At 70.6% G+C, this 48,075-nt stretch carries 46 protein-coding genes; 19 read left to right on the top strand and 27 right to left on the bottom strand.

What is annotated here, in order from left to right:
• Positions 1–344 precede the first annotated feature (344 nt).
• Positions 345–1,439, bottom strand: a complete 1,095-nt coding sequence (gene hemH / locus BLQ43_RS12860) for a ferrochelatase (RefSeq protein WP_090021712.1) — start codon at positions 1,437–1,439, stop codon at positions 345–347.
• 148 nt (positions 1,440–1,587) lie between these two features.
• Here hemH and BLQ43_RS12855 point away from each other — a divergent pair, with 148 nt between their 5' ends.
• Positions 1,588–2,553 (top strand): glycosyltransferase family 2 protein, encoded by a 966-nt coding sequence (locus tag BLQ43_RS12855; RefSeq protein ID WP_090021707.1) that lies wholly within the window; start codon positions 1,588–1,590, stop codon positions 2,551–2,553.
• 34 nt (positions 2,554–2,587) lie between these two features.
• Here the strand turns inward: BLQ43_RS12855 and BLQ43_RS12850 are convergent, their stop codons facing one another.
• From BLQ43_RS12850 to BLQ43_RS12835, 4 genes are all read right to left on the bottom strand, one after another.
• Positions 2,588–3,400, bottom strand: coding sequence for an HAD family hydrolase (locus BLQ43_RS12850; protein ID WP_176758679.1), 813 nt, complete (start codon positions 3,398–3,400; stop codon positions 2,588–2,590).
• Between the two features lie 193 nt (positions 3,401–3,593).
• Entirely contained in the window at positions 3,594–4,934 is a 1,341-nt protein-coding gene (locus tag BLQ43_RS12845; RefSeq protein WP_090021699.1) for an ABC transporter substrate-binding protein, read from the bottom strand.
• Between the two features lie 161 nt (positions 4,935–5,095).
• Complete coding sequence (locus BLQ43_RS12840) at positions 5,096–6,298, bottom strand: phosphoglycerate kinase (protein WP_090021695.1); 1,203 nt, start codon at positions 6,296–6,298, stop codon at positions 5,096–5,098.
• An 88-nt stretch (positions 6,299–6,386) separates the two neighbouring features.
• Entirely contained in the window at positions 6,387–7,247 is an 861-nt protein-coding gene (locus BLQ43_RS12835; RefSeq protein WP_090021692.1) for a fumarylacetoacetate hydrolase family protein, read from the bottom strand.
• 221 nt (positions 7,248–7,468) lie between these two features.
• Here BLQ43_RS12835 and BLQ43_RS12830 point away from each other — a divergent pair, with 221 nt between their 5' ends.
• The 13 genes from BLQ43_RS12830 (at position 7,469) to BLQ43_RS12770 (ending at position 19,809) form a co-directional block, all read left to right on the top strand.
• The gene (locus BLQ43_RS12830) at positions 7,469–8,491 is read left to right on the top strand and encodes a rod shape-determining protein (RefSeq protein WP_245659589.1); all 1,023 of its coding nucleotides are present in this window, start codon (positions 7,469–7,471) and stop codon (positions 8,489–8,491) included.
• 97 nt (positions 8,492–8,588) lie between these two features.
• Positions 8,589–9,701 (top strand): inositol-3-phosphate synthase, encoded by a 1,113-nt coding sequence (locus BLQ43_RS12825; protein ID WP_090021683.1) that lies wholly within the window; start codon positions 8,589–8,591, stop codon positions 9,699–9,701.
• A gap of 17 nt (positions 9,702–9,718) precedes the next feature.
• Positions 9,719–10,315 carry a CDP-alcohol phosphatidyltransferase family protein gene (locus BLQ43_RS12820; RefSeq protein WP_176758677.1) on the top strand — a complete coding sequence of 199 codons (597 nt, stop codon included), beginning with the start codon at positions 9,719–9,721 and terminating at the stop codon, positions 10,313–10,315.
• Positions 10,312–11,208 carry a PfkB family carbohydrate kinase gene (locus BLQ43_RS12815; RefSeq protein ID WP_090021676.1) on the top strand — a complete coding sequence of 299 codons (897 nt, stop codon included), beginning with the start codon at positions 10,312–10,314 and terminating at the stop codon, positions 11,206–11,208. Before BLQ43_RS12820 ends, BLQ43_RS12815 begins: the two co-directional genes overlap by 4 nt.
• 204 nt (positions 11,209–11,412) lie before the next feature.
• Entirely contained in the window at positions 11,413–11,778 is a 366-nt protein-coding gene (locus tag BLQ43_RS12810) for a hypothetical protein (protein WP_090021673.1), read from the top strand.
• 25 nt (positions 11,779–11,803) lie between these two features.
• A complete protein-coding gene (locus BLQ43_RS12805) occupies positions 11,804–12,178 on the top strand; it encodes a cyclophilin-like fold protein (protein ID WP_090021670.1) in 375 nt (124 codons plus the stop codon).
• A 104-nt stretch (positions 12,179–12,282) separates the two neighbouring features.
• On the top strand, positions 12,283–13,692 hold the full coding sequence (locus tag BLQ43_RS12800; RefSeq protein WP_090021718.1) for a V-type ATP synthase subunit B: 1,410 nt from the start codon (positions 12,283–12,285) through the stop codon (positions 13,690–13,692).
• Positions 13,670–14,272 carry a V-type ATP synthase subunit D gene (locus BLQ43_RS12795; RefSeq protein ID WP_090021666.1) on the top strand — a complete coding sequence of 201 codons (603 nt, stop codon included), beginning with the start codon at positions 13,670–13,672 and terminating at the stop codon, positions 14,270–14,272. Before BLQ43_RS12800 ends, BLQ43_RS12795 begins: the two co-directional genes overlap by 23 nt.
• On the top strand, positions 14,269–16,077 hold the full coding sequence (locus BLQ43_RS12790; protein ID WP_090021665.1) for a V-type ATP synthase subunit I: 1,809 nt from the start codon (positions 14,269–14,271) through the stop codon (positions 16,075–16,077). The genes BLQ43_RS12795 and BLQ43_RS12790 overlap by 4 nt, the downstream gene beginning before the upstream one ends.
• Complete coding sequence (locus tag BLQ43_RS12785) at positions 16,074–16,523, top strand: ATP synthase subunit C (protein ID WP_090021661.1); 450 nt, start codon at positions 16,074–16,076, stop codon at positions 16,521–16,523. Before BLQ43_RS12790 ends, BLQ43_RS12785 begins: the two co-directional genes overlap by 4 nt.
• Positions 16,524–16,540: 17 nt before the next feature.
• A complete protein-coding gene (locus BLQ43_RS12780) occupies positions 16,541–17,248 on the top strand; it encodes a hypothetical protein (protein ID WP_090021657.1) in 708 nt (235 codons plus the stop codon).
• A complete protein-coding gene (locus BLQ43_RS12775) occupies positions 17,249–17,944 on the top strand; it encodes a hypothetical protein (protein WP_090021651.1) in 696 nt (231 codons plus the stop codon).
• A 5-nt stretch (positions 17,945–17,949) separates the two neighbouring features.
• Complete coding sequence (locus BLQ43_RS12770) at positions 17,950–19,809, top strand: V-type ATP synthase subunit A (protein ID WP_090021648.1); 1,860 nt, start codon at positions 17,950–17,952, stop codon at positions 19,807–19,809.
• Positions 19,810–19,828: 19 nt separating this feature from the next.
• Here BLQ43_RS12770 and BLQ43_RS12765 read toward each other — a convergent pair whose 3' ends face one another.
• The 4 genes from BLQ43_RS12765 to BLQ43_RS12750 all read right to left on the bottom strand — a co-directional run bounded on the left by BLQ43_RS12765 (position 19,829) and on the right by BLQ43_RS12750 (position 22,804).
• Positions 19,829–20,401, bottom strand: a complete 573-nt coding sequence (locus BLQ43_RS12765) for a DUF6512 family protein (protein ID WP_176758676.1) — start codon at positions 20,399–20,401, stop codon at positions 19,829–19,831.
• A 101-nt stretch (positions 20,402–20,502) separates the two neighbouring features.
• The gene (locus BLQ43_RS12760) at positions 20,503–21,684 is read right to left on the bottom strand and encodes a BaiN/RdsA family NAD(P)/FAD-dependent oxidoreductase (RefSeq protein WP_090021641.1); all 1,182 of its coding nucleotides are present in this window, start codon (positions 21,682–21,684) and stop codon (positions 20,503–20,505) included.
• 26 nt (positions 21,685–21,710) lie between these two features.
• Positions 21,711–22,190 (bottom strand): glutathione peroxidase, encoded by a 480-nt coding sequence (locus tag BLQ43_RS12755; protein WP_176758675.1) that lies wholly within the window; start codon positions 22,188–22,190, stop codon positions 21,711–21,713.
• A gap of 83 nt (positions 22,191–22,273) precedes the next feature.
• Complete coding sequence (locus BLQ43_RS12750; RefSeq protein WP_090021629.1) at positions 22,274–22,804, bottom strand: tyrosine phosphatase family protein; 531 nt, start codon at positions 22,802–22,804, stop codon at positions 22,274–22,276.
• Between the two features lie 258 nt (positions 22,805–23,062).
• Here BLQ43_RS12750 and BLQ43_RS12745 point away from each other — a divergent pair, with 258 nt between their 5' ends.
• On the top strand, positions 23,063–23,584 hold the full coding sequence (locus BLQ43_RS12745) for a hypothetical protein (RefSeq protein WP_090021623.1): 522 nt from the start codon (positions 23,063–23,065) through the stop codon (positions 23,582–23,584).
• Between the two features lie 25 nt (positions 23,585–23,609).
• On the opposite strand, the gene BLQ43_RS12740 is transcribed toward BLQ43_RS12745, so the two are convergent.
• The 17 genes from BLQ43_RS12740 to BLQ43_RS12660 form a co-directional block, all read right to left on the bottom strand.
• The gene (locus BLQ43_RS12740; protein ID WP_090021619.1) at positions 23,610–23,885 is read right to left on the bottom strand and encodes a hypothetical protein; all 276 of its coding nucleotides are present in this window, start codon (positions 23,883–23,885) and stop codon (positions 23,610–23,612) included.
• A 160-nt stretch (positions 23,886–24,045) separates the two neighbouring features.
• The gene (locus tag BLQ43_RS12735; RefSeq protein WP_090021616.1) at positions 24,046–25,248 is read right to left on the bottom strand and encodes a multidrug effflux MFS transporter; all 1,203 of its coding nucleotides are present in this window, start codon (positions 25,246–25,248) and stop codon (positions 24,046–24,048) included.
• Positions 25,249–25,267: 19 nt separating this feature from the next.
• Complete coding sequence (locus tag BLQ43_RS12730) at positions 25,268–25,966, bottom strand: M48 family metallopeptidase (protein WP_090021612.1); 699 nt, start codon at positions 25,964–25,966, stop codon at positions 25,268–25,270.
• The gene (locus BLQ43_RS12725; protein WP_245659587.1) at positions 25,963–26,499 is read right to left on the bottom strand and encodes a methylated-DNA--[protein]-cysteine S-methyltransferase; all 537 of its coding nucleotides are present in this window, start codon (positions 26,497–26,499) and stop codon (positions 25,963–25,965) included. Before BLQ43_RS12725 ends, BLQ43_RS12730 begins: the two co-directional genes overlap by 4 nt.
• A gap of 6 nt (positions 26,500–26,505) precedes the next feature.
• Positions 26,506–27,153: an SCO family protein gene (locus tag BLQ43_RS12720; RefSeq protein WP_143006284.1), complete on the bottom strand. Its 648-nt coding sequence runs from the start codon at positions 27,151–27,153 to the stop codon at positions 26,506–26,508.
• 89 nt (positions 27,154–27,242) lie between these two features.
• On the bottom strand, positions 27,243–28,265 hold the full coding sequence (locus BLQ43_RS12715; protein WP_090021601.1) for an ATP-grasp domain-containing protein: 1,023 nt from the start codon (positions 28,263–28,265) through the stop codon (positions 27,243–27,245).
• Between the two features lie 89 nt (positions 28,266–28,354).
• Complete coding sequence (locus BLQ43_RS12710) at positions 28,355–29,131, bottom strand: substrate-binding periplasmic protein (protein ID WP_176758674.1); 777 nt, start codon at positions 29,129–29,131, stop codon at positions 28,355–28,357.
• A gap of 351 nt (positions 29,132–29,482) precedes the next feature.
• Complete coding sequence (locus BLQ43_RS12705; protein WP_090021596.1) at positions 29,483–30,259, bottom strand: substrate-binding periplasmic protein; 777 nt, start codon at positions 30,257–30,259, stop codon at positions 29,483–29,485.
• A gap of 431 nt (positions 30,260–30,690) precedes the next feature.
• A complete protein-coding gene (locus BLQ43_RS12700) occupies positions 30,691–31,350 on the bottom strand; it encodes a substrate-binding periplasmic protein (RefSeq protein ID WP_176758673.1) in 660 nt (219 codons plus the stop codon).
• Positions 31,351–31,907: 557 nt separating this feature from the next.
• On the bottom strand, positions 31,908–32,621 hold the full coding sequence (locus BLQ43_RS12695) for a substrate-binding periplasmic protein (protein WP_176758672.1): 714 nt from the start codon (positions 32,619–32,621) through the stop codon (positions 31,908–31,910).
• Between the two features lie 105 nt (positions 32,622–32,726).
• The gene (locus BLQ43_RS12690) at positions 32,727–34,286 is read right to left on the bottom strand and encodes a methyl-accepting chemotaxis protein (protein WP_090021587.1); all 1,560 of its coding nucleotides are present in this window, start codon (positions 34,284–34,286) and stop codon (positions 32,727–32,729) included.
• A 285-nt stretch (positions 34,287–34,571) separates the two neighbouring features.
• Positions 34,572–36,200 (bottom strand): ABC transporter ATP-binding protein, encoded by a 1,629-nt coding sequence (locus BLQ43_RS12685; RefSeq protein ID WP_090021584.1) that lies wholly within the window; start codon positions 36,198–36,200, stop codon positions 34,572–34,574.
• A gap of 13 nt (positions 36,201–36,213) precedes the next feature.
• Entirely contained in the window at positions 36,214–37,365 is a 1,152-nt protein-coding gene (locus BLQ43_RS12680; protein WP_245659585.1) for an ABC transporter permease, read from the bottom strand.
• Positions 37,366–37,369: 4 nt separating this feature from the next.
• Positions 37,370–38,449 (bottom strand): microcin C ABC transporter permease YejB, encoded by a 1,080-nt coding sequence (locus BLQ43_RS12675; RefSeq protein WP_437123481.1) that lies wholly within the window; start codon positions 38,447–38,449, stop codon positions 37,370–37,372.
• A gap of 29 nt (positions 38,450–38,478) precedes the next feature.
• The gene (locus BLQ43_RS12670) at positions 38,479–40,464 is read right to left on the bottom strand and encodes an extracellular solute-binding protein (protein ID WP_090021578.1); all 1,986 of its coding nucleotides are present in this window, start codon (positions 40,462–40,464) and stop codon (positions 38,479–38,481) included.
• Between the two features lie 49 nt (positions 40,465–40,513).
• Positions 40,514–41,305: an inositol monophosphatase family protein gene (locus BLQ43_RS12665; RefSeq protein ID WP_090021576.1), complete on the bottom strand. Its 792-nt coding sequence runs from the start codon at positions 41,303–41,305 to the stop codon at positions 40,514–40,516.
• 149 nt (positions 41,306–41,454) lie between these two features.
• Entirely contained in the window at positions 41,455–42,135 is a 681-nt protein-coding gene (locus BLQ43_RS12660; RefSeq protein WP_176758671.1) for a c-type cytochrome, read from the bottom strand.
• A 170-nt stretch (positions 42,136–42,305) separates the two neighbouring features.
• On the opposite strand from BLQ43_RS12660, the gene BLQ43_RS12655 reads away from it, so the two are divergent.
• The 3 genes from BLQ43_RS12655 to BLQ43_RS12645 all read left to right on the top strand — a co-directional run bounded on the left by BLQ43_RS12655 (position 42,306) and on the right by BLQ43_RS12645 (position 46,887).
• Positions 42,306–43,046: a 3-deoxy-manno-octulosonate cytidylyltransferase gene (locus tag BLQ43_RS12655; RefSeq protein WP_090021573.1), complete on the top strand. Its 741-nt coding sequence runs from the start codon at positions 42,306–42,308 to the stop codon at positions 43,044–43,046.
• Between the two features lie 52 nt (positions 43,047–43,098).
• Positions 43,099–43,971: a prephenate dehydratase gene (locus BLQ43_RS12650; RefSeq protein ID WP_090021569.1), complete on the top strand. Its 873-nt coding sequence runs from the start codon at positions 43,099–43,101 to the stop codon at positions 43,969–43,971.
• A 138-nt stretch (positions 43,972–44,109) separates the two neighbouring features.
• Entirely contained in the window at positions 44,110–46,887 is a 2,778-nt protein-coding gene (locus tag BLQ43_RS12645; RefSeq protein WP_090021566.1) for an ATP-dependent DNA helicase, read from the top strand.
• Between the two features lie 16 nt (positions 46,888–46,903).
• Here the strand turns inward: BLQ43_RS12645 and BLQ43_RS12640 are convergent, their stop codons facing one another.
• Positions 46,904–47,314 (bottom strand): DUF6455 family protein, encoded by a 411-nt coding sequence (locus tag BLQ43_RS12640; protein ID WP_143006283.1) that lies wholly within the window; start codon positions 47,312–47,314, stop codon positions 46,904–46,906.
• Between the two features lie 250 nt (positions 47,315–47,564).
• Here BLQ43_RS12640 and BLQ43_RS12635 point away from each other — a divergent pair, with 250 nt between their 5' ends.
• On the top strand, positions 47,565–47,969 hold the full coding sequence (locus BLQ43_RS12635) for a tellurite resistance TerB family protein (protein ID WP_090021561.1): 405 nt from the start codon (positions 47,565–47,567) through the stop codon (positions 47,967–47,969).
• Positions 47,970–48,075: the final 106 nt, after the last annotated feature.

Raw genomic sequence — 48,075 nt, 5'->3', positions numbered from 1 at the left:
TCGACCCCAACCCCCTCTGTAATCTCCCCCTTCCCCTTGTAGGGGAAGGGGGAGATGGGTTTGGGGCGATAGCCCGAAACCCAGAGGGGGATGGGGCTATGCTCTCGCAGCGTATGATTTCCTTGGCTCGCCGGTATCATACGCATATTCTCAGAGAGGAGACCGCATGGCCTCAATCTGTCTTTGCGCGCCTTTGACGCGCGAGCCCGTCTTCGACGGGCTGTCCTCCTGAAGGTGGACAGGCGCTTTCAGCGCCTCGCACGCTTCAGCGTGCAAAGAACCCTGCCGCGACTCCGCTGATACCTCGCCGGCTCCACGTGTTTTCCGCTCTCTGAGCCCGCGTATCACCCCGCCATCGCGAGCGCGCGTTCGGCGGCGGCGCTTTCGGCCGGCGCCACCCAGCCCGAGAGCTCGCGCGAGGCGAGGTCGGCGATCAGGCGCACGCCGCGATCCGAGGCGTTGAGGCACGGGATGTAGGTGAAGTGCTCCCCGCCGGCGGCCTCGAAGGCTTCGCGGCCCTGGACGTTCAGCTCCTCCAGCGTCTCCAGGCAGTCCGCGGAGAAGCCCGGGGCGGCGATGGCCAGGCGCTTGACGCCCTGCTTCGCCAGTTCCTCGATCAGCTCGTCGGTGTAGGGCTTCAGCCATTCTTCCGGCCCGAAGCGCGACTGGAAGGACAGCTTGACCGAGTCCGGCGACCAGCCCAGGCGCTCGCGGATCAGGCGCGAGGTCTTGGCGCACTGGCAGTGGTAGGGGTCGCCGTTGAGCAGGTAGCGCTTGGGCAGCCCGTGGAAGGAGGTGATGAGCACCTCCGGCGTCCAGTCCAGCTGCGCCAGGTGCTCGCGGATGCTCTCGCTGACCGCGTCGATGTAGCGCGGCTCGTCGTGGTAGCAGGGCGCCGTGCGGATCGTGGGCTGCCAGCGCAGCTTCATCAGCGTGCGGAAGGCGTGGTCGTAGGCCGTGGCCGTCGTCGGCGCGGAGTACTGCGGGTACAGCGCCAGCAGCAGGATGCGCGTGCAGCCCTTATCCTGAAGATCGCGGATGGCGTCGTCCGTGCGCGGGTAGCCGTAGCGCATGGCCCAGTCCACCACGATGTCCTCGCCGTGGCGCTCGGTCAGGATGTCGTGGACCTGCTGCGCCTGATCGCGCGTGATCGTCTTGAGCGGCGACTCGTTCTGATCGTGGTTCCAGATCGTGTGGTACGCGCGCCCCGACTTCTTCGGCCGTGTCGTCAGGATCACGGTGTTGAGAAGGAGCTGCCAGAAGATCGGGTTGTAATCGATCACGCGCCGGTCGGAGAGGAACTCCTTCAGGTAGCGGCGCATGGAAAAGTAGTCCGTGCCCTCCGGCGTCCCCAGGTTCAGCAGCAGCACGCCCAGCTTGTGCCGGGGCGGCTCGGGGTGATCGGCCGGCTTGTCGACCTGATGGATGACCTCGGCCATGGCGGCGCCCTTCTCCAATCCGTTGCACAGGCCAAGCTAAGCCGGTTGCGCCGGCTGGCAAGGCACGGCGCGGACGCGCGCGATTCCACCGCGCCCGTGCGGCATCCTATGCTGGCGCGGGGCGAGGAAGCGAGGGCGAGGCGCCGGGATGCCGCCGACCGTCAGCGTCGTGATGCCGGCCTACAACCGCGCGCACACCGTGGGCGCGGCGGTGGACAGCGTGCTGGCGCAGAGCTTCGCGGATTTCGAGTTGATCGTGATCGACGACGGCTCCACCGACGCCACGGCGGCCGTGGTGCGTCAGCGCGGCGATGCGCGCGTCCACCTGGTCAGCCACGAGCACAACCGGGGGCTGGTGGCGAGCCGCAACCACGCGCTCGCGCTGTCGGAAGGGCGCTACGTCGCGGTGCTGGACAGCGACGACCTGGCCGCACCCGACCGCCTGGCGCGTCAGGTGCACGCGCTCGACACGCATCCGGACCTGGGCGAGGTCGGCGGCTGGATCCGCCGCATCGACGAGCGGGGCCGTCCCGGCCGCATCAAGCGTCACCCCACCTCCCCGCGCGCCGTGCGGGCACAGATGCCGTGGCGCGCGGGGATCGCGCACACCACCGCCATGCTGCGCGGGGATCTGGCCCGCCGGCTGGCCTACGACCTCGCCTACGCTCAGGCGGAGGACTCCGACCTGCACGCCCGCGTGCTGGCGAGCCACGAGATCGCGAACATCGGCGCCGTGCTGGGCTTCAAGCGCAGCCACGGCGGCCAGACCTCCGCCGACCGAACGGCCGCGCGCGCGGGCAAGCAGGCGGTGATGGCGCGTTTCCTGCGCCAGCTCGGGATCGAAGCCGATGCCGGCGAGCTGGACCGGCACTTCGAACTGACGCGGCCGGCCGAGCGCACACGGCCGCTGAACGGCGCGGAGTTGGCGTGGGCGGCGGCCTGGCTGGACCGCCTGCGCGCCGCAAATGCCCGCCACGCCGCCTTCCCCGAGCCCGAGTTTTCCGCCTTCGCCACGCTGATCCAGCGCCACACCGCCCTGCGTGCCCTGCCCCGGACGCCGGGCCACGCGCTGACGGCGCTGTGGGGGATGCGACGGGCGCCGAGCGCACTGTGACGCGATCGGTTCGCGCCCGCCGACCCCAACGGGTTCAGGGCGTCTCCGTCTCCAGCATGTCCGCCGCCTCGGCAAAGTCCCGCACGCGCCAGTCCGGCGTGTAGCCGTAGGGCTCCAGCGCCTGGTCCCAGCGATCGACCCAGATGACGCGGAAGCCCAGGCCCTTGGCGGCGAAGACGTCGAACTGGTTGGAGGAAACGTAGAGCACCTCGGCGACGTCCAGGCCCAACTCGTCGAGCGCCTTGAAATAGAACGGACGGTTGGGCTTGTACATCGCGAAGCTTTCGGACGTGAAGAACCAGTCCCAATCGAACCGGCCCAGCAGCGCCCGGCGCAGCACCGGCTCGCTCAACTGGGTGTGGGGCACGAGCTTGTAGCCGGCGCCCCGCATGCGCTTCAGGCTCGGCAGGATCTCGTCGTAGGTGTCGAGCTCACCCAGCAAAGGATAAATGCCGCCAGCGGTGTCGCGATCCATGTCCAGCCCGCTTTTCTGGGCATGCGCGAGGGTCGCCCGCGTGGCCAGCTCTTCCAGCGGCACGAAGGCCCGATCGATCATGGTGTTGTACATCATGTAGGCGAACAGCTGGGACCGCCACGACGGCCAGTAGTCGCCGCCGTCGACCGAGATGTTCCGCTCACCCAGGTACGCTTCGATCTTGGCCGGCATCACGGTCCAGTCGAGCATCGTGCCACCGACGTCGAAGAAGATCGCCTTCGTCTTCAACGGTCCGGCCTTCGCCGCGCGCGGCGCGACCGCCTGGCCCGCCGCGGTGGTCGCCAAGGCGCCGACGCCCGCCAGCTTGACGGCCTCGCGCCGGGACACCGCGTTCTGATCGCCCTCGCTCATCGCAACCTCCCCGTTCAGGTGTTGCACCTGAGGCAACACCAGAACCGGATACGCGTCAATCGAGGCGTGCATCGGCGCCGCCACTGGGCGAGCGCGAAACCGAAAAAAGAGGGCCCACCGGTGGCGGGCCCCCAAGGGAGCAGATGCGTTGGAGCAGACAAGTCAGAGCAGACGAAACGCGGTGCGCAGGCGATCACTCGCTGGGAATGTCGCCCGCGGCCTGCACACCGACCGTCTCGGTGCCGTCCTCGGTGAACTTCCAGACCTCGATCGGCGTCTTGACGTCGCCGTTGTCGTCGAAGTCCACGCTGCCGGCCGCCCCGGCCAAGTCGATGTCCTCGCCCTTGCGCAGCATCTCCATGCCCTGCGCCAGCGAGTCCACGTCGGCGCCGCGCACGGTCGCGCCCGGCGGGTTGGAGACGGGGCGCAGGTTGTCGCGCAGCACCGGGCCGGTCAGGTCCTTCTCGCCCTGCGCCAGCGCCCGCGCGGCGGCCAGCCCGATGGCCACGGCCGCATCGTAGGCCGAGGTCGTGAACGGCGGCACGCGGTCATGGCCGAACTCGCCCTTGAACTGCTCGGCGAACGCCTTGGTGACATCGTTCTCCGGGTTGGAGCCGGGCGCGGTGCCGAGTTGGCCCTTGAGCACGTCGGCGCCGACGGACTCCAGCACCTTGCTGGACTTGTTGCCGTCCACGAACTGCCAGCTCGTCATGCCGAAGGTATCGCGCGCCTCGCGCAGGAAGGTCGAGGTGTGGCCCGGATAGCTGCAGCACACCAGCACGTCCGGGTCGTCCTTGAGCGCGACCGCGAGCTGGGAGCTGTAGGTGGCCTGCACCTCCTCGGGGTGCGGGATCTGCGCGTGCACCGTGCCGCCGCGCATCTGGAAGGACCGCGCGAAGGCGTTGGACAGCCCCTGGCCGTAGGGGTTGTTCACGTAGATGGTCGCGGCGGTCTTGTGCTTGTAGTCGTCCAGGATCTCGCCCGCGGCGAGCTGCGCGGCCACCACGCCCTGCAGCGCGTCGGAGGAGGTGGTGCGGAACAGCAGGTCGGCTTCCTGGTCCTCCGGCAGCACGCTGATGAGCGGCGAGGTCGAACCGTTCGAGATCTGCAGCACGTTGTTCGGGATCGCCACGGAGGTCGCCGTCGCCACGGTCACGCCGCTGGACCAGGCGCCGACGTAGGCGGGCACGCCGTCGGCCTCGACCAGCTTGCGCGCGGATTCAATGGCCGGCGTGGGCAGGGTGTTGGTATCCTCGGCGATGTGCTTGGAGAAGATGGGCCCGCCGAAGACCTCCTTGGCGGCCTGGTTGATGTGCATCATGCCCAGCTTCGCGCCGTCCCGGTAGAACGGCCCGAACTCGGCGGCGGAGCCGGTCATGGGCGCGATCTGGCCGAGCGGGATGGCGTTCGGCTTGGCGATGACGCGCATGGGCAGCGTGCTGGACAGCGCGGCCGCGCCGGTGGCGATGCCGGCCGTCTGCACGAAGCGGCGGCGGTTCATCCCGCCGGCCTTGATGGTCTTCGTCTCCGTCATGGTGCGCCTCCCTCGCGCTTTTGTGTTGGGAAGATGACCGTCGAAACGGTAGCAGACCCAGGCGCGGAGGTTAACGCATACAAAAAGCTATGTCGCCCGTTTCCGCCGCGTCGCTCGACAGGCAGCCGGAGACAGGCGCGTTTTCGGGGTGGTGGCGCCGTTCAGCCCTCGGCGTAGAGCGGCGGAATCCCCGGCAGCTCACGCCCCTCCAGCCACTCCAGAAAGGCGCCGCCGGCGCTGGAGACGTAGGAAAAGCGGTCCACCACGCCGGCGTGGGTGAGCGCGGCCACGGTGTCGCCGCCCCCGGCGACGGACAGCAGCCCGCCCGTTTCGGTCAGCTCGGCGGCGCGCTTGGCGACGCGGTTGGTGCCGGCGTCGAAGGGCGGCGTCTCGAAGGCGCCCAGCGGGCCGTTCCACACCAGCGTACGGCAGGTGGCGAGGTCTTCCTCCAGAGTCGCCGCCGACTTGGGCCCGACGTCCAGGATCATCTGATCCGCGGGCACGGCGTCCACGGCCACGGTCCGCGTGGGCGCGTTCTCGGCCAGCTCGGGCGCCACGACGACGTCCTCGGGCAGGCGCACGGTGCATTCGCTCTGCTGCGCGCGGCGCAGGATGGTGCGGGCCGTGCCCAGCATCCCCTCCTCGTACAGCGAGCTGCCGACGCCGTGGTCCAGCGCCGCCAGGAAGGTGTTGGCCATGCCGCCGCCGATCACGAGGCGGTCCACCTTGTCGGCGAGGTTGCCCAGCAGGTCGAGCTTCGTGGACACCTTGGCGCCGCCCACGACGGCCATGAGCGGGCGCTCCGGCGCGTCCAGCGCGGCCTCCAGGTGGCGCAGCTCCTCCTCCATCAGGCGCCCGGCGTAGGCGGGCAGCCGCTTGGCGACCCCCGCAACGGACGCGTGCGCGCGGTGCGAGGCGGAGAAGGCGTCGTTGACGAAGATCTCGCCGAGCGCGGCGATCCGGTCGGCAAAGGCGTCGTCGCCGGCTTCCTCGCCCGGCTCGAAGCGCACGTTTTCCAGCAGCGCCACCTGCCCCGGTTCCAGCGCGCGCACGGCGTCCTGGGCGGTTTCGCCCACCGTGGCCCCGACGAAACGCACCTCCGCGCCGCCGAGCGCCTCGCGCAGCGCGCCCAGCACGGGCTGAAGCGACAGCTCCGGCTTGTGCTGGCCCTTGGGCCGGCCGAAGTGGGAGATGACGACCACGTGCGCCCCGGCGTCCATCAGCTCGCGGATGGTGCGCGCGCCGCGCTGGATGCGCGTGCGGTCCGTGACGCGGCCGTCGGCGACGGGCACGTTGAAGTCGGCGCGGACGAGCACCGTCCGCCCCTGGACGTCCACCTGATCGAGCGTTTTCAGCGCGGCCATCGCACCTTCTCCCCTTCACCGGCGTTCGTGGGCGCGCGCGGAGGCTACACAGCAAGCGCGCCCACACAAGGGCCGCCCAGGGGTGGGCTCAGCCCTCGGCGACCACGGGGTTGGTCAGCGTGCCGATGCCCTCGATCGTGATAGAGACGGTGTCGCCGGCTTTCATCCAGACGTAGGGATCGCGCGCCATGCCCACGCCCGGCGGCGTGCCCGTGACTAGGATGCTGCCGGGCTCCAGCGTCATCGCCTCGCCGGCGGCGGCGACGAGGTCGGCCACGGTGAAGATGAGGTCGTCCGTGCGCCCGCTCTGCATGACCTCGCCGTTCAGGCGCGTCTCGACGCCCAGGCCCGAGGCCCCTTCCGGCAGCTCGTCGGCGGTGACCACGTGGGGGCCGAAGGCGCCGGAGGCGTCGAAGTTCTTGCCCAGCGTCCACTGCTTGGCGCGCTTCTGGAAGTCGCGCACCGAGCCGTCGTTGAAGATCGAATAGCCGACGACGTGGTCCAGCGCCCGCTCGCGCGGAATGCTGCGCCCGCCGCGCCCAATCACCGCGACCAGCTCACCCTCGTAGTCGTACTTCTCGCTCACGGACGGGCAGACCATGGCCCGCTGGTGGCCGACGAAGCTGGTCGGGAAGCGCGTGAAGAAGATGGGGTACCTGGGCAGGTCCATGCCCGTCTCGGCGGCGTGGGCGCGGTAGTTGAGGCCCACGCACAGCGTCTTCGGCGGCGCCGGGATGGGCGGCAGGTAGCGGAGCCCGGCGAGCGGACGCAGCGCGTGATCCGGCGCGGCCTCGGCCAGGGTCGCCAGCCGCTCCAGGTTGTCGCGGGCCAGCAGCGTCGCCCAGTCGCGCGGCAGGTCCGGATCGAGCGCGCGCAGGTCGACGGCGCTGTCACCGCGCACGATGGCCGGAACCGGCTGCCCGTTGTCCTCGAAGGTAAGAAACCGCATCGTGAGCAAATCCCATTGTCGTCCGCGTTTTCGATTCGCCGGGCACGCCGGTCCTAGCACACGCGCGCCGGCCCCGGCGATCCGGGAATCTCGCGCCCGTATTCGAGACAAACATTCACAGCGCCGCCGCGCCGCGTTATGCACACACCCGATTGCGCGCGGCGCCGTTTACCATGACCGGCGCGCGGCGCAGGCGGGATCACGACACAGCGGAGCAAATGGTGTTCGGCGCGAAGGCGGGCGACCTGGCGATCGACCTGGGCACGGCCAACACGCTCGTGTTCGCCAAGGGCCGGGGCATCGTGATGAACGAGCCCTCGGTGGTGGCGATCGCGACCAAGTCGGGCAAGCCGCAGATCCTGGCCGTGGGCGAGCAGGCGCGGCAGATGCTGGGCAAGACCCCGGAATCCATCCGCGCCATCCGGCCCATGCGCAAGGGCGTGATCGGGGATTTCGAGGCCGCGCAGGCGATGGCCTCGTATTTCATCAAGCAGGCGCTGCGCAAGCGCGGCTTCCGCCGCCCGCGCGTGGTCATCACCACGCCGCACGGCGCCACGCCCGTGGAGCGCCGCGCCATCCGCGAGGCGTGCGAGGGCGCGGGCGCCAGCCAGGTGTTCCTGATCGAGGAGCCCATGGCCGCCGCCATCGGCGCCGACCTGCCGGTGACCAGCCCGCGCGGCTCGATGATCGTGGACCTGGGCGGCGGCACCACCGAGATCGCGGTGATCTCGCTGGGCGGCATCGTCAACGCGGTGACCGTGCCGGTGGGCGGCGACGATTTCGACGAGGCCATTCACGGCCACGTCCGCCGCGCCCACAACGTCGCCATCGGCGAGGCCACGGCCGAGCGCATCAAGCAGCAGGTGGGCGCCGCCCTGGCGCCCGAGGACGGCCTGGGCCAGACCGTGCAGGTCTCTGGGCGCGACCTCGTTTCCGGCGTGCCCAAGGCCATCCAGGTCAGCGAGGCGGAGATCGCCGACAGCCTGACCGAGCCCGTGTTCTCCATCGTCGAGGGCGTGAAGTCGGCGCTGGAGCGCACCGCCCCCGAACTGGCCGCCGACATCGTGGACACCGGGCTGGTGCTCACGGGTGGCGGGGCGTTGCTGCGCCGTTTGCCGGACGCCGTGCGCGCGGCCACGGGCCTCCCGGTTTCGGTCGCTGAGGAGCCGCTGACCTGCGGCGTGCGCGGGGCCGGCACGGTGCTGGCGGAGTTGCGCACCCTCCAAAGCGTGCTGGAAGAATAACCCCAGCCTGCTTGCTCCGCCGCAATGCACGACATATTGTGAAATCGTTACGCGTTGGCCGAGACGCGCACCCCTTGCCATGCTCCGGAGTGCGTGAATGGAGCCCATCCGCCTGGCCCTCGCCGGCATCGGCAACTGCGCCAACGCCCTCGTCCAGGGCCTGGAGCACTACCGGAACGCGTCGGATGCGACGCTTGCCGGGCTCATGCACCCCGCGGTGGGCCCCTACCGGCCAGCGGACATGCGCGTTGTGGCGGCTTTCGACGTCGACCGGCGCAAGGTGGGCCGGCCGCTGGAGGAGGCGGTCTTCGCCGCGCCCAACTGCGCGCGCGTCTTCCAGCCGGAGCTGCCGCCGTCCGGTGTCACCGTCCAGATGGGGCCGGTGCTGGACGGCGTCCCCGACCACATGGCCGCCTACCCCGAGGACCAGGCGTTCCGCCCCGCCGACGCCGAGCCGGTGGACGTGGCCGAGGCGCTGCGCGCCAACGGCGCCGAGGTGCTGATCTGCTTCCTGCCCGTGGGGGCCGAGGCGGCCGTGCGGCACTACGCGCAGGCCTGCCTGGACGCGGGCGTGGCGCTGGTGAACTGCCAACCGGTCTTCATCGCCTCCGACCCCGCCTGGGCGGAGGCCTTCCGCGCACAGGGCCTGCCGCTGGTGGGCGACGACATCAAAAGCCAGCTGGGCGCGACGATCGCGCACCGCGCGCTGGCGCGGCTCTTTGCCGACCGGGGGGTGACGCTGGACCGAACCTACCAGCTCAACACCGGCGGCAACACCGACTTCCTGACCATGCTGGAACGCGAGCGCCTGGCCTCGAAGCGGCGCTCGAAAACGGAATCCGTGCAGTCGCAGCTGGACACGCGCCTGAATGAGGCCGCCATCCACATCGGCCCCTCCGACCACGTCGCCTGGCAGGGCGACAACAAGGTCGCCTTCATCCGCATGGAGGGCGAGGGCTTCGGCGGCGCGCCCGTGGAGCTGGAGATGCGCCTTTCGGTGCAGGACTCGCCCAACAGCGCGGGCGTGGTGATCGACGCCGCGCGCTGCGTGAAGCTGGCGCTGGACCGCGGGATCGCCGGGCCGCTCGGGGCCGTGTCCGCCTACCACATGAAGCACCCACCCGAGCAGATGCGCGACAGCGAGGCCCGCGAGGCCGTGGAGGCCTTCATCCACGAGGCCGGCTCGCCCGTCGCGCTGGCCGGTGAGTGATCCCCCGGAGCCAAACCGTGACGCTGCATCGCCTGCGCCAGGCCACGAAGTCCCGGCTGGAAGCCGTCGCGCGCCCGCTCGCCCGGCTGCTGCTGCGCTGGTCCGTCACGCCCAACACGATCACGCTGGTCGCGCTCGCGCTCAGTCTGGCGAGCGCCGGGCTGATTCTCGCGGAACAACCGCTCGCGGCGGGCGTCGTGCTCTTCGTGGGCGGCGCGCTCGACCTGCTGGACGGCACGCTGGCGCGGCTGGGCCACCAGGAAAGCCGCATGGGGGCGTTTCTGGACTCCACGCTCGACCGCGTGGCGGAGGGTGTCGTCTACGCCGCCCTGGCGGCCGTGTTCGCCGGGGCCGGGCTGGCGCTGGAAGCGGGGCTGACCGTGCTGGCGCTGCTGGCGGCAACGCTCGTGAGCTACACGCGCGCCCGCGCCGAGGGGCTGGGCGCGGCCTGCGAGGTCGGCCTGGCGACGCGCGGCGAGCGCGTGCTGCTGCTGATCGCGGGGCTGGTGTCGGGGCTGATCGCCGAGGCCCTGGCCATCATCCTGGCGGTGAGCGCGATCACCGTGGGCCAGCGCATCCACGCCACCGCCCGCCATCTGGCGGCGAACCCATGACCGCGACCGGCAAGCCCATCGAGGTGCTCGCCGCCGGCCCGGTCACGCGCGACCGCATCGTCGCACTGGACGGCAGCGTGCGCGAGCAGCCCGGCGGCTCCGCCTTCTACGCGGCGGCGGTGCACGCGCGCCTGGGGCTGACCACCGCGCTGCTGACCCAGGTGGCTGCCCGCGACCGGCGCGAGCTGCTGGCGCCGCTGGACGGCCTGGGCATCCGCTTCCTCGTCCGGCCCGCCCACGCCACGACACGCTTCACCAACACCCTGACCGAAGCCGGGCGCGAGCAGGCGGTGCCGCGCCTCGCACCGCCGCTGAAGCCCGAGGCGTTCGAGCAGCTCGCGGCGGCGGCCATCCAGCTCGGCCCGTTGACGCGCGACGACATCCCGCCCGCCACGGTCACGGCGGCGCGCGAGCGCTGCACATGGCTGGCGCTGGACGTGCAGGGGCTGACGCGGCGGGTGGCGGCCGGGCGCGTGCGCGCCTGCCGCGGCGTTTCCGCGGAAGCGCTGGCGCGGGCCGACATCCTCAAGGCGGACGCGGCGGAAGCGCGGCTGGTCACGGGCTGGCGCGACCCGCGCCACGCCGTCCGCGCCCTGGCCTCGATGGGGCGCGGGGAAGCCGTGGTGACGCTGGGCGCGAACGGCGCGCTGGTGGCCGCGGGCGGCCAGGTCCAGCCCGTGCCGCCGGTGGATGCGGGTGCGGTGGCCGACACCACGGGCTGCGGCGACAGCTTCCTGGCGGGCTATCTGGCGCGGCGGCTGCGCGGGGACGCGCCCTGGCCCGCCGCGCGCTTCGCGGGCGCCGTGGCCGCGCTCAAGGCCACGCACCACGGTCCCTTCAGCGCCGACGCGGCCGAAGTGCGGGCGTTCTTCAATCAATCCACGGCAGGCTAAGCGCCCCCACCCGCGCGCCTGCCGGCGCGCGACATCCCCCAGTGGGGGAGGTTGATGCGGAATTGACCGTGCCATTTTTACACCTCCCCCTCTTCGGCGGAAGAGGGGGAGGTCGATCGCCGACATGCGATCGGGTGGGGGTGATGGACCCGGCTGTTGTGTGCAAAGCTCCTGCCGGCGTCTGCACCAACCAATGAAGCCAGCATGTCCACGGAAACGCCCGACCCGCTCGTGCGGATGGCGATCACGCCCGTGCTGCGCGCCGCCGCCCAGCGCGGCGCCTGCATCACCTACCGCGACCTCGCCAGCGAGGCTGGCATTGAGGCGCCGCATTCCATCCACCGCACGACCCTGGCGCTGGAAGCCATGATGCGCGACGACCACGCCGCCGGCCGCCCGCTGCTCGCGGCGCTGGCGATCAGCAAGCGCGGCATCCCGGCGCCCGGCTTCTTCCAGCTCCTGCGGGAGCTGGGCCGCTACGACGGCCCCGACGAGGGCGCGGAAGCCGAACGCCACCACGCCCGCGAGCTGGACGCCGCCCTGGCCCACTGGGGCCAACCGGATGCCTGACACACCCGTCGAGGGGAGATCCGCCATGTCCACCACCGTCCGCATCACGATCGGCGACACGGCCATCGACGCCGTTTGCCGCGACACGCCCACCGCACGCGCCGTCGTGGAGGCGTGCCCCTTCACCGCCGAGGCGAACGTCTGGGGCGAGGAGGTCTTCTTTTCCGCCCCCATCGACGCCGGGGACGAAGCCGATCAGAAGCAGGTCGTGGAACCGGGCGAGATCGCATACTGGGTGCAGGGCGGCGCCATCGCCATCGGTTTCGGCCCGACCCCCGCTTCGACCGGCGACGAGATCCGCCTCGTCGCGCCCACCAACATCTGGGCCGACGCCGTGGGCGACGTTCGCGCGCTCAAGGCCGCCAAGGCCGGCGACCCGGTGCGGGTGGAGGCGGTCTGACGACCGCCGCCGGACGCGGCATGATCTGCGTCATTGCCCGCGGCGCGGGTGCAGTGTGATGATTCGCCACATCGAAGCGTGAGCGCCCCGAGGAGGTGGCGGCCATGCCCGCGATTCCCGTGCGTTACGGGCGCGTGCTCGAAATCGTCGGCGACCTGCTGAAGGTCCACGTCCCGCCGGCGGGCAGCGACACGGCGGAGCCGCCGGCGTGTCTGGGCGATCTGGCCGCGATCGCCAGCGCCGACGACGGCGCGGGCACGGAATCGCTCGCCCAGGTGCTCAAGATCGACGGCGAGCGCGTTTCCCTTCAGGTTTTCGCGGGCACCAAGGGCATTTCCACGCGCACGAAGGTGCGCTTCCTGGGCCACGGCCCGCGCGCGATCTGCTCGGAAAACGTGCTGGGCCGCATCTTCGCCGGCACCGGGGAGCTGATCGACAACGGCCCGGCGCTGACCACCGACCGCGAGGTCGAGATCGGCTCGCCCACGGTGAACCCCGTGGAACGCGAGCTGGGCGCGCGCATGATCCGCACCAACGTGCCCATGATCGACGTCTTCAACACCCTGGTGGAAAGCCAGAAGATCCCGATCTTCTCGGTGGCGGGGGAACCCTACAATCAGCTGCTCGGGCGCATCGGCATCCAGGCGGACGCGGACGTGGTCGTCTTCGGCGGGCTGGGCCTGATCTACGACGACTACCACCACTTCCGCCGCGCCTTCGAGGACGCCGGGGTGTTCGCGCGCACGGCGATGTTCGTGAACTTCGCCTCCGACCCCATCGTGGAGCGCCTGCTCGTCCCCGACATGGCGCTGGCGGTGGCGGAGCGCTTCGCCGTCGAGGGCAACAAGCGCGTGCTCGTCCTGCTCTCGGACATGACGGCCTTCGCCGACGCGCTGAAGGAGGTCGGCATCGCCATGGAGCAGGTGCCGGCCAACCGCGGCTACACCGGCGACCTCTACACCCAGCTCGCCCAGCGCTATGAAAAGGCGTGCAACTTCGCCGGCGGCGGCTCGCTGACCATCCTCTCGGCGACGACGATGCCGGGCGACGATGTCACCCACCCCGTCCCCGACAACACCGGCTACATCACGGAAGGCCAGTTCTACCTGCGCGAGGGCATGATCGATCCCTTCGGCTCGCTCTCGCGCCTCAAGCAGCACGTCGCCAGCAAGACCACGCGCGAGGATCACAAGGACATCATGAACGTCATGGTCCGCCTCTACGCCGATTCCAAGGAGGCGGAGCAGAAGCAGGCCATGGCCTTCGAGCTGTCGGAGCACGACGAGCAGGCGCTCACCTTCGGCCGGCTGTTCCGCGAGCGCTTCATGGACCTGGACGTGGACATGACGCTGGAAGCCGCGCTGGACCTGTGCTGGCAAACGCTTGCGGAATGCTTCCGGCCCGAGCAGCTGTTCATGAAGCAGCAGCTCATCGACCGCTACTACCCAACCGAAACGGGCGCGGGCGAAGCAGCCGAGCGCGAGGGAACCCGTGTCGCGGACGCCGCTCAATAAGGCGGAGCTGGCGCGCAAGAAGCGCAACCTCGCCACCTACGAGCGCTTCCTGCCCTCGCTGGACATGAAGCGCAAGCAGCTGCTGGTGGAGCGCCGCCGCGCCAAGCGCGATCTGGACACCATCCGCGAGCGCCTCGCCGCCACCCGCCAGCGCGTCGCCGACACCCTGCCCATGCTGGCCGACACCCAGGTCGCCGTGGAAGATCTGGTCACGATCGCCGACGTCGAGGTGAATTCCCGCAACATCGTCGGCGTCACCGTGCCGGTACTGGGCGACGTCCGCTTCGACGTGGCATCGACAGGCTATCTGGTGCGCCCGCACTGGGTGGACCGCGTGATCGAGCTGCTGAAAACCCAGCTGCGCGAACGCGTTGCAGAGAAGATCGCCGAGGAACGCCTCGCGCGGCTGGAAGCGGGCCTGAAGACGGTGACGCAGCGGGTGAACCTCTTCGACAAGGTGCTCATCCCGCGCACCAAGGAGCAGATCAAGCGCATCCAGATCGCCCTGGGCGACGCCGAGCGCGCGGGCGTCGTGCGGGCCAAGATCGCCAAGCGGAAACGGGCGGAGCGGGCGTCGTGAGCATCGTGCCCATGCGCAAGGTGACGCTGTGCGGCCCCGCGAGCGCCAAGCGCGGGCTGGTCCGGGGGCTTCAGGACCTGGGCTGCCTCCACGTCGTGCCGCTCAACCCGCCCGGCGACGAGACGGCGGCCACGGACGGCCAGCCCAGCGAGCAGGACGCCCAGCGCGCTCTGCGCTTCCTGCGCGACGCGCCCTACCGGCGCCACCAGGCCGCGGAAACGCCGGACACCGACCTGGGCGAGATCGTGCGCCAAGTGCTGGCGACCAAGCAGCGCCGCCGCGACCTGCTGGACCAGCGCGAGGAGATCCAGGCGCAGCTGGACGCCCTGGCGCCCTGGGGCGACTTCGACCTGCCGGGCGACGACGCGACGCTGGGCGGCGCGCAGCTCTGGTTCTACGCCGTCCCCAACCGCCACGCCGACACGCTCGCGCGCATCCCCTACGCGTGGGTTGAGGCCGCGCGCTCCGAGGGCGCGCGCCACATCGTGGTGGTGACGCGCGAGACGCCGCCGGCGGACATGCTGCCCGTCGCGCCGGTGCGCACCAACGGCACGGGCACGCGCGCGCTGCGGCGCGAGCTGGCGGCGATCGACAGCGAGCTGGACGGGCTGGAGGTCGAGCGCATCGCCCTCACCCGCCACATCGACACCATCCGCCGGGGCCTCGCCCGCGCGGCCGACGCCGCCGCGCTGGCGCGCACGCTCGCCACCACCCACGACGAGACGGGACTGTTCGCCCTTCAGGCCTGGGTGCCGCTGCACCGGGCGGGCGAGCTCCGCCGCCGCGTCACGGCGCAGGGCATGGCGGTGCGCATCGAGCGGCCGGGGCCGCAGGACCAGCCGCCGACGCTGCTGGCCAACGCGCCGGCGGCGCAGCCGGGCGAGGATCTGGCGCACTTCTACCACGTCCCGCCCGCACGCGACTGGGACCCCTCGGGCGTGCTGCTGGCCTCCTTCGCGCTCTTCTTCGCCATCATCCTCTCCGACGCGGGCTACGGCGCCATCGTCCTGCTGACGGCGGCGCTGCCGCTGGGATTGTGGCGGCGCGGCGCGGTGGGCGTGCGCATGCGGCGGCTGACGGCGGCGCTGGGCGTCGCCTCGGTGGGCGTGGGCGTGCTGACCGGGAGCTACTTCGGCGTCACGCCCCCGGCCGGGAGCCTCGCCGGCACGCTCAACCTCGTGGACCTCACCGACTACACGGCGGCGATGAAACTGGCCGTGCTCATCGGCGTGCTGCACCTCGCGCTCGGCAACGCCGCCTGGGCGGCGGCGCACTGGCCGCGGCGCATGGCGATCGGGCGCCTGGGCTGGGTCGCGGCCACGCTCGGGGGCTTCGCCGCGTGGCTTGCCTGGGACGCCGGCAGCCGCCCGGGCGCGTTGGCGGCGCTGGGCGTCGTGGGGCTGGGCCTGCTGACCGTGATCGTCTTCCAGAGCGACCGCCCCGTGCGCCGGCCCGTGGACCACCTGCTGCGCGCGCTCGACGGCCTGCTGGGCGTGGCGAGCGTGACCAAGCTGTTCGGCGACGTGCTGAGCTACCTGCGCCTCTTCGCCCTCGGGCTGGCGACGGCGCTGCTGGCGGCCGCCTTCAACGACATCGCCGCCGACGTGCGCACCTCGGTGAGCGGCCTGGGCGTGCTGCTGGCGGGGCTGGTGCTCGTCGCGGGGCACGGGCTGACCTTCGTGCTGGCCGTGGTGAGCGGCGTCGTGCACGGCCTGCGCCTGGACTACATCGAGTTCTACGGCTGGAGTCTGAGCGGCGAGGGCTACCCCTACACGCCGCTGGAGCGAACGGAGCACCGGGTTTGAACGAGCTGCTGCAAATTCTGGGCTGGGGCGGGCTGTACGGCCCCACGGCCCTGGGCGCGATCGGAAGCATCATCGGCTGCGCCACGGCGGGCCAGGCCGCGATCGGCGCGATGCTGGACACCGAGACGGGGCACGGCCGGCTGGTGGGCATGTCCGCCCTGCCCTCCTCGCAGGTCATCTACGGGATCGTCGTCATGCTGACCCTTCAGCGGCCCGTGAGCGTCGAAACCGGCGGCGGGCTGTTCGCCATCGGCATCCTGGCGGGGGTGGCGCTGCTGCTCAGCGGCATCCGGCAGGGGCAGTGCTGCGCCTCGGCGATCAACACGGCCAAGGAAAAGCCCGAGGTCTTCGGGCTCTCGCTCGCCCCGGCGGCGATCGTCGAGGGCTTCGCCGTGTTCGCCTTCGTCTTCGCGCTGGTGCTGAGCGCCAGCCTGCCAGCGGGCTGAGCGAGAGGGAGGCCGCGATGCAGGGCGACGACACCGGCACGGATCCCGGCGACGGCCGCGAAACCACGGGCGTGCAGCAGCTCATCGACCAGCTGCGCGAGGAAGGCGTGGAACAGGGCCGCAGCGAGGCCCAGCGCCTGATCGACGAGGCCAAGCGCGAGAAGCGCCGCATCCTCGACGAGGCCGAGCGCGAGGCGCAGCGCCGCAAGGACGAGGCCCAGCACGAGATCGACAGCATGAAACGCGCGGCCCACGACGCCCTGCATCAGGCCGCGCGCGACACCGTGCTCGCCCTGCGCCAGCAGATGTTCAACCGCTTCCAGGACGACGTGCGCCGCCTCGTCTCCCAGGAAATCCGCGAAGCGGAGGTCGTCAAGCGCCTCATCCTCGCGGTCGGCGGGCGCGCGGGCGAGGCCCTGGCCGAGGCGGACCCGGAGCAGGTGGAGATCGTGCTGCCGCGCGAGGCGCCGGGCCTGGACGAGCTGCGCAAGAACCCCGAGGCCCTGCGCCAGGACGAGCTGATGCGGCTGGTGCTGGCGATCACGGGCGACCGCCTGCGCGAGGGGCTGACCTTCCGCGTCGCGCGCGACAAGCAGGCCGGGCTGCGTGTGGTGGCGCACGACCACGAGATCGAGTTCGACCTGAGCGAGCAGGCCATGGCCGAGCTGATCCTGGAGCACCTGCAACCGCGCTTCCGCGCGCTGCTGGACGGGCTGGTGGGCTGAATGCCGGCGGCCACCCGCTACGTCGACCTGATCAGCAGCCTGCCCCACCTGGGCACGCCCTTCACCGCGCGCGAGCGGCCCATCACGCGGCGCCAGCTCGACCGGCGGCTGCGCCTGCTCGAGCCCGGCGACGCCGCCACGCTGCAAGAAGCCGAGGGGGTGCTGCGCTGGGCCGTGCTCCAGGGCGGCGCCGACGACCGGACGCAGGGGGCGCGCGCCCGCCGCGTCGCGGAGACCATCGCGGACTCCACGCTGCGCGAGGCGGTGCGGCGGCGGCTGGAATCGCGCGCCCTCGTGGCGGCGCTGCGCCGCCGGCGGGACGGCCTGGGGCCGCCCGACGACCCGGCGATGCTGGGCTACCACCGCGCGGCGGACCGCATCCGCCGCCACTGGGACGACCCCGCGTTCGGCCTGCGCCACAGCGCGGCCTGGGTGCTGGATGCCGACGAGCACCTCCAGGCCGGGGACTCCCTGGCGCTGGAAAAGCTGCTGCTGACGCGTGCCTGGCGCGATCTGGACGCGCTGGCGCAGGGGCACTGGTTCGATTTCGCGGCCGTGGCGCTCTACGTGCTGCGCTGGGACCTCATGGACCGCTGGATGCGCTACGACGGCGAGGCCGCCGCCCAGCGCTTCGAGGCCCTGGTGGACCGCGCGCTCGCCGCCCACGGCCCGGTGTTGCAAACGGAAGAGGCGTGATCCGCATGGCCGAGGAGCAGCCCCGTCCCCGCGTCGTCGCCGTGCAGGACGTGCTCGTCACCCTCGAACAGCCCGAGGGCGAAGCGGCGGCGCCCATGCGCAAGAACGAGGTCATCCACGTCCACCCGCGCCGGCAGGAGGCCGACGGCGAGGCGGCCCTCAAGGGCGAGATCCTGCGCGTCAACGGCAACCGCGCCGACGCCCAGATCTACGAAAGCACGCGCGGGGTGAGCGTGGGCGACCCCGTCACGCAGACGGGCGAGATGCTGTCCGTCTCGCTCGGCCCCGGCCTGCTCGGGCGCGTCTTCGACGGCCTGCAGCGCCCGCTTCAGGGGCTGGCGGACACCCACGGCACCTTCCTGCCGCGCGGGGTGGACATGCCGGCGCTGGAGCCCAAGCGGCGCTGGACCTTCCAGGCCACGGTCAGCCGCGGCCAGCACGTCGGGCCGGGCGACCATCTGGGCTCGGTGCGCGAGGGCACGATCACCCACCGCGTCTTCGCGCCCTTCGACCTGGACGGCGAGGCCGAGGTCACCTGGATCGAGGAAGGCGCGTTCACCGTGGACGAGCCCATCGCCGGCCTGGACACGGGCGAGGGTCAGCGCACGGTGTGCATGTCGCAGTCCTGGCCGGTGCGCACGCCGCTGCCGCAGCAGCTCTTCAAGCGCCGGCGCGTGAAGCGCGTCTACCCGGAAACGCCGCTGGCGACGACGATCCGGCTGATCGACACCTTCTTCCCCGTCGCCAAGGGCGGCACGGCCTGCATCCCCGGCCCCTTCGGCGCCGGCAAGACGGTCCTGCAGAACCTGATCGCCCGCTACGCCGACGTGGATGTGGTGGTGATCGTGGCCTGCGGCGAGCGCGCGGGCGAGGTGGTGGAAACCCTCACCGAGCTGCCCGAGCTGACGGACCCGCGCACGGGCGCGTCGCTGATGGACCGCACGGTGATCGTCTGCAACACCTCCTCGATGCCGGTGGCGGCGCGCGAAAGCTCGATCTACACGGGCCTGACCATCGGCGAGTACTACCGCCAGATGGGCCTGGACGTGCTGGTGATCGCGGACTCCACCTCGCGCTGGGCGCAGGCGATGCGCGAAACCTCGGGCCGGCTGGAGGAGATCCCCGGCGAGGAGGCTTTCCCCGCCTACCTCGATTCCACGATCAAGGCGGTCTACGAGCGCGCGGGCGTGCTGGAGACGCCACACGGCGAGCACGGCAGCCTGACGCTCATGGGCACGGTCTCGCCCGCGGGCGGCAACTTCGAGGAGCCGGTGACGCAGTCCACGCTGGCCTCGGTGAAGGCCTTCCTCGGGCTGTCGTCCGACCGCGCCTACAAGCGCTACTACCCCGCCATCGACCCGCTGATCTCGTGGACGCGCTACCGCGACCAACTGCGCGCCTGGTACGACGCGAACATGAACACGGGCTGGACCGAGCGCGTGCAGCGCATGGCCAAGCTGCTCGGCGAGGGCGAGGACGTGCGCCAGATGATGGAGGTGACGGGCGAGGAGGGCATCACGCTCGGCGACTACGTCACCTACCAGAAGGCGCGGCTGCTGGACTTCGTCTACCTGCAGCAGGACGCCTTCGATCCCGTGGACGTCTCGGTGCCGCTCGACCGCCAGCGCGAGATCTTCGAGCTGCTGCACAAGCTGCTCACCCGCGGCTACAGCTTCGACAGCAAGGCCGACGCGCGCGAAACCTTCACGCGCCTGATCCAGCTCTTCACCAACCTGAACACGACCGAACGCCGCTCGCACCGCTACGGCGAGCTGCTGGAGCAGATCGAGGACCTGGCGAACAAACACGCGGCCGGGTCCGGCGAGGAAAGCGGGGAGACGGAACCGGCGGAAGCGGCGTCCTGAGGCGCGGCGCGTGCGAGCGTCATTTCGCCGAGAGCGTCCACGCGCTCGCGCTCGGCGCGTCGAACAGCACGAGATCCGGCGGCGCGTACGTCAGGGACGCGAACGCCGCAAGCTGAACGACGAGCAGCGCACAGCCCGCCACCCGGACGGCCCGGCTCGCCCGGGCGGCCCCGATAAGGGCGGCGGACAGCGTCTGGCCGGCCGCGATGGCGGCGACGAAGAGCGCGAGGTCGATTCCCAGGACGTGGTGGCCGAGCACGGCCGTGTAGGCGTAGAAGACCAGGGCAATCAGCAGCGGGATGGCGAACAGCCCGACCCCCCGCGCACCCCAGAAGGCGGCGCCCCCGCAGCGCAGGACGGCCGCCTCGCCGAGCGCCCAGGCGGCCGCCGGCCAAAACGCGATCTTCAGGTGCTCCCAGACCGATTCGTTGACCGCCGCAAAGACGGCGAGCGGCGGCCATCCGCCGGCCCATTCGAAGGCAAAGTGCAGCACGCCGCCCACCAGCGCGATCGGGACGGTGGCGAGCAGCTCGCGCGAAACGGTTGGCCGATCCGGCATACAGCCTCCCGAACACCCGCTGGCCGTCGCCATCACCAGCACCCGTCGGCCGGCCGCGGCACCGCATGCAAACGCCCGAAAACAGGGCGCCCCATCCGCCGGGCCGGGACCCCGGTGTCGAATGAGGGATGGGGTTAATTCGCCGCAGCGTGACCGGCGGCCCACCCGCTCGACCAGGCCCACTGGAAGTTGTAGCCGCCCAGCCAGCCGGTGACGTCGACGGCCTCGCCGATGACGTGGAGGCCGGGGACCTTGTGGGCCTCCATCGTGCGCTGGTTCAGCTCGTCGGTGGCGATGCCGCCGACCGTGACCTCGGCCTTGGCGTAGCCCTCGGTCGCCTCGGGCGTGAGCGTCCACTGCTTGAGCCGCGCGAGCGTGCGCCGCAGCTCCTTGTCCTTGAGCTGGCCCAGGCGCGCGTTGCCGAGCAGGTGGTCGCACAGCCGCTCGGCCATGCGGTTGGGCAGCACCTCCCCCAGCACCGTCTTGAGTTCCGCGCGCGGCCGGGCGCGCTTGCGGGCGACGAGGTGGTCGGGGTCGCCCACATCCGGCAGCAGGTCGAGCGTCAGCGGCTCGCCGGGGCGCCAGTAGCTGGACGCCTGGAGCACCGCCGGCCCGGACACGCCGCGGTGGGTGAAGAGGACGTTCTCGTGGAAGGCCATGCGCTCGCTGCGCGCCTCGCTAGGCACGGCGACGCCGCTCAAGGATTTCGCCAGCGGGCGCGTGTCCTCGGCCAGGCGCAACGGCACGAGGCCGGGGCGCGGTTCCACGATCCCCAGCCCGAACTGCCGCGCCAGATCGTAGGCGAAGCCCGTTGCCCCCGTCTTGGGCACCGAGGGCGCGCCCGTGGCGATGACCAGCCGCGGCGCGGCGACGTGGTGCTGCTCGGTCGCAACGCGGAAGCGCTCGCCGCCCTCGACGGCCGTGACCGCCTCCCCGGTGATGAAGTCGACCCCGCCGGCCGCGCACTCCGCGAGCAGCAGGTCGAGGATGCGCTGGGCGGTGTCGTCGCAGAACAGCTGCCCCAGCTTCTTTTCGTGGTAGGGCACGCCGTGGCGCTGGACGAGGTCGATGAAGTCCCACTGCGTGTAGCGCGACAACGCCGACTTGGGGAAATGCGGGTTGGCGCAGATGAAGCGCTCGGGCGCAACTTCCAGGTTGGTGAAGTTGCAGCGCCCACCGCCCGCGATGAGGATCTTGGTGCCGAGCTTTTTCGCGTGGTCGATGACGACCACGTCTGCGCCCGCCTGCCCGGCGGTGAGCGCGCACATCAGCCCGGCGGCGCCGCCGCCCAGCACGATCACGTCGGCCTGACGCATAACCGTCGGCTCCAGCGGTGGGCGGGTCAGCGCGGCAGCACGTCCTCGATCGCGCCGGTGATCTCCGCGCTCGTGGGCTCGACCGAACTGGGCCAGGCGCCCACCAACTCCCCCTCGGGATCAAGCAGGTACTTGTGGAAGTTCCAGCGCGGCATCGCGGCCTCGCCCACCTCGTCCTCGATCCAGCGGAAGAAGGGGTGCGCCTGCTGGCCGATGACGTGCTCCTTGCCCGTCATGGGGAAGGTGACGGCGTGATGCGTTTCGCAATGCTCGCGGATGGCCGCGCCTTCCAGCGGCTCCTGCTCGCCGAAGTCGTTGGACGGCACGGCCACGACCATGAAGCCGCGGTCGCCGTAGGTGTCGTAGAGCTTCTGCAGCTCACGCAACTGGGGGGCATAACCGCATTCCGTGGCGGTGTTCGCCAGCAGCACGGCACGGCCCTTGAAGATCGCGAGGTTGAGGTCGCCGCCGTCCAGGCCGGAAAAGGTGAAGTCATGCGCGGACATCGTGGCTCCCATCGTGGCAGCGCGGGTGCGGGGTTAGCATGCGGGCGCCGCGGCGCCGTGCCAAACCCGGGCGGATTGCGGGATCAGCGCCCGAACAGCGTCTGGAACATGCGCGGCCGGCGCAGGTGCAGGCGGTCGGCCAGCGAGGTGTCGAGCGCGCGGCTGAGGGCGCCGCCGCGCTCCAGCGCCGCGTCGGCCAGCTTGATCATGCGCTGGTTGGGCGCGGCGATGGGGCGCAGGCGGTAGACCGTCTCGAAAGCCTCGCGCTCGCGCCCCGGTGCCTCGCGCGCCATGAGGATCACGGCCGCGGCGGCGGAGCGCGACACCCCCGCGTGACAGTGCACCAGCAGGTGCGACGGCCGCGATTCCGCGAGCTGCGCGCCCACCGCCAGGAGGTCGGCCACGTCGGCGGCCTGGGGCGCCCGCGCGCCGGGGATGGCGCGCGAGACGTCGTGGAAGCGCAGCACCCAGTGCTCGCGCAGCTCCGGGTAGTCGCGCAGCACGGCCGGCGTCGGCTCTTCCGGATCGATGATGGAGATCACGTGGCTGACGCCGGTTTCCGCGTGGCCGTCCAGCTCGTCGAGCCCGCAGACCGTCAGGTGATAAGGGAGCATGACCCGTCCGCTGTGCGTGAACTTCTGCCGCTGGTGCGGAGATAGGCGCGGCACCGCACGCGCGCCAGAGGGTTCCCCATCTCCACCCTGCAAAGCTTGCCGCCCGGTGGGAGCGGAATCTGCCGCGCACCGGGGCGCGCGCTCGCCGGCCTCCGGGTCGCAACCGAGTCGCGCCCCCGCCCTTTATGGCACGGGATTTGCTGTGTCCCGGTCACTTGATCCCGCAAAGCCCCGGTCCGGGCGAGGGAGGACGCGACGATGGCGGTGACCAGCCTTTTCGACACCGAACGCAACGGCAAGCGCGGCACGCTCATGAGCCTGCTCTCCGGTGGCTTCGGCGCCACCGAGGACGCCCCCGACATCCCGGAAACGGACGCGGCCCCGCGGCGCAGCGACGACCGCCTGCGCATGCAGGAGTACCTTCGGGGGCTGGACATGATGATCCGCAGCACGGAACGCGCGCAGATCAACCAGACGCTGGTGAAGGTCTCGCCGCACGAGGTCCAGGCGCTGGTGGAAAAAGCAGCCAAGGCGAAGGCGCGCTACCTGGCCTCGGCCCTGGACATGGGCAACGGCGAGGGCATGCCCGACACGGGCGCGACCAAGGCGCTGGAGGCCGAGCGCCAGCGCCACGCGGAACTGGATGCGGGCCTGCGCGCGCTCCTGGACGAGATGCGGCGCGGCAACGTGCAGGTCGAGGGCGTGGCGGACGAGTCCGCCGAGCCGGGCGAGGCCGCGAGCGCCCAGGCCGGCGGCCACAACCACCACGGCGACGCCTGAGGCGGCCCGGCGCCGGCGGGCGAATTTACGGCCGCCGGCTGCCGCCCTGGGCGTCCTCCCCGATGGCCTGCGCGGCGGCGCCGATCAGCTGCGCGGCCATGCGCTCGTCGATGGCGGCCGCCTGCTCCTGCAGGTGGCGCAGGCAGGCCTTGATGGCCTTGGCCTCGTCCTGGGGAGTCTCGCCGCCCGCAGGCGTCGGCGCGGCGGTCTCCCGCCGGGGCCGGTCGAACGACACCTCGACCACGTTGTCGTTCGTGCCGGAATTCTCGGCGGCGCCGGTTTCGATGTGCTCCCCACCCATACGAAACATGTTCCTCTCAGTTGCAGAACCGTCACCCGAAGGTATACTGAAATTTACCGTTGGTGTCGGAACCGGACAAGCTAAAATGAATTTAAGCTCGTTAACCAAATATATTTTAATCAAATTCGAGATATTGGACGGTGGGATGCCCGGGCGCCTGTCACGCGGCGGCTGACGCACGCCCGCGACGCACGTGGCGGCGGAAGGTGACGGCCGCCGCCACCCCGGCGAGCGCCACCGCGCTGGCCATGGCCAGCCCCGACCCGTCCGCGAGCTGCCCCACGCCGACGCCCACGATCCCGGCGAAGCCCATCTGCACGAAGCCCAGCAGGGCCGATGCGCTGCCCGCCATGCGCGGGTACGGACCCACCGCGCCCGCCATGCTGTTCGGCAGCACCAGCCCCGCGCCCAGCATGTAGACCGCCTGACAGGCGACGATGGCGGGCGCGCCGCCGACACCCGCCGCCACCAGTCCGACCATGCCTGCGCCGCCGAGCACGTTCGCGCCCACGCCGAGCGCGATCAGCCGGTCCGTGCCCAGCCGCCGCGTCAGTCGGCCGGTCAGGAAGGTGCCAATCATGTAGCCGACGACCACGACGGCGAAGGAGAGCGCGAACTGATCCGGGCTGAGGCCGTAGCCCTCGATCAGCGTGAACGACGCCCCCGAGACGAAGGCGAACAGCCCGGCGAAGGTACAGGTCAGCGTCACGACGTAGCCGCGGTAGACCGAATCGCGCACCAAACGGCGATAGTTCGCCAGGATGCGTACCGGATCGGTGGCGCTGGCGTCGCGGTGCGCGTTGGTTTCCGGCAGGATCCACAGCACGCCCGCCGTCAGCAGCACGGCGAAGGCGAGCAGCGCGGCGAAGGCCGCGCGCCAGCCGAAGGCCACTTGCAGGTAGCCGCCCGCCATCGGCCCCAGCGCCGGCGCGAGCGCCATCGCCATCGTCATGTACGCCAGCACCTCGGCCCCGCGCTGGCGGTCGAAGACGTCGCGCACCGTGGCGCGCGCCAGCACCGGCCCGGCGCACGCCCCCAACGCCTGAACGAAGCGCGCCGCGATCAGCTGGCCGATGCTGCCCGCCAGCGCGCACGCCAGCGTCGCTCCCAGGTAGAGCGCCAGCCCGCCCAGCAGCGCCGGACGGCGGCCGAAGCGGTCGGACACCGGCCCGTAGACGAGCTGGCTGACGGCGAAGCCGGCCATGAAGACGGACAGCGTCAGCTGCGCCGTGCCCGCCGAGACGGCGAAGGCCGCCCGGATCGCCGGGAGCGAGGGCAGGTAGAGGTCCGTCGAGATGGGGCCGAGCGCGACCAGCATCGTGAGCAGCACGACCGCCGGGCCGCGGTCGGGGCGAGCCGACATGAAGCCTCGTCGGGATGGGTTAGCGGTAGGCGAACAGGCGGGACCCGTTCTCGCGCAGCCAGCGCCGCTGGGCGTCGGCCTCGGGCATGAGCCCGCGCACGAGCGACCAGAAGCCGGGGCCGTGGTCGCGGTGGCGCAGGTGCGCGACCTCGTGCACCACGAGGTAGGTCAACACCGGCTCGGGCGCCAGGACCAGCCGCCAGGAAAACGACAGCTCGCCGCGCGCGGAGCAACTGCCCCAGCGGCTGCGCGTGTCGCGCACGCTGATGCGCCCCGGCGTGTGGCCGATGCGCGCGGCGTAGGCCTGCACCTGCGGCCGGATGGCGGCGCGCGCCTCGCGCTTGAGGTGGTCGGTGACGCGCCGGGGCACGTGGTCCGCCGCCCCGGAAACGCGCAGCACGCCGTCCTCGCGGCGCACGCCGAAGCGGCCGTCCGGTTCGTGGCGGATGACGTGCTCGCGCCCCAGGACGGGCACGCGCGTGCCGTCCACCAGCGGGACGGTCTCGGGGATGGCGTCCAGGTGGCGGCGCAGCCAGGCCGTGCGCGCCTTGGCGAAGCGCAGGCCGTCGGCGACGCGGGCGCCGCGCGGGATGGTCACGCGCACGCGGCCGTCGCCGCGGTCGACGCGCAGGCCGATGCGCTTGGCGTTGGGATGGCTGGCGACCAGCAGCGGCACCGTCCGGTCGCCCAGGTCGAGCTGGTGGACCTCGCGCGTCATGCCGCGGGCGCCAGCGCCCCTTCGCGGGCCAGCAGCGCGCGCTTGCGCGCCAGCCCCCAGCGGTAGCCGCCCAGGCCGCCGTCGCGCCGCACGGCGCGGTGGCACGGGATCAGCAGCGCCACCGGGTTGGATGCACAGGCGCGCGCGACGGCGCGGTGCGCGCCCGGCCGGCCGATGGCGGCGGCAAGCTCGGCGTAGCTGCGGGTCTCGCCGGGCGGGACCGCGCGCAGCGCGTCCCAGACGGTGTGCTGAAAGGCGGTGCCGCGCGCGGCGCACGCCAGATCGGGCAGCGCGCGGCCGCTCCGCAGCGCCGCCGCCACGGCGTCGAGCGCGGCGCGGCTGGCGTCGCCGCTTACGGCCGGCCCGGCGCGCGCGACGGCCGCCCGCGCCGCATCCCCCGAATCCGCCAGCGCCACAAACGTCACGCCCGCCGGCGTCGCGGTCACGGCCAGCCAGCCCAGCGGCGTTTCGGTGACGGGCGCCTCGATCATGGGCGCAGGATAGGCGCACAAGCTCGCCGGCGCCACCGGCACGGCCGCCTACCCCGCCACGTGCTTGGTCAGCATGCGCGTGATCTGCGTCGCGCCCGCGTTCGTGGAGACGTGGTCCACGTACTGTCCGTCCGGCCCCATCAGAAAGACGTAGGAGGAATGCTGCATCAGGTAGCCCTTGGCCTTCGCCTGCTCGGCCATCGTCGAGCCTTCCTCGAAGCCCTCGGGCCCGCGCTTTTCGTAGGTCACGCGGAACTGCTCGGCAGCGCGGCGGATCTGGCCGTCGCTTCCGGTGAGGCCGACGAAACGCTGATGGAAGTTGTCCAGCCACGCGGCGAGGCGCTCGCCATCGTCCCGGTCAGGATCGATCGTGATGAAGACGGGCGTGATGGCCTTGGCGCGCTGCGGCGCCTTCTCCGCGAGATGGTCGAGCGCGCGGCTCATGGCGTTGGCCGTCTGCGGGCACACCGACGGACAGTGCGTGTAGCCGAAGTAGATCAGCCGGTACTGCCCGTCGAAGCTGGCCGGCGTGACCGTCTCGCCCTGGGTGTTCACCAGCTCGTACGGCCCGCCGATGCCGGACTCCGCGTCCGACCCGGCGAACCATTCCGACCAAGCGACAAACCCGAGCAGCGCGACCAGCAACACCAGCGAGACGCTGGCCGAGATGCGGGCCATCGCGGTTTTGGGCAGCATGCGCCCCGTCTCCTCGCAGTTTTCACTGGCGTGGAGATGGGCGAGCGCACGCGCGCGCACAAGGCGGCCCGATGCCGCAGCCCCGGGCGTCAGCCCGGCACGGCGAGCCCGTTGCGCGCGGTGCCGGCGGCGATCACGCGGCGCAGGTAGCCCGCGTAGCTGTCCCCGGCGAAGCCGGCCATCGTGGCCATCATGCCGTCGGCGCCCCACATCGGATGCGCGTTGACGTCGATCAGGTGGCGCACACCCGCGGCATCGGCGCGCCAGTCGAAGCGGGCGTAGTCGCGCAACCCCAGGCGCGCGAAGACACGCGCGCACTGATCGCGCAACTGGCGTTGGCCGGCCGCGTCGAGATCGGCGGGCAGCAGGCGCACGCCGCCGTAGTAGGGCGAGGCCGGGTCGATCTTGCCGTCCAGCGGCAGGATGGGCGGCGCACCCGGCGGCAGGCGCGAGAAATCCAGCTGCAGCGGCGGCAGCTCGGCAAAGCCCGGTTCCGGGTTGCCCACCATGGCGACGCTGTACTCCGCCCCCGGCAGCCACGCCTGCACCACGGCCCAGCGCCGCCCGGTGCTCGCGGTCATGTCCGCGAGGTAGGCGCGCGCGGCGTCGGACGTGCGCACCACCGCGCCCGCGGTGATGCCGATGCTGCCGTCGCCGTCGTTGGGCTTCACGATCGCCGGATACGACGGCGCGGGGTCGGCGGGCGGATCGGTCCCGTCGACCAGCCGCGTCGCCGGGACGGGGATGCCGAGCGCGGCCGCCGCCGCCATCACCAGCGCCTTGTCGTGGCACACCGCCAGAGCGCGGGCGTCGGCGCCGACGTAGGGATGGCCCAGGGCCTCCAGCAGCGCTGGCACGTGCAGCTGGCGCGCGGGATCGTTGCCCAGGCCCGTGTTGCAGAAGTTGAGAACCAGATCCGGCGCCGCCGCGGTGAGATCCGCGATCAGGCGCCCGTGATCTTCCAGATAGCGGCAGGCGACGCCGTCCAGCGCGTCCAGGGCGGCTTTCAAGCGCGCCACGGCGGCGTGGTCCGCGTCGCTGAAGCGGCCGTCGACGGTGTAGCTGTAGGGCAGCCGCGGATCGCCGAGCAGCACCGCGAGATCGAGCGCCATGGCGTCACCTCCGGCGACACAGGATGCCGGGCACGCCGCCGCCCCGCACCTCCCCGTTCGGAAGGGGCCGTCCGCTCGGACGGGCCGGGTCAGCTGCCGTAATGGCCCATGATGCGCTGGTAGGTGCCGTCGTTCTTCATGGCGCGGAAGGCCTCGCGCCAGCGTTCCTTGACCGCCTCGGAGAGCCCCGGCGAGCCGCCGATGTAGATCGTCAATTCCTTCAGCGTTTCGCCGTAGACGAGCTTCTCCGGGTCGTGGCCGGCCTCCTGCATGGCGTACATGGCGAAGGACTCCATCGACAGCCAGGCGTCGATGCGGCCGAGGCTCAGGAGGCGCGCGCTCTCGCGCTGATCCGCCGAAACGATCAGCTTCGACTCGTCCACACCGCGCGCTTGCAGCATCTGGTGCATCGCGGAGTTGCGCTGCACCCCGACCAGGCCGGCGTCCAGCGCCTCCGCGAGGGTCAGGGGCTCGGCGTCCTCGCCGTAGGTCACCACGACCATGCGATCCGGGAAGACCGGCACCACCCAGCTCAGCTCGTCCTCGCGCTTGGGCGTGCGCGCGATGGGCGCCAGCAAGCGCTTCTCGCGCTCCCGCACCGCCTTGTAGACGCGCGCGAAGGGCGCGTAGTGCAGCTCCGTGGGGTTGCCCACCCGCCGCGCGATCTCCTTGGCAATCTCCGCCACGAAGCCGCGCTTGCCGTCTTGCGTGTCCATGGAATACGGCGGCAGATGCGCGCTGAGGATCTTGAGATCGCTCGCGTCCGCGGCGCCGTCACCCGGCAGGACCGCGAGCATGGCCGCGATCGTGACCGCCCCGGCGGCGCGGACGAAACGCGGCGGCTGACCGCGCAACGATGCCGTCATGGTCCTCGCTCCTGCACCGCCCGTGGCGGCGCCGCCAGTCGATCGCACGCCTCTCACCCCGGTTCCGTGCGGCGATCCATGCCGCCGCGCGGCAACCGACATCCCGGCGGGCGGCACCGGGATCACTCCAAGACCAATAAAATACAGTTTAATTGCGCCGCGTCATCCCGTCACCGGTCACCCCTGCGCAATCTTTTGGATTGATCATTCCATAAAATTGCTTTGAGCGATTAAATAAAGCAAGTTGGACGCTTTGCGGCGACCCACGCAAAACGCGCTTGAAAGGCCCACGCGCGCACGAACACCGTCACCCCGCACGCGGACGACGCCAACCGCCGCCGCGTCGCCCGTTCACGCGCCGTACTTCGCCATGATCTCCTGGTAGGTCCCGTCGCGCTTCATGGCCTCGAAGGCCTCGCGCCAGCGCTGCTTGACCGTCTCGGGCAGCCCCGGCGAGCCGCCGATGTAGATCGTGTAGGAGTCGATCGTTTCGCCATAGACCAGCTTCTCCGGGTCCAGGCCCGCTTCCTTCATGGCGAAGACGGCCAGGGATTCCAGCGACACCCAGGCATCCACGCGGTCCCGCGCCAGCAGGCGCGCGGTTTCGGCCTGGCGTGCCTGAACCTGGAGCTTGTCGGCCTCGACGCCGCGTTTTTTCAACAGCTCGTGCATCAGGGAACCACGCTGCACCCCGATGAGGTCCTGCTCGCGCGCCTCCGCCAAGGTCAGCGGTTCGGCGTCCTCGCCGTGGGTGAAGACCACCATGCGGTCGGGGAAGACGGGCACGACCCAGCTCAGCTCGTCCTCACGCTGAGGTGTGCGCGCGATGGGCGCCAGCAGACGGTTTTCGCGCTCGCGCACGGCCCGGTAAACGCGCGCCCAAGGGGCGTAGTGCAGCTCCGTGGGAGCGCCCACGCGCCGGGCGATCTCCTTGGCGACCTCGGCGACGAAGCCGCGCTTGCCGTCTTCCACATCCATGGAATACGGCGGCAGATGCGCGCTGAGGACCTTGAGATCGTCCGCCTTCGCCGCGCCCGCAACCGCCAGGACCGCGAGCGTCGCCGCCAGGGTGAGCGCCCGCGCCGCACGGCTTGGCCACGGCGGCAGGCCGTGTATGGATGCCGTCATGGTCGTCGCTCCTCGCCAAGCGCGCCCGCCGCCTACCGTGCCGTGGACGCGCTTCGCAGACCGGCCGATTCCGGACCGCGCTTCACGGACGCGGTCGCGGCATGATGCACGAAGATATAAACGACATCAGTAAAATACAACTTAATCTCGAACTGTCAGGCCGCCGATGGTCACGTTCATGCAATCGTTTGGATTGCGTGTTCTCACATACTTTCTTTGAGATATTCTATATCTTGGAGCATTTTACAGCACGCTCTGCCAAGATGACCGGGGGCATGAGCTTGATCAAACATGCCGCTTTTAAAAATTGTTATAGTGCTTCGCATTCCGAGGCGATGCCCGTCCCAACGACGCGGGGTTGACCGTTGCCCGGCTCCGCAGGGCACGGCGTGGCGGGCCGCACACCGGCCCGCCACGCCGGCATCGATCGATCACACGCCGTACATCGACATGATTTCCGCGTAGGTGCCGTCCTTCTTCATGGCCTCGAAGGCGTCGCGCCACCGCTTGACCACCTGGTCGGGCAAGTCCGGCGAGCCGCCGATGTAGATGGTGAATTCCTTGATCACCTCACCGATCTTGGCGGGACCGGGATCGATGCCTTCCTGCTTCATCGTCATCATCGCCATCGACTCAAGGACCAGCCACGCGTCGATCCGGCCCGCGGCCAGCTTGCGCGCCGGCGTCGCCGTGTCCCCGGAGATGTCCAGGTTCGAGGCGTCGATGCCGCGCTTCTTCGCCAGCTCGTGCATCAGGGAGTCCTGCTGCACGCCGACCATGCCCTTCTCGGCCGCCTCCTTCAGCGAGAGCTTTTCCGCGTCCTCGCCGTACGTCATCACGACCATGCGGTCGGGATAGACCGGCACCACCCACGTCAGCTTTTCCTCGCGCTGGGGCGTGCGGGCGATGGGCGCGAGAAGGCGGTTGGGCTGCGTCTGGATCGCCTTGTAGACGCGCGACCACGAGGAATAATTCAGTTCGGGGGATTGGCCGACGCGTCGCGCGATCTCCTTCGCGACCTCGGCGACGAACCCCTGCGTCTCGCCGTCCTTGATGGAATACGGCGGAATGTCGGCGCTGAGGATTTTCACATCGCCGGCATGCGCGTGCGCTGCGCCCATCCCCACCGCGAGCGCCAACGCGAGAAGCGCACGCCGGGCACCTGCAACCGCACGAACACGTCGAATAGCAGCATACATGGCAATCGGCCTCCTGTTTCGCTCCTTCAGCCAGCCACGGGCGATGGGGCGATGACCCTTGCGCCGACACCCGCACCCGACGCGGCCGGCTGAATGGCGCGCGCAATCGCCACTCACACGGCGATCGCGAGTCCTCACCCGATTGTTATATTTGGAATTTAAATTCTGGCTTAATACCGGACGGGTCGGCGCCCCCAAAATGTCGATCACGCATGATCGCATGGCCCCAACTGCGTGAAAAAGCTCGAAAAACGACAGTGTCGACCCCGGTCTCGGGGAGGGTCGGCCCCCAAAACAATTTGCGCGCGTCCGACGAAGTGTGGACACACAAAGTCGCCCCGTGACGACGGGGAGTTCCCGCCGCCCCGGGGACGACCGCGACCATTCAGGACGTGTTTTTCACAGGCCGGTCACGGCGGGGCGCGAAGCTCTGCCGCACGCAGCGCGCGTTAGGCGCCGTACTTGGCCATGATCTCCTCGTAGGTGCCGTCCTTCTTCATGGCCTCGAAGGCGTCGCGCCAGCGTTGCTTCACCTTGTCCGACAGCCCCGGCGACCCGCCGATGTAGACGGTGAACTCGCTGATCGTCTCGCCCACCTTCATCGGATCGGTGTCGAGGCCCTGTTCCTTCATCGAGAACACGGCCAGGGATTCCAGGGACAGCCAAGCGTCGATGCGTCCCGCGGCGAACTTGCGGGCGATCGAGGTGAGATCGCCGGAAACGTCCAGGTTCTTGGACTTGATGCCGCGCTTCTTCGCCAGCTCGTGCATCAGGGAGTCCTGCTGCACGCCCACGATGCCTTGCTTCGCCGCTTCCTGGAGGCTGAGCTTCTCGGCATCATCCCCATAAGTCAGCAGCACCATGCGGTCCGGGAAAACCGGCACCACCCAGCTCAGCTTGTCCTCACGCTGGGGCGTGCGCGCGATTGGCGCCAACAGGCGGTTGGGCTTGTTCTGGATGGTCTTGTAGACGCGCGACCAGGACGCGTAGTGCAGCTTCGTCGGGTTGCCGACGCGCTCGGCGATTTCCTGCGCCACCTCGGCGACGAAGCCCTGCTTGTCCTCACCCTTCATGGAATAGGGCGGGAGGTGGGCGCTGAGGATCTTGAGATCCTTGGCCTGGACCGGCGCCCCGGTGCCGAGCAGCGCAGCGACCGCCAGCACGGCGCCCGCCCCGCGTAAAAGGCGGCGAACGCTCTTTGTCGGGCCAGACGTCATGTGTCGTTCCCCCTGTTCCCGTTGGTGGGTCCCCACGCACGCGGTCCGCGATCAGGCCGCGCGGATGTCGGCCAGGAAGTTGTCCACGTCGCTGTCCAGGGACTCGCAGCGCGCGTTGAGATCGCTCATCGCCGCGGACACCTGGCCCGCTTCCTCGGCGTTCGTGGCGGCGGCTTCCTGGATCTCGCTGAGGTTGTTCTGCACGTACTGCGCGGAATCCGCGGCGGCCTGGGCGTTGCGCGCGATTTCGCGCGTCGCCGTGTCCTGCTGCTCCGCCGCGCCCGAGATGCCGGAGACGTGCTCGTTGACCTGATTGATGACCTCGGCGATCGCCGACATCTGCTCGGCCACGGAGCCGGTGGCGCTCTGCACCTCCTTGACCTGGCCGGCGATGCTCTCGGTGGCCTTGGAGGTCTGGTTGGCCAGCGACTTGACCTCGTCGGCCACGACGGCGAAGCCCTTGCCGGCCTCGCCGGCGCGCGCCGCCTCGATCGTGGCGTTGAGCGCGAGCAGGTTCGTGCGCTCGGCGATGTCGTTGATGAGGGTGACGGCCTCCTCGATCTGCTTCGCCGCGGTTTGCAGCTGCTCCACCGTGGACTGGGTGTTGGAGGCGCGCTGCACGGCGTCGTCGGAGACCTGCTGCGACTGCTGCGCGTTGTTGGCGATCTCGCGGATGGAGGAGGTCAGCTCGTCCGTCGTCGAGGCCACGGTCTGCACGCTCTGGCTGGCCTCGCGCGAGCCCTGGAGGGCGCCCTCCACCTTTTCGCGGTTTTTCGCCGCCACCTCGTTCATGCGCCCCGCCTGCTCGGCGACGGTCTGCGCGGCCGAGGTCATCTGGCCGACATTGCCCTTCACCTTTTCCTCGAAGCTGTCGGCCAGCTTGCGGCGCGATTCCTCGCGCTCCTGCTCGTTGCGCCGCTGCATCTCCTCCTGCTCGCGGCGCATGCGCGCCATTTCGCTGGTATTATCGCGGAAAACGCCGACGGCGCGCGCCATGGCGCCCACCTCGTCGCGGCGCTGGGTGTAGGGCACGTCGACCTCTTCCGAGCCGTCGGCGATGCGGGTCATGGCGGTGGTGATGGCGCCCACCGGCTTGAGCACGCGGTTGAGCGAAAAGACCATCGCCGCGACCAGGACGGCCAGCATGACGAGGCCGCTGATGACGGCATCGCGCACGCTCTCCTGCGTCTTCGCGGCGAGGCTACCGGTGGTGAGCCCGAGTTCCAGGGTGCCCAGCTTTTTCTCGCCGTGGGTCACCGGCGCGTTCGCGGCCATGATGCCCACGCCGTCCGCCGGCTTCTCGCCAATGTCGGCGACGACCTCGCCTTCCTTGTTGCGCACCAGCGCGTACTCGAACGCGGGATCGCCCTTCAGTCCCTTAAGCAGGCTGGTCGCGCGCTCGTAGTTGAGATCCCAGACGGCCCCCTCCACGGCTTGCGCCTCGATCGCGGCCAGACGCTCGGCGCGCGACCGCAGGGACGATTCCAGATCGCCCGTCTGCTTGGTCACGCGAACGTACCCGCTGACCGCCGAGATCAGCACGATCAACACGGTGAACCCCAGCGCCACGCGCCAACGCAGGCTGAGGGACGGCAGGCTGATGGACCGCATGCCCCTGGCTCCCTTCCCGGGTTCGCGACACCGGCTCGACCGTATGTCGGCCCAACGCCGCGCGTGCGGCCTCGGCCCGAGCCGCAACCTCACGGCGTCGTGCGGTCAGTTGTAGCTGAATGCGAGTAAACCTGCGCTTAATGGCATCCGAAAGGTCTGGCATTCCCGGTTGCTCCCGGGCCCATCGAACCGGGCCCGCGGTCGGGCGACCCGGTCAAACATTTAACGTACAGCAAATGCGATTTGGCGCACCGCCGGCGCGGCACGCCCCGGCCGCCGCTGGGCTCAGGCGGTAACCAGGTCGCGCTCGGCCACCTCGAGGTCGAACGCCGCCTTCATCAGCGCGCGCGTGTAGGGATGGCGTGGCTGGTCGAAGATCTCGGCGGCGGGGCCCTGCTCGACCACGACGCCGTCCTTCATCACGATCACGTCGTCGGCCAGCGCGCGCACCACGCGCAGGTCGTGGCTGATGAAGAGGTAGGCCAGCTCGTGCCGGCGCTGGAGGTCGCGCAGCAAGTCGACGATCTGCGCCTGCACGGACATGTCCAGCGCGCTCGTGGGCTCGTCGAGGACGACGAAGCTGGGCTTGAGCACCATGGCGCGGGCGATGGCGATGCGCTGGCGCTGGCCGCCGGAGAACTCGTGCGGGTAGCGGAAGCGGCTGGCCGGGTCCAGGCCCACTTCGGTGAGCGCCTGGACGATGGCCGCCTCCCGGTCCTTGGCGGCGCCGACGTTGTGGACCTTCAGCCCCTCCTCGACGATCTGGCCCACGGAGAGGCGCGGGGAGAGCGAGCCGTAGGGATCCTGGAAGACGATCTGCATCTGCCGGCGCAGCGACCGCAGCGCCTTCGGCCCCAGGTCGGCCAGCGCCGTGCTGCCGAACCGGATCGCGCCCTGCCCCTGGATCAGGCGCAGCAGCGCCATCCCCAGCGTCGTCTTGCCGGAGCCGCTTTCGCCCACGACGCCCACGGTGTGCCCGGCGCGCACCTGGAGCGACACACCGTCCACGGCCTTCACGTGGTCCACGGTGCGCTTGAGCAGCCCCTTCTTGATGGGGAAGTGGACCTTCACGTCGTCCGCCTGCAGCACGGAGGGCGCGTTGGCGCGCACCTGCGTCGGCTCGCCCGTGGGCTCGGCGGCGAGCAGCTTGCGCGTGTAGCTGTGCGTCGGCTGGTTGAGCACCGTGCGCGCGGGGCCCTGCTCCACCGCGCGGCCACCCGTCATCACCACGACGTGGTCCGCCATCTTGCGCACCACCGTCAGGTCGTGGGTGATGAGCAGCAGCGCCATGTTGAAGCGCGCGGCCAGGTCGCGCAGCAACGCCAGAATCTGCGCCTGGATGGTGACGTCGAGCGCGGTCGTGGGCTCGTCGGCGATCAGCAGGTCGGGCTCGTTCGCGAGCGCCATGGCGATCATGACGCGCTGGCGCTGGCCGCCGGACAGCTCGTGCGGGTAGGCGTTGAGGCGCTCGCGCGCTTCCGGGATGCCCACCATGTCCAGCAGCTCCAGGCAGCGCTCGCGCGCGCGGGCACGCGACATCCCCTTGTGGACCAGCAGCACCTCGCTGACCTGCTTTTCGATCGTGTGCAGCGGGTTCAGCGAGGTCATGGGCTCCTGGAAGATCATGGCCATGGCGTTGCCGCGCAGCTGGCGCAGCCGCCCCTCGCCGGCGCCCATCAGCTCCTCGCCCTTGAAGCGCACCGAGGAGCCCGGCGTGTGCCCCGCCTGCGGATACGGCAGGAGCTGCATGATCGACAGCGCCGTCACCGACTTGCCGCTGCCGCTTTCGCCGACGAGCGCGCAGGTCTGTCCGCGGTCCAGGCCGAAGGTCAGGTCCTGAACGGCGTCCACCTGGTTCTCGCCGGACCCGAAGCGCACGCCCAGGTCGCGGACGTCCAGCAGGCGATCCGTCATGCGGCTTCCCCCATCATGCCCCGCCGCCCTGCGCCTGTGCGGCGGCCGGGGCGCGCGGGCCGCTGGCGGCGTCCTTGCCGGCCGCGGCCTCACCCTTGAACAGCTTGTGCGGGTCGAAGGCGTCGCGCACCGCCTCGCCGACGAAGAACAGCAGGCTGAGCATGATCGACAGCACGAAGAACCCGGTCAGCCCCAGCCACGGCGCCTGCAGGTTGGCCTTGCCCTGGGCCAGGACGTCGCCCAGCGAGGCCGAGCCCGGCGGCAGCCCGAAACCGATGAAGTCCAGCGCCGTCAGCGTCGTGATCGAACCCGCCAGCGTGAACGGCAGGAAAGTTAGCGTCGCCACCATGGCGTTGGGCAGGATGTGGCGGAACATCACCATGGTGTCGGACACGCCCAGCGCCTTGGCCGCGCGCACGAAGGTGAAGTTGCGCGCGCGCAGGAACTCCGCGCGCACGTAGCCCACCGGCCACGGCCAGCCGAAGAGCACCATCACCCCCAAGAGCCACCAGAAGTTGGGCTCGACGAAGCTGGCGACGATGATGATGACCATCAGCATGGGCAGCGTGCCGAAGATCTTCATGACGCGCTGGAAGGTCAGGTCCACCCAGCCGCCGAAGTAGCCCTGCACCGCGCCCGCCGCGACGCCGATGAGCGTGGTGAAGAGGGTCATCAGCAGGCCGAAGACGACCGAGATGCGGAAGCCGTAGATCGTGCGCGCCAGCACGTCGCGCGCCTGGTCATCCGTGCCCAGCCAGTGATCCCCGCCGGGCGGCGTCGGCGACGGCTCCTTCAGCTTCCAGTCCACGGCCGTGTGGTCGTAGGGGATGAGCGCGCGCACCATGAAGCCGTTTTCGGCGATGCGCTCGGCCACGAAGGGGTCCGAGTAGTCCGTTTTCGTCGGAAAGTCGCCGCCGTAGGCCGTCTCCGGGTAGTCGTGGAGCATGGGCCAGTACAGCTCGCCCTTGTACTGCACGAGGATGGGGTCGTCGTTCGCCACGACCTCGGCGAAGCCGGTGACGGCGAAGAGCACCAGGAAGACGATCAGCGACCAGAAGCCGCGCTTGTTGGCGCGGAAGTTCCGCAGCCGGCGCTTGGTGATGGGCGAGACGGGGATGCGCCCGACGTAGGCGATGGGGCGCACGCCCTCCTGGGTGTAGGTCACGCGCCTAGGCCCCCCGCGCCTCGAAGTCGATCCGCGGATCGATCACGGTGTACATGATGTCGTTGACCAGCTGCAGGATCAGCCCGAGCAGCGTGAAGATGTACAGCGTGCCGAACATCACCGGATAGTCGCGGTTCACCACCGCCTCGAAGCCGAGCAGCCCCAGGCCGTCCAGCGAGAACAGGATCTCGATCAGCACCGCGCCGGTGAAGAGGATGTTCACGAACGCCACCGGGAAGCCGGCGATGACGATCAGCATGGCGTTGCGGAAGACGTGGCCGTAGAGCACGCGCTTTTCCGACAGCCCCTTGGCGCGCGCCGTGGTGACGTACTGCTGGCTGATCTGATCCAGGAAGGAGTTCTTGGTCAGCATCGTCAGCCCGGCGAAGCTGCCGATCACCAGCGCCAGGATGGGCAGCGTCATGTGCCAGAGATAGTCCACGAGCTGCATGGGCAGGGACAGCGTCTCCCAGTCGTCGGAGACGATGCCGCGCAGCGGGAACCAGTCCAGATACGCCCCGCCGGCGAAGACGACGATCAGGAACACCGCGAACATGAACGCCGGGATGGCGTTGCCCACCAGCACCACCACCGAGGTCCAGACGTCGAAGCGCGAGCCGTCCTTCACCGCCTTGCGGATGCCGAGCGGGATGGACAGGCCGTAGGTGAGCAGCGTGGTCCACAGCCCCAGCGAGATGGAGACGGGCAGCTTGTCCACGATCAGCTCGGTCACCGAGCGCGAGCGGAAGAAGCTCTCCCCGAAATCGAAGGTGGCGTAGTTGCCCAGCATGTGCAGGAAGCGCTCGTGCGCCGGCTTGTCGAAGCCGAACTGCTCTTCCAGCTCGGCGATGAACTCCGGGTCGAGGCCCTGGGCGCCGCGGTAGTCCCCGCGCACCTCGGCGCCGCCCCCGCCGCCGGACGGGCCGCTGGTCTCCATCTCGCCGCCGCCGCCCTGGGTGACGCGCTGCGTGGCGGCCACGCCCGTGCCCGTGACCTGGGAGATCACCTGCTGCACCGGTCCGCCGGGTGCGCCCTGCACGATCAGGAAGTTGATCAGCATGGCGCCGATCAGCGTGGGGATCATCAGCAGCACGCGCCGCAGGATGTAGTTGGTCACGCGCCACCTCCCGCCTGCTCACGGCCGCCGCGCGCACGGCGCCAGAAGAACCCGGCCAGCGCCAGCAGCACCGCCAGCCCGGCGAGCGTCCAGATCGTGCGGCGGCCGTCGCCGCCGCCCTCGCCGGTCTGCGCGCTCGCGACCTGCTGCGCGCTGGCGACGTCGCGTGCCTTGTCCGGCTGCACCCACCACGTCGAGAGGTAGGGCAGACCGTAGGGCGGATTGCTCTCGGGCCGGCCGAACTTGTCCCAGTAGACCACGCGGTAGTGGCCGATGTGCCAGTGCGGCACCACGAGGTGCTTGCTGAGCAGCACGCGGTCGAGCGCGCGCACGCGCTGTACCAGCGCCTCGCGGCTGGGCGCGCCGATGACCATGCCGATCAGCTTGTCCACCACGGGATCGGCGACGCCGGTGTAATTGCGGCTGCCCGGGCGCTCGGCGGCCGTGGAGCCCCAGAACTCGCGCTGCTCGTTGCCCGGCGAGAGCGACTGCCCCCAGTTGGCGACGATCATGTCGAAGTCGTAATTGTCCAGGCGGTTCTGGTACTGCGCCGAATCGACGACGCGCACCTCCACCTCGATGCCGAGCTTTTCCAGGTTGGCGACGTAGGGCAGCACGATGCGCTCGAACGAGGTGTTCACCAGCAGGATCTCGAAGCGCATCGGCCGGCCAGTTTCCGCGTTCACCAGCTGCATGTCGCGCACGACCCAGCCGGCCTCGTTGAGCAGCTTGAGCGCCTTTTTCAGGTTCTCGCGCGGGTAGCCGTCGCCGTCGGTGGTCGGCGGATCGTAGCGCTGCGTGAAGACCGAGTCCGGCAGCTCGTCCTCGAAGCGCTTGAGGATGTCCCGCACCCGCCCGTCGGGCGGGCCGTCGCCGGCGGCCAGCTCGGAGTTGGAGAAGTAGCTGTCCGTGCGTTCGTACTGCCCGAAGAAGAGGTTCTGGTTGGTCCACGGGAAGTCGAAGGCGTAGCTCATGGCCCGGCGCACCTTCGGGTCGTCGAAGGGGCTGCGCCGGGTGTTCATGGCGAAGCCCTGCATGCCCGTGGGCGTGTCGTGCTCGATCTCGACGCGTTCGAGCTGGCCGCTTTGCACCGCCGGGGTGTCGTAGGCGGTCGCCCACGCCTTCGCCTGGTTCTCCAGGTGGAAGTCGATGCTGCCGCCCTTCACGGCCGTGCGGATGACCGTGGGGTCGCGGAAGTAGTCGTAGCGGACTTTGGCGAAGTTCCAGCGCCCGCGGGTCACCGGCAGGTCGGCGGCCCAGTAGTCGTCCACCTTCTCGTAGACGACGAAGCGCCCCGGCTCGAACGATTCCACGCGGTACGGGCCGCTGCCCACCGGCGGCTTCAGCGTGGATTCCTTGAAGTTCCGCTCCGCCCAGTAGTGCTTCGGCAGCACGGGCAACTGGCCCAGGATCAGCGGCAGCTCGCGGTTGGTGCCGCCGGCAAAGTCGAAGCGCACCGTGCGCGGGCCGACCTTCCGCGCCTTGGCGACGCTCTTGTAGTAGAAGCGGTAGAAGGGATGGCCCTTCTCGCGCAGGACGTTGAGCGAGAAGAGCACGTCTTCCGGCGTGATGGGCTCGCCGTCGTGGAAGCGCGCCCCCTCGCGCAGCTTGAACGCCACCCAGGAGCGGTCCTCGGGCATGTAGATGCCCTCGGCGACGAGGCCGTACTCGCTAAAGGGCTCGTCGTCCGTGGACACCATCAGCGTGTCGTACATCAGCTGCGCGCCCTGAACCGACACGCCCTGGACGATGTAGGGGTTGAAGCTGTCGTACGTGCCCTGCGCGGCGAGCTTGATCTTGCCGCCTTGCGGCGCATCCGGGTTGGCGTAGGCGAAGTGCTCGAAGTCCGCCGGGTACTTCACCTCGCCGTGCATGGCCACGCCGTGGCGCAGCGGCACGCCGTTGTAGGTGTCCGCCGCCAGCGCCGGGCCGGCGACGGTCATCACCAGGAGAATCAGGGTGGTTACAAGGCAGCGCAGCATGGCCGGCGCAGCCCAAGCCAAACGGTTGCGATTGTAAAGAAAAAGGTGCTCAGGATGCGCCCGCCAGCACGTTCAGCACCTGCTCGTGCAGGGCGGGGCTGCCGGAGGCCACGACCGTTCGCTCACCCTCGCCGCCGAGCGGCTCGCCATTGGAGTCGGAGATCGCGCCGCCGGCCTCCGCGACGATGGGCACGAGGGCGGCGTAGTCGTAGGCGCTCATCGTGGCGTCCAGCACGATGTCGCAGAAGCCGCTGGCGAGCAGGCCGTAGTTGTGGCCGTCGCCGCCGGACACCGCCAGCTGGACGCTCTCCGCGAGGCGCAGGAAGGCGTCCGCCGATTCCTCGTCGTCGCCCGTGGGGACGGTGGTGGCGAAGCGCGCCTGATCCAGCGAGTCGCAGCGCCGTGTCTGCGCGAAGCGGGTGCCGTTGACGTCGGTGTGGCGCGTGCCGCGGTCGCGCACGCCCAGCCAGCGCTCCTGCATCGCCGGCACCTCGATGATGCCGAGCACGGGCTGACCCTGGTGCAGCAGCGCGATCAGCGAGGAAAAGCCGGGCTTGCCCGTGAGGAACTGCTTGGTCCCGTCGATGGGATCGAGCATCCACACGTACTCGGCGTCGATGCGCTCGGCGCCACCTTCCTCGCCCACGATCCCGTGGTCCGGATAGGCCTCGTGGATGATCGCGCGCAGCGCGCGCTCCGTGGCCTGCTCGGGCTCGGTGACGGGCGTGCCGTCGGCCTTGCGCTGGACCTCGAGGGCGGTGCGGTGGTGCGGTCGCAGGTGCTCGCGGGCGGTGTCGGCCAACCGCTCGGCCAACTCCACGAAGGCGCCGGGAACGCTCATGACGACGAAACTCGCTTGGTTGCGCGGCGACTCGTCACCGCCGAACGAATAGCGACGAGCCCGGGCCGCGGGGCGGGCTGTTCACCCACCGGTAGAGCATTTTCGGGCCGTTTGCAAACCGACGGGTGCCGGCCGCGTCCAGCCGGACGTCAGGCGTCGGCGTCACTTTCGCCGGAGCCGCCGCTGTCGCCGGCGTCGGCGCCCGAGTCCTCGGCCTCGGTCTTGGCCTCGCCGTCGCCCGAGCCGGAGTCCTTGCCCTCGTCACCGCCGCCGGTAACCTTCTCGATCTCTTCCTCCGTGGGAAGCGGCATCTTCTCGTCGGCCATGGAGCGCAGATAGGCGATGATGTCCGCGCGCTCCTGGGCGTCCTTCACGCCGCCGTAGCTCATCTTCGTGCCCTGGGCCCAGCCCTGCGGGTCGTAGAGCCACGCGTTCATCTTCTGATAGGTCCACTCGCCCTCCTTGCCCTTGAGGGCGCTGGAATACGAGAAGCCGTCCACCGCGGCGATCTTGGCGCCCATGATGTCGTAGAGGGCGGGGCCGACCTTGTTGGGGCCACCCTTCTCGAAGGAGTGACACGCCGCGCAGGCGCGCGCCGCGTTCTTCCCGGCCGAGGGATCGGCGTCCGCCAGCAGCGGCAGGATCGGCTCGGGGCCCTTGGGCTCCTGCTTCTCCTTCTCCGCGCTCTTCGTCTTGTCCACGCCGACGGTGTAGTGGGGATCCTCCGGCACGTGGGGATGGATCAGCACCTCCCCGACGAAGCTGGCCCCCATCGCGACCACACCGGCCGTCAGCACCGACGCGGCGATCTTGTTCATCTCGAGCGACATGCGGTCACCCCAAAGCCCTGCCATCCTGAAGCGCGCGGCAACATAGCCGCCGGAGGGTACCCATTCAAGGCGCGCTTTGCCCGGAGATTTGCAGGCTCGCACGCCGGCCGTATGGTGACGAGCCGTCACACTGTCGCACGCCAGCCTCCGCACCGCCGCGAGCCCGCACCATGACCCCCATCGTCGTCATTCCCGCGCGCCGCCGCGCCACGCGCCTGCCCGACAAGCCGCTGGCCGACGTCGCCGGGAAGCCCATGATCGTTCACGTCTGGCGCCGGGCCGTGGCCGCGGACGCCGGTCCCGTGGTGGTGGCCTGCGACGACGACGCCGTCGGCGAGGCAGTCGCCGCCGCGGGCGGCGAGGCCGTGCTGACGGAGGCGGACCTCGCCAGCGGCTCGGACCGCGCGCACCAGGCGGTGCAACGCCTGGACCCCGACGGAACGCACGACGTCGTGGTGAACCTTCAGGGTGACCTCCCCACGATCGACCCCGCCAGCGTGCGCGCCTGCCTGGACCCGCTGGCGGAGAGTGGCGTGGACATCGCCACGATCGCCGCGCCGATCACCGACCCTGGCGAGCGCGACGACCCCAACGTGGTCAAGGTCGCCGCCGGGCTGAGCGCGGAGACGCCGATCGCCCGCGCCCTCTACTTCTCGCGCGCCATCGTCCCCTATGACGCCACGGGCGATCGGGAGCTGCACCACCACATCGGCGTCTATGCCTACCGCCGCGCGGCGCTGACGCGCTTCGTGGAACTGCCGCCCTCGCCCCTGGAGCGGCGCGAGAAGCTGGAGCAGCTGCGCGCCCTGGAGGCGGGCATGCGCATCGATGTGGCGCGCGTTGACAGTGTGCCCCTGGGGGTCGACACTCCCGCCGATCTGGCGCGCGCCCGCGAGCTGCTGGGCGGTTAACCCGCGCACAAACCCCGATTTTCAGAGGGCCCGGCTTTTTCAGGGAGTGAGCATGGCCGACGCCGGTGAGCACGGCGACACGACGATCGCTTTCCAGGGGGCGCCCGGCGCCTATTCCGACATGGCCTGCCGCGCCGTCTATCCCGGCATGACGACGCTGCCCTGCCCGGCGTTCGAGGACGTCTTCGCCGCCGTGCGCAACGGGGACGCCACCTACGGCATGATCCCCGTTGAAAACTCCTCGGCCGGACGCGTGGCCGACATCCACCACCTGCTGCCCGAGTCCGGGCTGCACATCGTGGGCGAGCACTTCCAGGCGGTGAACCACCAGCTGCTCGCGCCCAGCAGCGCCAGCATGGACACCATCTCCGTGGTGCACAGCCACATCCAGGCGCTGACGCAGTGCCGCAATTTCATTCGCGAGCGCAACCTGCACCCCACGGTGCACGCCGACACCGCCGGCGCGGCGGCCGAGGTGGCGAGCTTCAACGATCCCTCGCAGGCGGCGATCGCCTCGCGCCTGGCGGGCGAGATCTACGGACTCCAGACGCTCAGCGCGGACATCGAGGACACCGAGCACAACACCACGCGCTTCCTGGTGATGGCGCGCGAGCCCGACGACCCGGACCCCGACACGGAGCACGTCATCACCACGGTCGTCTTCCGCGTGCGCTCGGTGCCGGCGGCGCTCTACAAGGCGCTCGGCGGCTTCGCCACGAACGGCGTCAACATCACAAAGCTGGAAAGCTACATCCTCGACGCCAAGTTCACCGTGGCGCAGTTCTACGCCGACATCGAGGGCCACCCCGACTCGCGCGCCGTGCGGCTGTCCTTGGAGGAATTGGGCTTCTTCTCCCGCGAGGTCCGCATCCTGGGCGTCTACAAGGCCGCCCCCTTCCGCGACGGCGAAGCGCCGGCCCAGTAGCCGCTTCGCATCGAAAAGCCGAAAGCGGCTTGTCCGCGGCGGCGCGGCGCGACAGCCTCGTGCGGACCCCGGTGGCGCGAAAACGGCCGGGGTGTGAGCCGAGTCCGCACCCACGCACGACGCAGGCGATCCCCGGCCATGACCGGTCTGCCCGCCAACGACGACCGCCCGAGCGGCCCCGTCAGCCTTCCCCGCGCGCCGGCGCTCGCCCCAGGGCTGCGGCAGGCGGCGTGGATGGACGGCGAAGGCGAGATCGCGCTGCTGGACCACGCGACGGCCGCCGAACGCCTGCGCGAGCAGCCGCCCATCGTGTGCCACGCGCGCTCGATCGCGCGGCGGCTGGGCCAGGACGCCATCCCCGCCTACGACGTCCTCGAACTCTTCGCCTTCGTGCGCCCGGCGCGCGTGGTGACGCCCACGCCGCGCGGGCTCGCCGCCGCGCTGGGCCTGCCGCGGCCGGACGACCTGGAAGCCGCCGCCGTCACGGTACAGCGCGCCGCAGCCGCGTTGTTGCAAGAGCTGGCCGCGCGCAACGACCGCGACGCCGCCCCCATCGCCTGGCGCATGGCGCGCGGCGGCTGGCGCTGGGGGCCGCACGTGCTCGCCGCGCTGGGCGTGGACAATGACGGCGACGGCCCGCCGCGTCAGGGCGTGGGCATGAAGGCATGGGACCGCCTGGGCGAGTGGTCGGAGCACGCCCCCGAGCCGCCGCCCGGCAACCAGCCCGTCGAACCCGACGAGGCGCGCACGCGCCTGGCCGAGCTGCTCGGCCCCAACGCGGAAGCGCGCCCGCAGCAGGCCGACTATGCCTCCGCCGTCACCCAGGCGTTCCAGCCGCGCGACACCCCGGACGCCCCCAACCTCGTGCTGGCTGAAGCGGGCACGGGCGTGGGCAAGACGCTGGGCTACATCGCGCCCGCCAGCGTGTGGTCGGACAAGAACGCCGGACCGGTGTGGATGGCGACCTACACGCGCAACCTGCAAACCCAGCTCGACGGCGAGCTGGACCGCCTCTACCCCGAGCCGCGCGAAAAGCGGCGCAAGGTCGTCGTGCGCAAGGGGCGGGAGAACTACCTCTGCCTGCTGAACCTGGAAGAGGCGGTGAACACCCTCAACGTCTCCTCGCGCGACGCCGTGGCGGTGGGCCTCATGGCGCGCTGGACCGCCGCGACGCGCGACGGCGACCTGGTGGGCGGCGACTTTCCGGGCTGGCTGCCGGACCTCGTGGGGCGCGCGCGCACGCTCGGCCTCGCGGACCGGCGCGGGGAGTGCATCTTTTCCGCCTGCCCGCACTACAAGAAGTGCTTCATCGAGGGCGCCGTGCGCCGCGCGCGGCGGGCGGACCTCGTGGTCGCCAACCACGCGCTGGTGATGATCCAGGCCGCCATGGGCCAGGGCGACGACGGCCGCCTGCCGCAACGCTACGTCTTCGACGAGGGCCACCACGTCTTCGACGCCGCCGACAGCGCCTTTTCCGCCCACCTCTCCGGGCGCGAGGCGCGCGAGCTGCGGCGCTGGCTGCTGGGCGCGGAGCGCGGCGGCGGCCGATCGGGCGGGCGCGTGCGCGGGCTGGAACGCCGGCTCGACGGCCTCATGGGCGAGGATGAGGCAACCGCCAACGCCCTCCAGGACACGCTCAAAGCCGCAGCTTTGCTGCCCGCGGAGGGCTGGCACCAGCGCATCCAGCGCAGCGCGGGCGAGGGGGCGTGCGAGCGCTTCCTCCAGGCCGTACGCGAACAGGTGTACGCGCGCGTGAACCGGCCGAACGACCCGTACAGCCTGGAAGCCGAGCTGCGCCCGCCCACCGACGCGCTCGTCCACGCCGCCGGGGAGCTGGACGGCAAGCTGGAAAACCTGCTCACCCCCATGCAGCGGCTGCTGAAGGCGCTGCGTCAGCGCCTGGACGACGAGTCGGACCAGCTGGACAGCGACACCCGCCGGCGCATCGAAGCCACCTGCCGCAGCCTGGACCAGCGCGGCGTCACCCAGGTGCAGGCGTGGCGGCAGATGCTCAGCGCCATCCGCGAGGGCGAGACGCCGGAAGCCTTCGTCGACTGGCTGATGGTGGAGCGCACGGGCGGACAGGACATCGACGTCGGCTTCCACCGCCACTGGGTCGATCCCACGATCCCCTTCGCGGAGAACGTGGCGCGGCCGGCGCAGGGGATGGTCGTGACCTCGGCCACATTGCGCGACGGCAGTGCGGACCCCGAGGCCAACTGGCGCGCGGCGGAGATGCGCACGGGCGCCGACCATCTGATCGGCGACGCCTACCGCGTGGAGGTGCCCTCACCCTTCGACTACGCGGCGAACACGCGCGTCTATGTCGTGCGCGACGTGCGCAAGGACGACATGGACCAGGTCGCCGCCGCCTACCGCGAGCTCTTCCTGGCCGCGCACGGCGGCGCGCTGGGGCTGTTCACCGCGATCACGCGCCTGCGCGCGGTGCATCAGCGCATCGGCGGGCCGCTGGAGGACGCGGGGCTGCCGCTCTTCGCCCAGCACGTCGACGGGCTCAACGTTGCGACGCTGGTGGACATCTTCCGCGCCGAGGAGGACGCCTGCCTGCTGGGCACAGACGCCGTGCGCGACGGCGTGGACGTGCCGGGGCGGTCCTTGCGGTGCATCGTCTTCGACCGCGTGCCCTGGCCGCGCCCGGATATCCGCCACAAGGCCCGGCGCGAGCACTTCGGCGGGCGCAAATACGACGACATGATCACGCGCCTGCGCCTGAAGCAGGCGTACGGCCGCCTCGTCCGGCGCGCGGACGATCACGGCGTCTTCGTGCTATTGGACCCGATGTTTCCCTCGCGCCTGGAAGGCGCGTTCCCCGAGGGCGTCGAGGTCACGCGCTGCGGGCTCGCCGACGCGGTCGCGGGGGTGCGGGGTTTTCTCGGCGGGCCCACAGGCCGATAAACACCGACGCCGTCCTTTACCAGCCGCTCAGCCGGCCCTTGATCCGTTCGAGCACTAGCGCGTTCGGGCAGAACTTGCGCGGGCTGTCGTCGCCGCCCTTGCCGTCCAGCCAGGCCGCGCAGCGCGCCTTGTTGGCGCACACGGCGCACACCTGATCGGCTTCCTTGAGATGGTCCCAGTGGGTCGCGACGACCTCCGCCGGCGAGAGCCCGTGTTCCGCCACCATGCGCGCCAACCGCTCCCGGTGCCGCGCGACGGCCGTCCCGGGCGTGAACAGCTCCGCGCGCGTGATCCCGCGAACGACGAGCGCGGCGTCGATCGTCCGATCCGGCGTCCGGCCGAGCGGCGCGTCCAACACAGTGTCCCGCACCATCCCGCGAAGGCGCGACGCCCCACGCGTGATCCAATCCGGCGACAAAGCGGCCATGCCAACGCCTCCCCTGATTCGAGCGTTGCGCCCGCCCGGCAACGCCACATTCATTGTTTTGCAAGCGAAGATGCCCTGAGCCCGAGCCGCGTGCAATAGCCCTAGCTACGCTACGGATTTTTCGCATCCCAAATCCTCGCGTCCCGCGCGACGCACTGCGGCGGACGGCGATTGCGAAAGCTTTGTGCAGCCCGCGTGAGTCCTGGCATCCTCGGCCGCAGACCCCCGACGAACAGGGAGCGAGCCCGCGATGCACCCCCACCACCTCGCCCTGATCTACACGATGGTCCTGATGTCGGCGGCGGACAGCGAGATGTCCGACGCCGAGCTGGCGACGCTCGGCAAGATCGTGCGCACCTGGCCCGTCTTCCGCGACTTCGACCGCGAGCACCTTACCGAGGCCGCCCAGGACTGCGCCGGGCTGCTCCAGGCCGAAGAGGGGCTGGAAACCACGGTTCAGCGCATCGATCAGGACCTGCCGGAGCGCCTGCACGAAACCGCCTACGCGCTCGCGTGCGAGATCGCCGCCGCCGACGGCTCGGCGGGGCTGGAGGAAATGCGCCTGCTGGAAATCCTGCGCGACCGCCTGCGCATCCCGCGCCTCAGCGCCGCCGCCATCGAGCACGCCACGCGGGTCCGCCACCTCACCGCGTAATCGAAGCTGTCGGCAGCTTCACCCCATCAAACGGCGACACCTGGGGACCGGTCGCACAGCAGGCCCTTTCGCCGCCACCAATGGGCCACGCTGAACGCTTGGCAGC

This window comes from Limimonas halophila, assembly GCF_900100655.1.
Lineage (GTDB): Bacteria > Pseudomonadota > Alphaproteobacteria > Kiloniellales > Rhodovibrionaceae > Limimonas > Limimonas halophila.
Note: the sequence above shows the minus strand (reverse complement) of the source record. Positions and strands in the feature narration are given on the sequence as shown.

Bases quoted from the DNA above. Each gene is read 5' to 3' on its own strand.
- hemH (WP_090021712.1), bottom strand. From the start codon at position 1,439: ATGGCCGAGGTCATCCATCAGGTCGACAAGCCGGCCGATCACCCCGAG.
- BLQ43_RS12855 (WP_090021707.1), top strand. From the start codon at position 1,588: ATGCCGCCGACCGTCAGCGTCGTGATGCCGGCCTACAACCGCGCGCAC.
- BLQ43_RS12850 (WP_176758679.1), bottom strand. From the start codon at position 3,400: ATGAGCGAGGGCGATCAGAACGCGGTGTCCCGGCGCGAGGCCGTCAAG.
- BLQ43_RS12845 (WP_090021699.1), bottom strand. From the start codon at position 4,934: ATGACGGAGACGAAGACCATCAAGGCCGGCGGGATGAACCGCCGCCGC.
- BLQ43_RS12840 (WP_090021695.1), bottom strand. From the start codon at position 6,298: ATGGCCGCGCTGAAAACGCTCGATCAGGTGGACGTCCAGGGGCGGACG.
- BLQ43_RS12835 (WP_090021692.1), bottom strand. From the start codon at position 7,247: ATGCGGTTTCTTACCTTCGAGGACAACGGGCAGCCGGTTCCGGCCATC.
- BLQ43_RS12825 (WP_090021683.1), top strand. From the start codon at position 8,589: ATGGAGCCCATCCGCCTGGCCCTCGCCGGCATCGGCAACTGCGCCAAC.
- BLQ43_RS12815 (WP_090021676.1), top strand. From the start codon at position 10,312: ATGACCGCGACCGGCAAGCCCATCGAGGTGCTCGCCGCCGGCCCGGTC.
- BLQ43_RS12810 (WP_090021673.1), top strand. From the start codon at position 11,413: ATGTCCACGGAAACGCCCGACCCGCTCGTGCGGATGGCGATCACGCCC.
- BLQ43_RS12805 (WP_090021670.1), top strand. From the start codon at position 11,804: ATGTCCACCACCGTCCGCATCACGATCGGCGACACGGCCATCGACGCC.
- BLQ43_RS12800 (WP_090021718.1), top strand. From the start codon at position 12,283: ATGCCCGCGATTCCCGTGCGTTACGGGCGCGTGCTCGAAATCGTCGGC.
- BLQ43_RS12780 (WP_090021657.1), top strand. From the start codon at position 16,541: ATGCAGGGCGACGACACCGGCACGGATCCCGGCGACGGCCGCGAAACC.
- BLQ43_RS12775 (WP_090021651.1), top strand. From the start codon at position 17,249: ATGCCGGCGGCCACCCGCTACGTCGACCTGATCAGCAGCCTGCCCCAC.
- BLQ43_RS12770 (WP_090021648.1), top strand. From the start codon at position 17,950: ATGGCCGAGGAGCAGCCCCGTCCCCGCGTCGTCGCCGTGCAGGACGTG.
- BLQ43_RS12765 (WP_176758676.1), bottom strand. From the start codon at position 20,401: ATGGCGACGGCCAGCGGGTGTTCGGGAGGCTGTATGCCGGATCGGCCA.
- BLQ43_RS12760 (WP_090021641.1), bottom strand. From the start codon at position 21,684: ATGCGTCAGGCCGACGTGATCGTGCTGGGCGGCGGCGCCGCCGGGCTG.
- BLQ43_RS12755 (WP_176758675.1), bottom strand. From the start codon at position 22,190: ATGTCCGCGCATGACTTCACCTTTTCCGGCCTGGACGGCGGCGACCTC.
- BLQ43_RS12750 (WP_090021629.1), bottom strand. From the start codon at position 22,804: ATGCTCCCTTATCACCTGACGGTCTGCGGGCTCGACGAGCTGGACGGC.
- BLQ43_RS12745 (WP_090021623.1), top strand. From the start codon at position 23,063: ATGGCGGTGACCAGCCTTTTCGACACCGAACGCAACGGCAAGCGCGGC.
- BLQ43_RS12740 (WP_090021619.1), bottom strand. From the start codon at position 23,885: ATGGGTGGGGAGCACATCGAAACCGGCGCCGCCGAGAATTCCGGCACG.
- BLQ43_RS12735 (WP_090021616.1), bottom strand. From the start codon at position 25,248: ATGTCGGCTCGCCCCGACCGCGGCCCGGCGGTCGTGCTGCTCACGATG.
- BLQ43_RS12730 (WP_090021612.1), bottom strand. From the start codon at position 25,966: ATGACGCGCGAGGTCCACCAGCTCGACCTGGGCGACCGGACGGTGCCG.
- BLQ43_RS12720 (WP_143006284.1), bottom strand. From the start codon at position 27,153: ATGCTGCCCAAAACCGCGATGGCCCGCATCTCGGCCAGCGTCTCGCTG.
- BLQ43_RS12715 (WP_090021601.1), bottom strand. From the start codon at position 28,265: ATGGCGCTCGATCTCGCGGTGCTGCTCGGCGATCCGCGGCTGCCCTAC.
- BLQ43_RS12710 (WP_176758674.1), bottom strand. From the start codon at position 29,131: ATGACGGCATCGTTGCGCGGTCAGCCGCCGCGTTTCGTCCGCGCCGCC.
- BLQ43_RS12705 (WP_090021596.1), bottom strand. From the start codon at position 30,259: ATGACGGCATCCATACACGGCCTGCCGCCGTGGCCAAGCCGTGCGGCG.
- BLQ43_RS12690 (WP_090021587.1), bottom strand. From the start codon at position 34,286: ATGCGGTCCATCAGCCTGCCGTCCCTCAGCCTGCGTTGGCGCGTGGCG.
- BLQ43_RS12685 (WP_090021584.1), bottom strand. From the start codon at position 36,200: ATGACGGATCGCCTGCTGGACGTCCGCGACCTGGGCGTGCGCTTCGGG.
- BLQ43_RS12675 (WP_437123481.1), bottom strand. From the start codon at position 38,449: ATGATCCCCACGCTGATCGGCGCCATGCTGATCAACTTCCTGATCGTG.
- BLQ43_RS12670 (WP_090021578.1), bottom strand. From the start codon at position 40,464: ATGCTGCGCTGCCTTGTAACCACCCTGATTCTCCTGGTGATGACCGTC.
- BLQ43_RS12665 (WP_090021576.1), bottom strand. From the start codon at position 41,305: ATGAGCGTTCCCGGCGCCTTCGTGGAGTTGGCCGAGCGGTTGGCCGAC.
- BLQ43_RS12660 (WP_176758671.1), bottom strand. From the start codon at position 42,135: ATGTCGCTCGAGATGAACAAGATCGCCGCGTCGGTGCTGACGGCCGGT.
- BLQ43_RS12655 (WP_090021573.1), top strand. From the start codon at position 42,306: ATGACCCCCATCGTCGTCATTCCCGCGCGCCGCCGCGCCACGCGCCTG.
- BLQ43_RS12650 (WP_090021569.1), top strand. From the start codon at position 43,099: ATGGCCGACGCCGGTGAGCACGGCGACACGACGATCGCTTTCCAGGGG.
- BLQ43_RS12645 (WP_090021566.1), top strand. From the start codon at position 44,110: ATGACCGGTCTGCCCGCCAACGACGACCGCCCGAGCGGCCCCGTCAGC.
- BLQ43_RS12640 (WP_143006283.1), bottom strand. From the start codon at position 47,314: ATGGCCGCTTTGTCGCCGGATTGGATCACGCGTGGGGCGTCGCGCCTT.
- BLQ43_RS12635 (WP_090021561.1), top strand. From the start codon at position 47,565: ATGCACCCCCACCACCTCGCCCTGATCTACACGATGGTCCTGATGTCG.